This window comes from Halomonas campaniensis (assembly GCF_002211105.1).
Lineage (GTDB): Bacteria > Pseudomonadota > Gammaproteobacteria > Pseudomonadales > Halomonadaceae > Vreelandella > Vreelandella campaniensis_A.
On record NZ_JPUA01000026.1, the window covers coordinates 49,085 to 104,095 of the forward strand.

At 55.2% G+C, this 55,011-nt stretch carries 62 protein-coding genes and 2 pseudogenes (1 of these 64 running past the window's edge); 42 read left to right on the forward strand and 22 right to left on the reverse strand.

The features are described 5' to 3' along the window. The 9 genes from JI62_RS08985 to cobJ form a co-directional block, all read left to right on the forward strand. Nucleotides 1–1,600 (forward strand): ATP-binding protein (locus JI62_RS08985; protein ID WP_240513187.1); only part of this gene is annotated, 1,600 nt, incomplete at its 5' end. Then, the gene (cobO, locus tag JI62_RS08990; protein ID WP_088699838.1) at nt 1,597–2,190 is read left to right on the forward strand and encodes a cob(I)yrinic acid a,c-diamide adenosyltransferase; all 594 of its coding nucleotides are present in this window, start codon (nt 1,597–1,599) and stop codon (nt 2,188–2,190) included. The genes JI62_RS08985 and cobO, both read left to right, overlap by 4 nt. Continuing rightward, nucleotides 2,190–3,563 (forward strand): cobyrinate a,c-diamide synthase, encoded by a 1,374-nt coding sequence (locus tag JI62_RS08995; RefSeq protein WP_088699839.1) that lies wholly within the window; start codon nt 2,190–2,192, stop codon nt 3,561–3,563. Before cobO ends, JI62_RS08995 begins: the two co-directional genes overlap by 1 nt. Beyond that, a complete protein-coding gene (cobW, locus tag JI62_RS09000) occupies nt 3,550–4,656 on the forward strand; it encodes a cobalamin biosynthesis protein CobW (RefSeq protein WP_088699840.1) in 1,107 nt (368 codons plus the stop codon). Before JI62_RS08995 ends, cobW begins: the two co-directional genes overlap by 14 nt. Continuing rightward, entirely contained in the window at nt 4,656–8,486 is a 3,831-nt protein-coding gene (gene cobN, locus JI62_RS09005) for a cobaltochelatase subunit CobN (RefSeq protein ID WP_088699841.1), read from the forward strand. Before cobW ends, cobN begins: the two co-directional genes overlap by 1 nt. Continuing rightward, nucleotides 8,464–9,615, forward strand: coding sequence for a cobalamin biosynthesis protein CobG (locus JI62_RS09010; RefSeq protein ID WP_088699842.1), 1,152 nt, complete (start codon nt 8,464–8,466; stop codon nt 9,613–9,615). The genes cobN and JI62_RS09010 overlap by 23 nt, the downstream gene beginning before the upstream one ends. 194 nt (nt 9,616–9,809) lie before the next feature. Beyond that, nucleotides 9,810–10,439, forward strand: a complete 630-nt coding sequence (locus JI62_RS09015) for a precorrin-8X methylmutase (protein ID WP_088699843.1) — start codon at nt 9,810–9,812, stop codon at nt 10,437–10,439. Then, on the forward strand, nt 10,436–11,161 hold the full coding sequence (gene cobI / locus JI62_RS09020; RefSeq protein WP_088699844.1) for a precorrin-2 C(20)-methyltransferase: 726 nt from the start codon (nt 10,436–10,438) through the stop codon (nt 11,159–11,161). Before JI62_RS09015 ends, cobI begins: the two co-directional genes overlap by 4 nt. Beyond that, complete coding sequence (gene cobJ, locus JI62_RS09025; RefSeq protein WP_088699845.1) at nt 11,158–11,907, forward strand: precorrin-3B C(17)-methyltransferase; 750 nt, start codon at nt 11,158–11,160, stop codon at nt 11,905–11,907. Before cobI ends, cobJ begins: the two co-directional genes overlap by 4 nt. A gap of 145 nt (nt 11,908–12,052) precedes the next feature. Here cobJ and JI62_RS09030 read toward each other — a convergent pair whose 3' ends face one another. Further along, nucleotides 12,053–12,781 (reverse strand): cobalt-precorrin-6A reductase, encoded by a 729-nt coding sequence (locus JI62_RS09030; protein WP_088699846.1) that lies wholly within the window; start codon nt 12,779–12,781, stop codon nt 12,053–12,055. On the opposite strand from JI62_RS09030, the gene cbiE reads away from it, so the two are divergent. The 9 genes from cbiE (at nt 12,780) to rho (ending at nt 20,159) form a co-directional block, all read left to right on the forward strand. Then, complete coding sequence (cbiE, locus tag JI62_RS09035) at nt 12,780–13,988, forward strand: precorrin-6y C5,15-methyltransferase (decarboxylating) subunit CbiE (RefSeq protein ID WP_088699847.1); 1,209 nt, start codon at nt 12,780–12,782, stop codon at nt 13,986–13,988. The genes JI62_RS09030 and cbiE overlap by 2 nt on opposite strands. Beyond that, nucleotides 13,985–14,362 (forward strand): cobalamin biosynthesis protein, encoded by a 378-nt coding sequence (locus tag JI62_RS09040; RefSeq protein WP_088699848.1) that lies wholly within the window; start codon nt 13,985–13,987, stop codon nt 14,360–14,362. Before cbiE ends, JI62_RS09040 begins: the two co-directional genes overlap by 4 nt. Continuing rightward, the gene (gene cobM / locus JI62_RS09045; RefSeq protein WP_088699849.1) at nt 14,362–15,165 is read left to right on the forward strand and encodes a precorrin-4 C(11)-methyltransferase; all 804 of its coding nucleotides are present in this window, start codon (nt 14,362–14,364) and stop codon (nt 15,163–15,165) included. Before JI62_RS09040 ends, cobM begins: the two co-directional genes overlap by 1 nt. Continuing rightward, nucleotides 15,162–15,929: a precorrin-6A synthase (deacetylating) gene (gene cobF / locus JI62_RS09050; protein WP_088699850.1), complete on the forward strand. Its 768-nt coding sequence runs from the start codon at nt 15,162–15,164 to the stop codon at nt 15,927–15,929. The genes cobM and cobF overlap by 4 nt, the downstream gene beginning before the upstream one ends. A gap of 74 nt (nt 15,930–16,003) precedes the next feature. Continuing rightward, entirely contained in the window at nt 16,004–16,444 is a 441-nt protein-coding gene (locus tag JI62_RS09055; RefSeq protein ID WP_022523082.1) for a YtoQ family protein, read from the forward strand. Nucleotides 16,445–16,927: 483 nt separating this feature from the next. After that, nucleotides 16,928–17,308, forward strand: coding sequence for a hypothetical protein (locus JI62_RS09060; RefSeq protein ID WP_088699851.1), 381 nt, complete (start codon nt 16,928–16,930; stop codon nt 17,306–17,308). 89 nt (nt 17,309–17,397) lie between these two features. Next, the gene (locus JI62_RS09065; RefSeq protein ID WP_088699852.1) at nt 17,398–18,354 is read left to right on the forward strand and encodes a hypothetical protein; all 957 of its coding nucleotides are present in this window, start codon (nt 17,398–17,400) and stop codon (nt 18,352–18,354) included. A 106-nt stretch (nt 18,355–18,460) separates the two neighbouring features. After that, nucleotides 18,461–18,856, forward strand: coding sequence for a DUF6979 family protein (locus JI62_RS23190; RefSeq protein WP_088699853.1), 396 nt, complete (start codon nt 18,461–18,463; stop codon nt 18,854–18,856). A 346-nt stretch (nt 18,857–19,202) separates the two neighbouring features. After that, nucleotides 19,203–20,159, forward strand: a complete 957-nt coding sequence (gene rho, locus JI62_RS09080) for a transcription termination factor Rho (protein WP_088699854.1) — start codon at nt 19,203–19,205, stop codon at nt 20,157–20,159. Between the two features lie 67 nt (nt 20,160–20,226). Here the strand turns inward: rho and JI62_RS09085 are convergent, their stop codons facing one another. Next, entirely contained in the window at nt 20,227–21,411 is a 1,185-nt protein-coding gene (locus JI62_RS09085) for a DEAD/DEAH box helicase (protein ID WP_088699855.1), read from the reverse strand. Between the two features lie 219 nt (nt 21,412–21,630). Here JI62_RS09085 and JI62_RS22610 point away from each other — a divergent pair, with 219 nt between their 5' ends. Further along, nucleotides 21,631–21,768 (forward strand): hypothetical protein, encoded by a 138-nt coding sequence (locus JI62_RS22610; RefSeq protein ID WP_170938518.1) that lies wholly within the window; start codon nt 21,631–21,633, stop codon nt 21,766–21,768. A 107-nt stretch (nt 21,769–21,875) separates the two neighbouring features. Next, nucleotides 21,876–22,243: pseudogene (locus tag JI62_RS09090) on the forward strand (hypothetical protein). Nucleotides 22,244–22,292: 49 nt separating this feature from the next. On the opposite strand, the gene soxR reads toward JI62_RS09090, so the two are convergent. Beyond that, nucleotides 22,293–22,775 carry a redox-sensitive transcriptional activator SoxR gene (soxR, locus tag JI62_RS09095; protein WP_088699856.1) on the reverse strand — a complete coding sequence of 161 codons (483 nt, stop codon included), beginning with the start codon at nt 22,773–22,775 and terminating at the stop codon, nt 22,293–22,295. A 104-nt stretch (nt 22,776–22,879) separates the two neighbouring features. Here soxR and JI62_RS09100 point away from each other — a divergent pair, with 104 nt between their 5' ends. The 10 genes from JI62_RS09100 (at nt 22,880) to JI62_RS09150 (ending at nt 28,756) form a co-directional block, all read left to right on the forward strand. Then, a complete protein-coding gene (locus JI62_RS09100; protein WP_088699857.1) occupies nt 22,880–23,317 on the forward strand; it encodes a VOC family protein in 438 nt (145 codons plus the stop codon). Nucleotides 23,318–23,441: 124 nt separating this feature from the next. Beyond that, nucleotides 23,442–23,864 (forward strand): VOC family protein, encoded by a 423-nt coding sequence (locus JI62_RS09105; RefSeq protein ID WP_088699858.1) that lies wholly within the window; start codon nt 23,442–23,444, stop codon nt 23,862–23,864. A gap of 339 nt (nt 23,865–24,203) precedes the next feature. Next, complete coding sequence (locus JI62_RS09115; RefSeq protein ID WP_170938519.1) at nt 24,204–24,704, forward strand: GNAT family N-acetyltransferase; 501 nt, start codon at nt 24,204–24,206, stop codon at nt 24,702–24,704. 91 nt (nt 24,705–24,795) lie between these two features. After that, nucleotides 24,796–25,269, forward strand: coding sequence for an NUDIX hydrolase (locus JI62_RS09120; RefSeq protein WP_240513189.1), 474 nt, complete (start codon nt 24,796–24,798; stop codon nt 25,267–25,269). 63 nt (nt 25,270–25,332) lie between these two features. Further along, on the forward strand, nt 25,333–25,758 hold the full coding sequence (locus JI62_RS09125; protein ID WP_088699862.1) for an N-acetyltransferase: 426 nt from the start codon (nt 25,333–25,335) through the stop codon (nt 25,756–25,758). After that, a complete protein-coding gene (locus tag JI62_RS09130; protein ID WP_240513190.1) occupies nt 25,712–26,260 on the forward strand; it encodes a GFA family protein in 549 nt (182 codons plus the stop codon). Before JI62_RS09125 ends, JI62_RS09130 begins: the two co-directional genes overlap by 47 nt. A 262-nt stretch (nt 26,261–26,522) precedes the next feature. Continuing rightward, on the forward strand, nt 26,523–26,945 hold the full coding sequence (locus tag JI62_RS09135) for a Replicative DNA helicase (RefSeq protein ID WP_088699864.1): 423 nt from the start codon (nt 26,523–26,525) through the stop codon (nt 26,943–26,945). A gap of 108 nt (nt 26,946–27,053) precedes the next feature. Continuing rightward, the gene (locus tag JI62_RS09140) at nt 27,054–27,545 is read left to right on the forward strand and encodes a DUF1456 family protein (RefSeq protein ID WP_088699865.1); all 492 of its coding nucleotides are present in this window, start codon (nt 27,054–27,056) and stop codon (nt 27,543–27,545) included. Nucleotides 27,546–27,793: 248 nt separating this feature from the next. Beyond that, nucleotides 27,794–28,123: a GFA family protein gene (locus JI62_RS22870; RefSeq protein ID WP_276206560.1), complete on the forward strand. Its 330-nt coding sequence runs from the start codon at nt 27,794–27,796 to the stop codon at nt 28,121–28,123. 87 nt (nt 28,124–28,210) lie between these two features. Next, nucleotides 28,211–28,756, forward strand: coding sequence for a nucleotidyltransferase family protein (locus tag JI62_RS09150; RefSeq protein WP_088699867.1), 546 nt, complete (start codon nt 28,211–28,213; stop codon nt 28,754–28,756). Nucleotides 28,757–28,953: 197 nt separating this feature from the next. Here JI62_RS09150 and JI62_RS09155 read toward each other — a convergent pair whose 3' ends face one another. From JI62_RS09155 to JI62_RS09180, 7 genes and pseudogenes are all read right to left on the reverse strand, one after another. Beyond that, on the reverse strand, nt 28,954–29,160 hold the full coding sequence (locus JI62_RS09155) for a YrhK family protein (protein WP_088699868.1): 207 nt from the start codon (nt 29,158–29,160) through the stop codon (nt 28,954–28,956). A gap of 45 nt (nt 29,161–29,205) precedes the next feature. Further along, a complete protein-coding gene (locus JI62_RS09160; protein WP_088699869.1) occupies nt 29,206–29,661 on the reverse strand; it encodes a carboxymuconolactone decarboxylase family protein in 456 nt (151 codons plus the stop codon). Nucleotides 29,662–29,713: 52 nt separating this feature from the next. Further along, nucleotides 29,714–30,166, reverse strand: a complete 453-nt coding sequence (locus JI62_RS22875; protein ID WP_240513192.1) for a helix-turn-helix domain-containing protein — start codon at nt 30,164–30,166, stop codon at nt 29,714–29,716. 45 nt (nt 30,167–30,211) lie between these two features. Continuing rightward, nucleotides 30,212–30,532, reverse strand: a pseudogene (locus JI62_RS23125) (DUF6597 domain-containing transcriptional factor); the annotation flags it as partial. A gap of 45 nt (nt 30,533–30,577) precedes the next feature. Next, entirely contained in the window at nt 30,578–31,585 is a 1,008-nt protein-coding gene (locus JI62_RS09170) for a GlxA family transcriptional regulator (protein WP_088699871.1), read from the reverse strand. Beyond that, nucleotides 31,578–32,144, reverse strand: coding sequence for an isochorismatase family protein (locus JI62_RS09175; RefSeq protein WP_088699872.1), 567 nt, complete (start codon nt 32,142–32,144; stop codon nt 31,578–31,580). The genes JI62_RS09170 and JI62_RS09175 overlap by 8 nt, the downstream gene beginning before the upstream one ends. 157 nt (nt 32,145–32,301) lie before the next feature. After that, nucleotides 32,302–33,045 carry a class I SAM-dependent DNA methyltransferase gene (locus JI62_RS09180; RefSeq protein WP_088699873.1) on the reverse strand — a complete coding sequence of 248 codons (744 nt, stop codon included), beginning with the start codon at nt 33,043–33,045 and terminating at the stop codon, nt 32,302–32,304. Nucleotides 33,046–33,194: 149 nt separating this feature from the next. Between JI62_RS09180 and JI62_RS09185 the strand changes: the two genes are divergently transcribed. The 4 genes from JI62_RS09185 to JI62_RS09200 all read left to right on the forward strand — a co-directional run bounded on the left by JI62_RS09185 (nt 33,195) and on the right by JI62_RS09200 (nt 36,356). After that, a complete protein-coding gene (locus tag JI62_RS09185) occupies nt 33,195–33,602 on the forward strand; it encodes a DUF4019 domain-containing protein (protein WP_088699874.1) in 408 nt (135 codons plus the stop codon). A gap of 207 nt (nt 33,603–33,809) precedes the next feature. After that, nucleotides 33,810–35,168, forward strand: a complete 1,359-nt coding sequence (locus JI62_RS09190; protein ID WP_088699875.1) for an NfeD family protein — start codon at nt 33,810–33,812, stop codon at nt 35,166–35,168. Between the two features lie 46 nt (nt 35,169–35,214). Then, the gene (locus JI62_RS09195) at nt 35,215–36,003 is read left to right on the forward strand and encodes a slipin family protein (protein WP_088699876.1); all 789 of its coding nucleotides are present in this window, start codon (nt 35,215–35,217) and stop codon (nt 36,001–36,003) included. A gap of 35 nt (nt 36,004–36,038) precedes the next feature. Beyond that, nucleotides 36,039–36,356, forward strand: a complete 318-nt coding sequence (locus JI62_RS09200; protein WP_088699877.1) for an antibiotic biosynthesis monooxygenase family protein — start codon at nt 36,039–36,041, stop codon at nt 36,354–36,356. A 22-nt stretch (nt 36,357–36,378) separates the two neighbouring features. Here the strand turns inward: JI62_RS09200 and JI62_RS09205 are convergent, their stop codons facing one another. Both JI62_RS09205 and JI62_RS09210 read right to left on the reverse strand, forming a co-directional pair. Beyond that, nucleotides 36,379–36,981 carry a YqaA family protein gene (locus tag JI62_RS09205; protein ID WP_088699878.1) on the reverse strand — a complete coding sequence of 201 codons (603 nt, stop codon included), beginning with the start codon at nt 36,979–36,981 and terminating at the stop codon, nt 36,379–36,381. A gap of 8 nt (nt 36,982–36,989) precedes the next feature. Continuing rightward, on the reverse strand, nt 36,990–37,808 hold the full coding sequence (locus JI62_RS09210) for a DUF1206 domain-containing protein (RefSeq protein WP_088699879.1): 819 nt from the start codon (nt 37,806–37,808) through the stop codon (nt 36,990–36,992). A 154-nt stretch (nt 37,809–37,962) separates the two neighbouring features. On the opposite strand from JI62_RS09210, the gene JI62_RS09215 reads away from it, so the two are divergent. Beyond that, entirely contained in the window at nt 37,963–38,796 is an 834-nt protein-coding gene (locus tag JI62_RS09215; protein WP_088699880.1) for an AraC family transcriptional regulator, read from the forward strand. Here the strand turns inward: JI62_RS09215 and JI62_RS09220 are convergent. After that, nucleotides 38,782–39,390 (reverse strand): LysE family translocator, encoded by a 609-nt coding sequence (locus tag JI62_RS09220; RefSeq protein ID WP_088699881.1) that lies wholly within the window; start codon nt 39,388–39,390, stop codon nt 38,782–38,784. The two genes, JI62_RS09215 and JI62_RS09220, sit on opposite strands and share 15 nt — an antisense overlap. An 85-nt stretch (nt 39,391–39,475) precedes the next feature. After that, nucleotides 39,476–40,396 (reverse strand): glutaminase, encoded by a 921-nt coding sequence (locus tag JI62_RS09225; protein ID WP_035579934.1) that lies wholly within the window; start codon nt 40,394–40,396, stop codon nt 39,476–39,478. A 198-nt stretch (nt 40,397–40,594) separates the two neighbouring features. Here JI62_RS09225 and JI62_RS09230 point away from each other — a divergent pair, with 198 nt between their 5' ends. Next, on the forward strand, nt 40,595–41,458 hold the full coding sequence (locus JI62_RS09230; RefSeq protein WP_088699882.1) for a bifunctional transcriptional activator/DNA repair enzyme AdaA: 864 nt from the start codon (nt 40,595–40,597) through the stop codon (nt 41,456–41,458). Here JI62_RS09230 and JI62_RS09235 read toward each other — a convergent pair. Genes JI62_RS09235 through JI62_RS09260 form a run of 6 tightly spaced genes read right to left on the reverse strand, consistent with a single transcriptional unit; the run spans nt 41,455 to nt 47,197 of the window. Then, on the reverse strand, nt 41,455–42,321 hold the full coding sequence (locus JI62_RS09235; RefSeq protein WP_088699883.1) for a phosphodiesterase: 867 nt from the start codon (nt 42,319–42,321) through the stop codon (nt 41,455–41,457). The genes JI62_RS09230 and JI62_RS09235 overlap by 4 nt on opposite strands. Next, complete coding sequence (locus JI62_RS09240; protein ID WP_088699884.1) at nt 42,314–43,402, reverse strand: ABC transporter ATP-binding protein; 1,089 nt, start codon at nt 43,400–43,402, stop codon at nt 42,314–42,316. Before JI62_RS09240 ends, JI62_RS09235 begins: the two co-directional genes overlap by 8 nt. A gap of 45 nt (nt 43,403–43,447) precedes the next feature. Further along, nucleotides 43,448–44,236 carry an ABC transporter permease gene (locus tag JI62_RS09245; protein ID WP_088699885.1) on the reverse strand — a complete coding sequence of 263 codons (789 nt, stop codon included), beginning with the start codon at nt 44,234–44,236 and terminating at the stop codon, nt 43,448–43,450. Continuing rightward, complete coding sequence (locus JI62_RS09250) at nt 44,233–45,129, reverse strand: ABC transporter permease (RefSeq protein ID WP_088699886.1); 897 nt, start codon at nt 45,127–45,129, stop codon at nt 44,233–44,235. The genes JI62_RS09245 and JI62_RS09250 overlap by 4 nt, the downstream gene beginning before the upstream one ends. Before the next feature lie 2 nt (nt 45,130–45,131). Continuing rightward, entirely contained in the window at nt 45,132–46,163 is a 1,032-nt protein-coding gene (locus JI62_RS09255) for an ABC transporter substrate-binding protein (protein ID WP_088699887.1), read from the reverse strand. Nucleotides 46,164–46,174: 11 nt separating this feature from the next. Continuing rightward, nucleotides 46,175–47,197: a LacI family DNA-binding transcriptional regulator gene (locus JI62_RS09260; RefSeq protein ID WP_088699888.1), complete on the reverse strand. Its 1,023-nt coding sequence runs from the start codon at nt 47,195–47,197 to the stop codon at nt 46,175–46,177. Nucleotides 47,198–47,399: 202 nt separating this feature from the next. Between JI62_RS09260 and JI62_RS09265 the strand changes: the two genes are divergently transcribed. Beyond that, on the forward strand, nt 47,400–48,869 hold the full coding sequence (locus JI62_RS09265) for a cobyric acid synthase (protein WP_088699889.1): 1,470 nt from the start codon (nt 47,400–47,402) through the stop codon (nt 48,867–48,869). Here JI62_RS09265 and JI62_RS09270 read toward each other — a convergent pair. Continuing rightward, nucleotides 48,862–49,767 carry a LysR family transcriptional regulator gene (locus JI62_RS09270; RefSeq protein ID WP_170938520.1) on the reverse strand — a complete coding sequence of 302 codons (906 nt, stop codon included), beginning with the start codon at nt 49,765–49,767 and terminating at the stop codon, nt 48,862–48,864. The genes JI62_RS09265 and JI62_RS09270 overlap by 8 nt on opposite strands. Before the next feature lie 148 nt (nt 49,768–49,915). Here JI62_RS09270 and JI62_RS09275 point away from each other — a divergent pair, with 148 nt between their 5' ends. The 4 genes from JI62_RS09275 (at nt 49,916) to JI62_RS09285 (ending at nt 54,224) form a co-directional block, all read left to right on the forward strand. Continuing rightward, entirely contained in the window at nt 49,916–51,040 is a 1,125-nt protein-coding gene (locus JI62_RS09275) for a 4-oxalomesaconate tautomerase (RefSeq protein WP_088699890.1), read from the forward strand. Between the two features lie 52 nt (nt 51,041–51,092). Then, complete coding sequence (locus JI62_RS09280; protein ID WP_240513194.1) at nt 51,093–51,896, forward strand: tricarboxylate transporter; 804 nt, start codon at nt 51,093–51,095, stop codon at nt 51,894–51,896. 87 nt (nt 51,897–51,983) lie between these two features. After that, a complete protein-coding gene (locus JI62_RS22880) occupies nt 51,984–52,199 on the forward strand; it encodes a hypothetical protein (RefSeq protein WP_240513195.1) in 216 nt (71 codons plus the stop codon). Between the two features lie 81 nt (nt 52,200–52,280). Further along, nucleotides 52,281–54,224, forward strand: coding sequence for a tripartite tricarboxylate transporter permease (locus JI62_RS09285; protein ID WP_088699891.1), 1,944 nt, complete (start codon nt 52,281–52,283; stop codon nt 54,222–54,224). A gap of 61 nt (nt 54,225–54,285) precedes the next feature. Here the strand turns inward: JI62_RS09285 and JI62_RS09290 are convergent, their stop codons facing one another. Beyond that, complete coding sequence (locus JI62_RS09290; RefSeq protein ID WP_088699892.1) at nt 54,286–54,675, reverse strand: RidA family protein; 390 nt, start codon at nt 54,673–54,675, stop codon at nt 54,286–54,288. 171 nt (nt 54,676–54,846) lie between these two features. On the opposite strand from JI62_RS09290, the gene JI62_RS09295 reads away from it, so the two are divergent. Then, a protein-coding gene (locus JI62_RS09295) for a hypothetical protein (RefSeq protein WP_088699893.1) crosses the window boundary here: on the forward strand, nt 54,847–55,011 show its 5' portion. The gene runs 399 nt beyond the window's last position; the window shows 165 of its 564 coding nt (coding positions 1–165); its start codon is at nt 54,847–54,849; its stop codon lies beyond the right edge, outside the window.

Consider the following 55,011-nt stretch of genomic DNA (forward strand, 5'->3'; position numbering starts at 1 on the left):
TGGCGATAGCGAAGGGCAGCGTGCCCCTTTTGTCACTCTGCCGCTGGGTGCTAGTGAAGATCGGCTGGTCGGCAGTCTGGATCTGCAAAAGGTACTGGCTAATGGCGAAGCTACCTTTCATGCCGGGCTGCTTGCTAAAGCCGACGGCGGGGTGCTCTATGTAGATGAAGTCAATCTGCTGCCGGATACCCTGGTTGATTTGCTGCTGGACGTGGCCGCCAGCGGCACCAATATCGTCGAGCGCGATGGCATCAGCCACTCCCACCCGGCGCGCTTCAGCCTGATCGGTACCATGAACCCGGACGAAGGCGAGCTGCGCCCACAATTGCTTGATCGCTTTGGTCTCTGCCTTGAGCAGGCGGGGTCCATCAGCATCGACGAGCGTATTGCTATCGTGCAGCAGCGGGAGGCCTTTGACCGCGATCCTGCTGGCACGCTGCAAAACTATGAACATGCCCAGGCAGCCCTGGCCGAGCGTATTGCTAAAGCCCAGCGTTTGCTCAAAGAGATCACCACCGACTCCTGGGTGTATCGAACGATTGCCAACCGTTGTGAGGCCGCCGGGGTTGAAGGCTTACGGGCAGACGTTACTTGGCACCGTGCTGCACAGGCCCACGCTGCCTGGCGTGGCGTGGGTGGCGTGGAGCAGCAGGATATCGATACCGTCGAGCCTTGGGTGCTGGCGCATCGGCGTACCCAACCGCCAGAGCAAAGTCCGCTGTCATCGCCGACTAATCAAACGCCTTCGCAAGGCGAGGGCGGGTCGTCGGCAGCTAATAACGCGCCCAGCGGCGGGACGTCTAGTCAGCGCGGTGAACAGGGCCAGTGGGGCGCCATGCCTCCCACGGCTCAAGCGTCGATTAGCCAGCCAGCACTGAAACTGCCCGATAGCGATGAGTTTGCTCAGCGGGGTAAGCGTGCCCATACCGCTGCTAGCGCGGGCAAAGGCGGGGCGTTGGGCCAGGGGCGATCCCAGGTGACGACTTCGCGACTGGACGGCTTTGCGACCATTATCGCCAACCGCGGCCAGTGGCCCTGGCAGCAGTTAAAAATGCGCAAGGCCCGGGCGGGGCAGGCGACGGCGCACTTGGTGCTGCTGGATACCTCCGGCTCGACTCTGGGCCAGCGCCTGTTGGGTCAGGCGAAAGGGCTGGTTGAATCGCTGGTGACCCAAGCCTACGCCGCGCGGGAGCAGGTAGCGGTGCTGGGGTTTGGTAATGGCGGGGTGGTGCCGATACTCTCTCGTCGCCGAGCGCCTAAAAACGCGCGGGGCACTCTCGACAGCGCCAAAGGCGGTGGCGGCACCCCGCTGCGGGAAGCGATTATTGAAGCCAAGCGGCTGATCCGCCAGTGGCAGCGCCGCGAACCCGGTCTGAAGGTGCGCACCTATCTGATTACCGATGGCCGCACCCGGGAAACCGTTGACGATCTCGCCCCGCTGGAGGAGTGCCTGCTGATCGATACCGAACAGGCCAAAGTCAAGCGCGGGCAGGGCGCGCGCATCGCCCAACAGCTGGGCGCTCGCTACTGGCCAGCTTCGTTTGGCAAACCCTCTTTGGCGCATACTGTTTCTGCACATCAACCTGGGAACTTCTCATGAGCGACGCAAGCCACCTCAATCGCATGCAGCGCAAAAAAGACGTGGTCGATGAGCGCATCAGCCGCGCCACGGAAGAGCGCGGCGTGCTGATTCTGCTCAAAGGCAACGGCAAGGGCAAAAGTAGCTCCGCCTTCGGCACCATGGCGCGCTCACTGGGGCACGGTCAGCAGTGCGCGGTAATTCAATTCATCAAAGGCCGCCGCGAAACCGGCGAGTATCTGTTCTTTCGCGATCATCCCAAGCTTGACTGGCACATCATGGGCCACGGCTTTACCTGGGAAACCCAAAACCGCGAGCGGGATATCGAAGCCGCCGAGGCCGCCTGGGCCGTCGCCAAAGGGCTGCTGGAGAATCCCGCCTATCATATGATCGTGCTGGACGAGATGAGCTATATGTTCAAATACGGCTATCTCGACCCCGAACCGGTGGTGGAAGCGCTTCAGCGCCGCCCGGCGCACCAGAACGTCATTATTACTGGGCGCACCATGGCCACGTTGCTGCAGGAGATCGCCGATACCATCAGCGTCGTTCAAGATGAGCGCCACGCCTTTCGCGGCGGCGTCAAAGCCCAGGCGGGGATCGAATACTGATGATGACGCCAACCGCTCGCTGCCCCGCGCTGTTTATCGCCGCCCCGGCCTCAGGCCAGGGCAAAACCACCGTCACGGCGGGTCTGGCGCGCCTGCTGCGCAACCAGGGTAAGGTAGTGCGGGTGTTCAAGACCGGCCCGGACTACCTGGATCCGCAGATATTGGCCCAGGCCTCCGGCGAGCCGGTGGATCAGCTGGATCTATGGATGGCAGGCGAAGCCTACTGCCGCCAGCGCTTTTATGACGCCGCCTGCGAAGCGGACTTGATCCTGGTGGAAGGCGCCATGGGGCTGTTCGACGGCGAGCCCTCCAGCGCCGATCTGGCGGCCTTGTTTAATATTCCCATGGCGATCGTCATGGATGTAAAAGGCATGGCCCAGACCGCCGCCGCGCTGGTCTCGGGCTTGGTCGGCTTTCGCGATGACATTTATATCGCCGGGCTAATCGCCAATGCCTGCGGCTCGCAGCGCCACCGCGAGTTGATCGAAGGCGCGCTGCCGCCGACGATTCCCCTGCTAGCCGCTATGCCCCGCGACCCTGCACTGTCGCTCCCCGAGCGCCACCTGGGCCTCGTGCAGGCGGCGGAGATTCGCGAGGATCTGGAAGCCCGCTTCGAAGCGGGTGCTAAAGCGCTGGAAGCCGCTGGGCTGCTGGATGCGCTCGCCGCGCTTTCACCGGTGACCTTTACCGCCCCCCAGGAACAACTTGCGGCCGCTAAGCCGTTGCTCAACGGCCACACCATTGGCGTGGCCCGGGACGCCGCCTTCAGCTTTGTCTATCAAGCCAACCTCGATCTGCTGGAGCAGATGGGCGCAACGCTGCGCTTCTTTTCACCGCTGACGGATAGCCACCTGCCCGAGTGCGACGCCCTGTGGCTGCCCGGTGGCTACCCGGAGCTTCACGCTGAAACGCTGGCGGATAACGGCGCCATGCGTTCGGCTATTGAGGCTTTTTACCGCGCCGACAAGCCCATTCTGGCCGAGTGTGGCGGGCTGCTGTACTGCCTGGAAACCCTGACCGACTACGACGATATTACCCATACCATGCTGGGCCTGCTGCCTGGGCAGGGGGCCATGCGCGGGCGTCGTGGCTGCCAGGGGATGCAAACCGCCGAGCTGCCGGAAGGCCCGGTTCGCGGCCATGCGCACCACCGCTCCATGGCGGAAGGCACCCCCGAGCCGATTGGCCACGGCCGACGCCAGCGCCACCCCGCACCGGGAGAGGCGATTTACCGCCAAAAGCGCCTGACGGCGACCTATCTACATCTGTTTTTCCCTAATAATCCTGACGCTGTGGCCCGCTTGTTTTTATCAAGCTCGGCACCCGCCGAACAGCAATTCGAAAGTGAGGAGTTCATTCATGCAACTCAATAAAATTCCTGCCACGGTCGTGACCGGTTTCCTGGGCAGCGGCAAAACCACGCTGTTGGCCAATATTCTGCGTCAAGTCACCGGCAAGCGGATCGCCGTGATTGTTAATGAGTTCGGCGAGCAGGATATCGACTCCAGCCTGCTGCGCAGCTGTGCGCTGGGGTGTGAAGAGGGTAGCGAAGGCGGGCAGCTAGACGGTGAAGACGGCAGCATCTATGAACTGGCCAACGGCTGTATCTGCTGCACCGTGGAAGAAGAGTTTCTGCCGGTGATGAAAAAGCTGGTCGCCCGCCGCGATGATATCGACCACATCCTGATCGAAACTAGCGGCCTGGCGCTGCCTAAACCGCTGGTGCAGGCGTTCAACTGGCCCGACGTTCGCCAGCACTGCACCGTGGATGCGATTATTACCGTGATCGACGGCCCCGCCGTGGCCGCCGGGCGCTATGCCAGCGACGTGGACAAGGTGGCCGCCCAGCGCCTCGCCGACGAGAGCCTGGATCACGACCCCAGTCTTCGCGAGCTGCTCGATGACCAACTCAGCGCGGCGGATCTGGTGCTGGTCAGCAAAGCCGACCTGCTCAGCCCGGAAGAGCGTGCCCGAGTGGAAGCGGTGATTCAGGCTCGGGTGAGTGCCTCGGTGAAAACGCTGTTTATCGATCAGACCCAGACCACCGACACCACCCAGTTGGAAGCGCTGATGGGCATCGGTGCAGCAAGCGAAAAAAACATCGATAGCATTACCAATCACCACGACAAGCACCACGCTGAAGGCGCTCACCACGACCACGCCCACGATAACTTTGATTCTTGCGTGATCACCCTGGGCGAAGTCGATGGCGACATCCTGGCCGACAAGCTGCAACAGCTGCTGAAAAGCCACGAAATCTACCGCGCCAAAGGCTTTGCAGCGATTCCCGGCAAGCCCATGCGTCGGGTCATCCAGGCGGTGGGCGAGCGACTGGAAGGCTACTTCGACCGGCTATGGGCTCAGGACGAAACCCGCCAAACCCAATTAGTGATTATTGGCAAACACCTGGATAGCGCAGCGCTACGTGACGCGCTGACTGAAGCAGAGGTTCAAACGGCTACCTAATGCACTTATTTGCCGCCAAGCCCGGAGGCTTTGTCGATGATGAAGGCATTATCGACTTGCAACAGAGCCCCGCCGAGGTCGTGATACTCTCCGCCGCCGATAGCAACCTGTCGGCGCTGGCCCAGGCGGTTGACCGACTGGGCGAGGCGTACCCCTCGGTGCGACTGGCCAACTGGATGAATCTGGTAAAACCGGCCGCCTACGATCTCTACGAAGATCGGGTGTTGGAAAAGGCTCAGCTGGTCATCGTCTCGCTGTTGGGCGGCAAGGCCTACTGGCAGTACGGCCATGAACGCCTGCTCGCCTGGGCGGCGGCGAAATCTGAGCGCCAGCTGATACTGGTGCCGGGCTGCGATGCCCCGGATGACGCCCTGCTGGAAGATTCCACCATCGCCTTCGATGACGCGTACCGCGTGTGGCGCTACCTGCGAGAGGGTGGCACCGATAACGCCGAGCAGCTGCTGCGCTTTGTCGCCAATGAGTACATGGACAAGCCGCTGGGCGACTGGCAGGAGCCCAAGGTCATCCCGCCCGCGGTGATTTATGCGTCCCAGGAGCAGCAGGCGTCAAGCCTCAGCGAGTGGCGCGATCGCCAGGTGCCGGGGCGGCCGGTGTGCCTGCTGCTGTTTTATCGCAGCCATTTGCAGGGGGCGAACACCGCCGTACCCGACGGCTTGCTGGCAGCACTTAAAGACCAGGGGCTGGAGCCGTTGGCGGTCGCCGTGGCGTCCCTGAAAGAAGGGCCGTGCATTGACTTTATCAATCACCTGATTGAGCAGACTGGCGCGATGCTGGTAATCAATACCACCAGCTTTGCGGTCAACCGCAACGCCGACGGGCTGAATGCCCAGGGGGAAGAACTACCCGACAACCTGTTTGTGGGCCGACCCGTAGTGCTCCAGGCGATTCTTGCCAGCAGCACTAGCGAAGACTGGCAGGGCATGGCCGCCGGGCTGCATAGCCGCGATGTGGCGATGCAGGTGGTGCTCCCCGAGATGGATGGCCGCATCATCACCCGGGCGGTGGGCTTTAAAGCCGAAGCCCACTACAACCCGCGCTGCCAGCTGGCGGTAACCCACCACGTGATCCACCCGGAGCGGGCCGCCTTTGTGGCCGAGCTGGCGCGGCGCATTTGTTCGCTACGCTTAACCCCCAACGGGCAGAAGCGTGTCGCGCTAATCATGGCCAACTACCCCAATCGAGATGGCCGGATCGGTAACGGGGTCGGGCTGGATACGCCTGCGTCGACGCTGCAGATTTTAAGCGCCCTGAAGGAGGCGGGTTATCCGTTAAGCGAGCTGCCGGAAAATGGCGATGAATTGATCCGCCAGCTTCAGGGCGCGGTAACCAACGATCACGGCAGCCTCGACCAGCGCGCCTGCTGGCAGAGTATCAGCGTTGACGACTACTTGGCCTGGTTTCAAACCCTGCCCACCGAGCTGCAGGAAACCGTATGGACGCGCTGGGGTGCGCCTCATGAAGACCCCAAATGCCGCCAGGGGCGCTTGATGATCGCGGGTATTCGTCTGGGTGAGACCTTTGTGGGTATCCAGCCGGAACGCGACTTTATCGACGATCTCACCCAGTCCTACCACGATATGGAGCTGGCGCCGCCCCACAGCTACCTGGCGTTTTATTTTTGGCTGCGCGCGCACTACCAGGTCGATGCGGTCATCCATGTGGGCAAGCACGGTAATTTAGAATGGCTGCCGGGCAAAAGCATTGCGCTAAGCGCCGACTGCTGGCCAGATATTGCCCTGGGGCCGCTGCCGCACTTTTATCCGTTTATCGTCAATGACCCCGGCGAGGGCGCCCAGGCCAAGCGGCGCAGTCAGGCGGTGATTATCGACCACCTGATGCCGCCGCTGGCGCGGGCCGAACTCTACGGCCCCATGGCCGAGCTTGAAGCCCTCACCGACGAGTATTACCAAGCGCTGGATATGGATCCCCGCCGGGAAGCGCTGATTCGCAGCCAGATCCTCGCCCACCTGCGTGATACCGGTATCGACCAGGAGCTGGCGCACGCCGTGGATAGCGCTGATGACGCCGAGATTCTTAACGAACTGGATACCTTTCTGTGCGACATCAAGGAATCGCAGATCCGTCACGGCCTGCATATTCTTGGCACGCTGCCGCCTGAAGAGAAGCGGGCGGGCACCTTGGTGGCGCTGTTGCGGCTACCCCGTGGCGAAACGGTGGCAAGCCGCGGCCTGCTGCACAACCTGGCCAGCGATCTAGGCTTGGATTTTGACCCGTTAGCCGCGGGCAACGAGCCCTGGCAGGGCCCCGAACCGGTTATTTTAAGCCAGCAGCTCGATACCCCCTGGCGCACCGGGGCGGATGCCCGCGAGCGCCTGGAACTGCTGGCCGAGCGCTGGGTGGCCGACTACGTATTGGCAGACGGCTGCCTGGATGACCTGGCCCAGGATTACCCCGCTACGGCAGCGCAACTGCGCTACGCCCGCGACCAGCTATGGGTCACCATGCAGCGCGGCGTGAAGATGGAGATTAAGTCGCTGCTCGACGGCCTGGAAGGCATCTTCGTGCCCGCTGGGCCCAGCGGTGCGCCCAGCCGGGGGCGGCTGGATACGCTGCCCACCGGGCGTAACTTTTTCAGCGTCGATAACCGCTCGATTCCATCGCCCGCCGCCTGGACGCTGGGCGAAAAGTCCGCCCAGGCGTTTGTCGAACGCTACCTGCAGGATCACGGCGACTACCCGCGGCGGCTGGGGCTATCCATCTGGGGCACCGCCACCATGCGTACCGGCGGCGATGACATCGCCCAGGCCTTCGCGCTGATGGGCGTGCGGCCCATCTGGTCGCTGGGTTCCCAGAGGGTGAGCGACTTTGAGGTGATCCCGTCGATGCTGCTCAATCGCCCACGGGTCGACGTCACGCTACGGGTGTCCGGGTTCTTCCGTGATGCCTTCCCCAACGTGATTCGGCTGTTTGACGCCGCCGTGCAGGCGGTGGCGAGCTATGAAGAGCCGGGCAACAGCAACACCATCCGTGAGGCGGTGCTTTCCCGCCAGCAGGAGCTGGAAGAGCAGGGGCTAAGCCCCGAGATGGCTGCCCAGGAAGCGAGCTACCGAATATTTGGCAGTAAGCCCGGCGAATACGGCGCGGGCTTAAACCGGCTGATTGAAAACCGCGCCTGGGACAGCGCCGACGATTTGGCCGAGGCCTACCTGGGGGCAGGCGCCTACGCCTACGGCCAGTTTAAGGAGTCGGGCACGGCCGCACGCGGCGCCTTCGAGCAGCAGCTTCAAGGGCTGGATGCGGTGATGCAAAACCAGGATAACCGCGAGCACGATATTCTCGACTCCAACAGCTATTACGCCTTCCAAGGCGGCATGGCCAACGCTACCCGCTCGCTAAGCGGAAAGGCGCCGGAGATTTATCACGCCGACCACGCCAACCCCGCGATGCCCAAGATTCGCACTTTGAAAGAAGAACTGGCGAAGGTGATTCGCTCGCGAGTGTTGAACCCCAAGTGGATCAACGCCATGCGCGAGCACGGCTACAAAGGCGCCTTTGAGATGGCCGCAACGGTGGACTACCTGTTTGCCTACGACGCCACCACCGACCTGATTGCCGACTACCAGTACGCCCAGGTGAGCGACGCCCTGGTGCTCGACGCCGCCAATCAGCAGTTCCTGCGCGAGCACAACCCGGCCGCCCTGGAAGAGATGGCCGAGCGCTTACTCGAAGCGGCCCAGCGGGGCATGTGGCAAGACCCAGGCGAGCACGGCCAAGCGCTACAGGATCTGCTGCTGGAAATGGACGAAGCCAAAGAGACCAGTGGTCATGTCGCCCAGCCCGCGCATTAAAGGCTGGTGCCCCGGCGCGTGGCGCCCCATGGCCACCGGCGATGGCCTGCTGGTGCGCGTGCGCCCACCGCTGGGCCAGCTTTCGCGGGAACAGGTAGTGGCACTATGCGACGCCGCCGAAACCTACGGCAGCGGTTTAATCGAACTGACCAGCCGGGCCAACCTGCAGCTGCGTGGGGTGACTGACGAAAGCTGGCCGCCGCTGATGGCGTTTCTGGTCGAGCATCAGTTGGTGAGCGACGACCCCGAAGCAGAACGCCAGCCACAGCTGATGCTGGCGCCCGCCTGGCAAAAGGGCGATGACACCCCTACCATTGCCCGCCTCTTGCAGGCGCGGGGTAGCAAATTAGCCACCATGCCCGGCAAGGTGGGCATCGCCATCGATGCGGGAAAAACGCCGGTACTTGGCGACAGCGCCGCCGATTTTCGTATCGAGCGCTCAATGGCAGGCGGCCTACTGGTACGCGCCGATGGCTACGCGCAAGGCACGGCGGTGAGCGATGTTGAAGCCGCCGTCGAGCAATTGATCCGCCTGACCCACTGGTTCGTGGACAGCGGCGGCCGGGATGCGGGGCGTATGCGGCGGCATACAGCACCGCTGCCCGATTGGGCGCAGGCTGATACCGCCCCCGCGCCCCCCGGCGAGAAGCTGACGCTGGGCGAACATCGCGAGGGCATGGTGGTTGGCCTTCCTTTTGGTCGGGTGGCGGCTGAAACACTTCGCGAGGCTGTCTCCCAAACAAGTGCCCGCGTCGTGCAGGTCACTCCCTGGCGGCACCTGTTGTTGCAGGATTGCGATACACTACCCGCGATTGATGGCTTGATCCGTCATAATAGTGACCCGCGGCTAGCGATGGACGCCTGCCCCGGCGCGCCCTTTTGCGAACAGGCGAGTGTCGCCACCCAGCCGCTTGCCGAGAAGCTAAGCGGCTGGGTGGAAGGAGCGGTGCATATATCTGGCTGTGCCAAGGGCTGCGCCCGCCGTTCACCGGCCGATGTATGCCTGGTCGGCGAGGCAGGCCGATTTAATCTTATTGTTAACGGCAGTGCCGATAGCACGCCGGTTAAGACAGGCCTCACTGAGAGTGAGGCGTTGGATGTTATAAAAAAGCTCAGCGAAAGCCGTTAGGTTTATCGATATTAAAAAAATAGTGGCTTATATGCTGGATAGCTGAGTGCCAGGGCAGGTTGTAGCGAGGGTCTTTCGACAGGACGTCGAAAGTAGCGCCCAGGGACGGGTTCACAGCGCCCTCGCGGAAACCTGTCCTGGCACGGAGGCCTTGCAGACCAGCAACTGCGAATTAGTTTATTTGGAGAGTTTGGGTGCCCTATAAGTACGAAACCAGTGGCCCGGCGATTTACCGGGAGTCGTTTGCGATTATTCGCAGTGAAGCCGAGCTTGGCCGCTTTTCAGTGGAAGAAGAGACCGTGGCGGTGCGCATGATTCACGCCGCCGGGCTGGTTGAATTGGCCGCGCATATTCATTTTCAAAACGACGTGGTCAATAAGGCCCGCGCTGCCTTAGAGCAGGGCGCACCGATCCTCTGCGATGCCCGCATGGTCTCGGAAGGCATCACCCGCAAGCGGCTGCCCGCTGACAACAAGGTCATCTGCACCCTTAACGATGAGCGCACGCCCGGCCTCGCCCAGGAAATGGCCAACACCCGCTCGGCGGCGGCGCTGGAACTGTGGCGGCCGCACCTGAAAGGCGCCGTGGTCGCCATTGGCAACGCGCCTACCGCACTGTTTCATCTGCTCAATATGCTCGAAGACCCAGCGTGCCCGCGCCCGGCGGCGATTATCGGCTGCCCGGTAGGTTTTGTCGGCGCCGCCGAATCCAAGGAAGCGCTGTTGGCGAATCCCGCGCTGCCCAGCTGTATCGTCCGCGGTCGCCTGGGCGGCAGCGCCGTGACGGTAGCGGCCATCAACGCCATGGCGGATCGCATCGAATGACCCTGGGAACGGTATACGGCGTTGGCCTGGGCCCTGGTAGCCAAGACTTGATGAGCGTGCGCGCCGACCGCCTGATACGCGGCGCGACCCACGTGGCCTATTTCCGTAAAAAGGGCCGCTGCGGGCATGCGCGTGCCATCGTGGAGGGCATGATCCCGCCTGGCGCAATCGAGCTGCCCATGGAGTACCCGGTCACCACGGAAATTCCCTTTGACGACCCGCGCTACAATGAGCTGCTGGCGGCTTTTTACGAACGCAGCGTGGCCCAACTGATCGAGATGGCAGAAGCCGGTTGCGATGTGGTGGTGCTGTGTGAAGGCGACCCGTTCTTCTACGGCTCCTTTATGCACCTCTACACCCGGCTGCTGAACCGCGTGCCCGTCTCGGTGGTGCCGGGGATTACCGGCATGTCGGCGGCGTGGACGGCCACCGACCAGCCCATTACCTGGGGCGATGACATCATGACCGTGCTGATGGCAACGCTACCTGAAGAAGTGTTGGCCGAACGCATAGCCCAGACCGACGCGCTGGTGGTGATGAAGATAGGCCGCAACCTGGCCAAGCTACGCCGGGCCCTGGTTCACGCTGGCCGCGAAGGCGAAGCCTGGCTGATCGAGTACGCCGCCATGACGCAACAACGCGTATTGCCGCTGGCGGATGTGGGCGAGAGCGTGCCGTACTTCTCGATTGTGCTGATCCATGGCCACGGGAGGCGGCCATGAGCGGCTGGCTGAAAATCGTTGGCCTGGGGCCGGGCTCAGAGGCCATGGTCACTCCCGAGGTAACGGCCGCACTGCAGGAAGCCACCGACGTGGTGGGCTATGTGCCCTACGTTAATCGGGTTGCGCCGCGTGCTGGATTGGTTCGCCATGGCTCGGACAACCGCGAAGAGATCCGCCGCGCGGAGCAGGCGCTACAGTTGGCGCTTGAAGGCCATAAGGTAGTGGTGGTGTCTTCCGGCGACCCCGGCGTCTTTGCCATGGCCGCGGCGGTGTTCGAGGCCCTGGAAGCGGGCGATGCCCAGTGGCGCATGTTGGATATTCAGGTACTGCCGGGCATTTCCGCCATGCTGGCCGCCAGCGCAAGCGTCGGCGCGCCACTGGGGCATGACTTCTGCTGCATTAATCTATCCGACAATCTCAAGCCCTGGGCGCTAATTGAAAAGCGCCTGCGCCTGGCCGCCGAGGCCGACTTTGCCATGGCGTTTTACAACCCGCGCTCCAAGGCGCGCCCGGCGGGCTTCGAGCGCACGCTGGACGTACTGCGGGAAGCCTGCGGGCCGGATCGATTGATCATCTTCGCCCGGGCGGTTTCAACCCCGGAAGAGTCAATTCGAGTCACCACCCTAGGGCAAGCGACGCCGGAAATGGCCGATATGCGCACGCTGGTGATTGTCGGTTCTCAGCAGACGCGATTGATTGAGCGGGATGGAGCGCCGCTGGTGTATACGCCGCGTTTCTCCCAGTGAGTATGTACAGGGGCGAGGGCAGGCTGATGCGAGGGTCTTTTCCCATGGATGGGAAAAGTAGCGCCCAAGGACGGGTTTACAGCGCCCTCGCAGCAGCCTGCCCTCGCTACCAAGATGTGCCGCTGACTTCGGTAGCCTTGTAGGGTTAAGTTATCCAGTTGATAACCTCATCAACAGTATGAACTTCAAGACGAGATGGCAGGTGAGGCCGTTCTATCATCACCACGGGCAGGCCGAGCCTACGGGCAGCGGTCAGCTTTGAGGCTGCACCATCGCCGCCAGAGTTTTTACACACAATGCGCTGGATACGCTGGTTTTCCAGCAGGGCTAAGTCGCCCTCCAAGGTAAACGGGCCTCTATCGATCACGGCGGTATAATTCGGCAGCGGCAACGGGCTGGTAGGCCGGTCAACCAAACGCAGCACGTAATGGTGCTGGGGCTGGCCGGCAAAGGCCGCAAGGTGCATGCGGCCAATAGCAAGCAGCACCCGCTGGGGCGGGCCCGCCAGGGCACTGACGGCTTCATCGATACTTGCCACGCTTTGCCACTGGTCACCGTCAACGGGTCGCCAGGCAGGCCGGGTAAGGGCAATGGCCTTTACGCCGCACTGCGCCGCAGCGGCTAACACGTTCGCACTCATTTGCGCGGCAAAGGGATGGGTGGCATCGACGATATGGGAGATGCGCTCCCGGGCCACAAAGTCGGCAAGGCCGCTAACGCCGCCAAAGCCGCCAATACGGGTCGGCAACGGCTGGGATTTAGGCGTGGCAACGCGACCCGCATAGCTGAAAATGGCGGGAAGCCTGCGCTTGGCAACCGCACTGGCCAGGGCGCTGGCCTCCGAGGTTCCCCCGAGAATTAGGATCTTGATCATGGTTGAGGTTAACAACACTCCCTGGCTGACCCTGTTAGGTTGGGGGGAGGGTGGCACACAGGCGCTAACGGCGGCAAGCCGCGCCGCACTGGAAAGTGCCGAGGTGGTGTTCGGCGCGCGCCGTCACCTGCGTCTTTTGCCGCCCCTAAATGCCGAGGTGATTGAGTGGCCGGTGCCCTTTGCCGATGGCATTCCCGAACTGATCAATCAGCGTGGCCGCCGGGTGGTGATGCTGGTCTCAAACGACCCGTTCTGGTTTGGGGCGGGCACCACCCTGGCGCAGCATCTCGGCGCTGACGAGTGGCTGTCATTGCCAGCGCCTTCCACCTTCAGCTTGGCGGCTTCCCGCCTGGGCTGGCCGCTGGAGTGGTGCACCTGCCTGGGCCTGCATGCCAAACCACTGGCGCGCATTCGGCCTTACCTGCATGTCGGTAGGCGTTTGCTGGTACTGGTAAGGGACGGCGCGGCGGTGGCCGAACTCGCCTCGCTAGTTAACCGATTCGGCTTTGGGGATTCCCTGCTAACGGTGCTGGAAGCCCTGGGCGGCGATAACGAGCGGATACGCGCTTTGAATGCCGATGGCGAGCTGCCCCAGGATATTGCCCATCCGGTCGCGGTAGCGCTGGAAGTCGCCGGTAACGGCCCTGCTTTGCCCCTGACGCCCGGCCTTCCGGATCATTTTTTTGACCACGACGGCCAGATCACCAAACAGACCGTTCGCGCCATGACTCTGTCGGCGCTGGCCCCCATGCCCGGCGAGCGGCTATGGGATATCGGCACCGGTTCAGGCTCTATCGCCATTGAGTGGCTGCTCGCTCACCCGGATAATCAGGCGGTGGGCTTTGAGCAAAACACTGAACGGGCAGCGCGAGCGCGTAGCAACGCAGAGAACCTGGGCGTTGATTGGCTTGAGGTCAAAGAGGGCCGCGCGCCGGAAGTGCTAAACGATACGCCGCTGCCGGAGGCGGTATTTATCGGCGGCGGGTTATCCCAAACGCTGTTAGACGACTTATGGCAGCGCCTGCCCGAAGGCGTGCGCGTCGTCGCCAATGCCGTCACCCTGGAATCCGAAGCGCTGCTGGCCCACTGGCAGCACAAAGTAGGCGGCGAACTGCTGCGCCTGGAATTGGCCAACGCCGCCCCCATCGGCACCCGGCGAGTCTGGAAGGCCAGCTACCCCATCGTTCAGTGGCGGGGCGTTCGGTGAAGCAATTGGCGTTGAGAATAGCGGGATTTGGCTTTCGTCGCGAGGCCACGGTTGGCTCGCTCGGCCAAGCGCTGGATCAGCTTGTCGAGCACTACGGGGCTATCGATAAGCTGGCGGCGGCTCATTCAATGCTGTCGTTAGTCGAAGAATTGGGGCGGCTACGAGGCATCGAGGTTATCGCCGTGGTGGACGCCGAGCTAGCGACTGTGACAACGCTTACTCATTCAGAACAAAGTTTGCAGGCGCGTGGCACGGGCAGCGTGGCCGAGGCCGTAGCGCTATTAGCGGCAGGCCCAGGGGCAACGCTGCTAGGGCCAAGAATAATCTCAGTGGATCGGCAGGCCACCGCCGCACTGGCAGAAGGAAATAGATAATGACGGTACATTTCATCGGCGCCGGCCCCGGCGCACCGGATCTGCTTACCCTGCGCGGGCGCGACCTGATCGCCGCCTGCCCGGTGTGCCTGTACGCGGGTTCATTAGTGCCGGAGCAAATACTCGAACACTGCCCGGCAGGGGCAAGGGTGATTAACACCGCGCCGCTATCGCTGGATGACATCATGGAGGAGATCAGCCGCGCCCACGCCGAAGGCCAGGATATCGCCCGGCTGCATTCGGGGGATCTCTCGGTGTGGTCGGCCATGGGCGAGCAACTGCGCCGCCTGCGCGAGCTGGAGATCCCCTACAGCATTACCCCCGGTGTGCCTGCGGTTGCGGCAGCCTCGGCAACCTTGGGCCAGGAGTTGACGCTACCTGGTGTCGCCCAGTCTGTAGTGCTCACCCGTACGCCGGGGCGGGCCAGCGCCATGCCCAGCGACGAGACGCTTGCCAATTTCGCCCGCACCGGCGCCACGCTGGCTATCCACCTCTCTATCCATAATCTTTCCCAGGTGGTAGAGAGCCTAACGCCTTACTACGGCGAGCAGTGCCCGGTAGCGATTGTGTGGCGGGCAAGTTGGCCCGACGAGCGGATAGTACGTGGACGGCTAGCCAGCATAGAAGCGCTGATCGATGACACTATGCAGCGCACCGCGCTAATTCTGGTGGGGCCGGTGCTGGAGAGCGACGACTTCCAAGAGAGCAGCCTCTACGCCGTAGGCTACGACCGCCGCTTTCGCCCCCAGTCGGCGGATTCGCCTTTTGCCACGGTAAACCAAGATCAAGAGAGCGAACCATGATCACGCTCTCGCTCATTGGCATCGGCACCGGCAACCTCGATCACGTCACCCTGGCCGCCGTGCGCGCCCTCAATAACGCCGATCTGATTCTGCTGCCCCGCAAAGGCGAGGCCAAGTCGGATCTTATCGACCTGCGCCGCTTGCTCTGCGAAAGGCTGCTGGAAACGCCGGTGACCACCAAGATCGTCGAGTTCGATCTTCCTAGTCGTGATGATGGTCGCAATGACTACCTGGGCGCGGTAGACGACTGGCACGCTGCCATCGCCAGCGTCTGGGCGCAGTTAATGGATGAACATCTCCCCAGCGGCGGGCGGGTAGGGATGCTGGTATGGGGTGACCCCTCGCTTTACGACAGCAGCCTGCGCATTACCCAGCGCCTAAGCGCTGCGGGTAAGCAGGTGGATGTAGAGGTAGTGCCAGGCATCACCAGCCTGCAAGTGCTCACTGCCGAACATAAAATTCCCCTCAACGCTCTCGCCGAGCCGGTACAAATCACCACCGGCCGCCGCCTACGCGAACGCGGCTGGCCAAGCGATGCGGCCACCGTCGCGGTAATGCTAGATAGCGGCGGGGCCTTTACCACGCTTCCGCAAGATGACACCTACATCTGGTGGGGCGCCTACCTGGGCATGGACAAACAGTGCCTGATCAAAGGCTGGCTAAGCGACGTCGGCGACCAGATCATCCAGCGCCGCGCAGAGCTGCGCGAACAACACGGCTGGATCATGGATATTTATCTGCTGGCCAAACAGCCCCTGCTATAGTGCCGGTATTAATATGGAATGAATTTCCATAAAATAGCGCTACTAACCAACTAACTAACTTGTGAGGAATGGCCATGAGCTTTTACGTTTACCTATCCGGCGAGATCCACACCGATTGGCGCGAAGAAATACAACGCGGCGCCGAGGCCGCGGGCCTGGATATCGTGTTTACCGCACCAGTGACCGACCACGCCGCCTCTGACGCCGCTGGCGACCACCTGGGCAAGCCGGAAAATGGCTTCTGGCGCGACCACCAGTCATCCAAGGTCAACGCCATCCGCACCCGCACCATGATCGAGCAGGCTGATCTGGTCGTTGTACGCTTTGGCGACCAGTACAAACAGTGGAACGCCGCCTTCGATGCAGGTTACTGTGCCGCACTCGCAAAGCCCTATATCACCCTGCACAGCGAAGACATCGTTCACCCGCTGAAAGAAGTTGATGCTGGTGCCCAGGCTTGGTGCACCACTACTGATCAGGTGGTCGAGACACTGCGCTACGTACTCAAAGCATAAATCCAAGCGCCTCCCACAAACTCAACTGCTGCATTAGTGATGCTGACCCGGTGTTGTGGGAGGGCGCTTCAGCGCGCGAAGAATCGACCATATAAAAAATCCAGCCCAATAGAGTGCCAGGCCACTATTGCGAGTGTGCTTCGCTAAAAACTCTATAAAATCATAAAATTGCATAGTCTTAGTACGGCGTAATGCTTGGCGAGGAACGAGCCAAAAGGCACCCGCAGCGGCGGCCCGGCGCGAAGGCAGCGCCAGCTCAATTTTTCTGCAAAGTCACGTGACCTAAGCCAATTTTATGAATAGAGTATGATTTGATCAGCAAAACGAGAGCGCGCCTGAATTTTGGGCATACTCCCAAACTATTGTTAATTTTATTAAATGTTAGATGGTTAGTGCTATTTCGGCGCGCGTGATAAGAATGTTGAACAGCGCTGCGCGTTCATTCAATATCAGAACGTGCAGTCTGATCACCGTTAGGCATATATGAAGCCACTATTAGTCTCGCGTGTTGAGCCATTCTCACCAGGAGATGAGTCTGCGAAAGTCTCGCTGCAGAGCGAGTTCGGAGAGCTGGTTGTCTTCAGCTATCCATGTGACTTTAAGCCAGGGGATTTGGTGCCAAACAAGCTGAGCGTCTTAGACGGAGATGCCAAGGCTGCTTATCTGGCTGATTGGCCGGATGAAATGAAGAAAGAGCACGCTGTAGAAAGGATTGAGCGCACGGGGCCGTTCTCATACAAAGGAATTGGCTATGTTGCCGACCAGTCTTCGGGACTTGTTGAGGTGATGGGCTTTGTACTGGATTTCGGAGAGGTCCCATGCACCGGTCATGTCGAATTCGAGTGCTTGCGGGTGGATCTGTGAAGAAACCTAACCAGTGCGTCAACGAGATTGATTTCCCGCTGGCGCTCCAAACCAACCCGTTACGCTGGCGTTAGGTTTCCGAGGAGAATATGAGCTCTACTAAGTTAACTGACTATCAACTAAAAAAGCTCAAACCTCTGGAATTGGAGCTAAAATATGCAGTGCGCTCTAGTGATACTGACAGAGCAATTGAAATTGCAACACAGATTCAAGAGCTTTTTCCAAAGGAATGGAGAAGGCATCATCGTCTTTTGCGGGCTAAATTGTGGGCTTTTGAATCTTGCTTGGACGCCAATAGGCTCTCTTATGCGCAAAGGGGCTTCATTGGTATAAGAAAGCTATCTGCCCCAACCACTCGCCTTTACCTAGAGGCGTCCAGCCTATTGGCTGTTTTCCATCTCAGGTCAAAGGATACTTCATCAGCAAAGGGCTTGATTAAGGAAGTTATTGAAAAAGTGAACAATATCAGCTCCGAGAGGACAAGGCATCAGTTCCAAAAGCGCTTGATCGAACGGATTGAAGAAGAATGCATTCTGACTGAGCTGATTGGAACCAATCACGCCGAAATGAATGTTGATGAGATCCAAGCAAAAGCTGTACTCCTGATTCAAAGAAATTCTGATGACGAAATCTTTAAGCTCATCGGCAACTCGGTTCCAACGGCCAGTATTAGCCTTCTGCGAGATGTGCGCACTTATTCATTGGATCAGTTGCCTCCTCCAGATAGAAAGCTGTTGCCGTCACCCGAAAAATCAGAGCAACCAAAAAAGATAGGAAAAATCACCTTTGCAATAATCAAGCGCATTGCTTGGAAGACGTTTTGTAATCCAGATAGTTCGATATATAAACTATGGAAAAATCGGGTTCCCAAAGTCTTTAACGAAGGCTATTTTTCTGCAGCGGTGGTTACCACTATGGGTGATTTCAGAATTGGAATTCCCTTGCTTGCAAGTGGTATTTCGGCTCTGGTAATGAAATATACAGCGGAAGAGTTTTGTGAATTCTCGAAGCCAAAGGGGCTTATGATTCACCGCGGAAAAGAATAAACCTAACTAGGCGGTCAAGCGGACGCCAAAAGCGTGGCGCTTTTGATCCCCCAGCTGCGTTCCGGCGCCGGTTACCATCAGAGTTAGGCATACGTAAGGAAGAGACATGGGGAAATACGGAAAGGCCGCTATTCGAGCTCAGGAGCTTTTGACAGTGAATAGAAAGTTGGAACCTGTCTCAGCCTGGAACAGGGCCGTAAATGAAGTCTTTCCGAATAGCCCCTTATCCCGGGAGAAAAGCTGTCCTCGCGGTGCATTCTTGGGCCTTTGCTCCGACGGTCTAGTGTCAGGGGTTCCATCAGGCGAGTACACACTATCAAAAGACAATCGTCGCTATGCACGCGAAGCGGTAAAGCTTCTCCGGAAGGCGCCTTCTTTGGCCGACAAACCAGACGAGGTCTGGAAGGAAATCATGCGAGGGGAGGCTAAGTCGGAGAACTCACAGATGGACGTTGCAATTTCGCTATGGCAGGCCGGTGCCATTAGCAAGAACGATGTCTAACAATCCGCTCAAGTTCGTTCTGGCCTTCGGCCTCCACAGGATGCGCCAGAGGCGCGCCGCTTAGCTCAGACGTTGAGGCTGAAGAAAACCTGTGGATTGCTAAGTTTTGATGGGATCAAGGAATACAGACGAGGAGCGGTCAGCATGCCGCGCTTCAATCCTTATAACCACGATCAAAATGCCATGGTGGTGGTCAACTACTAAGATCAGCCGCAGCCCGGTACCTTTGCGCACAAGCTAAACTTACCCGTTTTCCATGCCAAGTACCGCAACGACGCTATCGGTCGGCTGGCTATGATGCAGTTATTCTATACATTCAGCTTTTTCAAGGCGATACATCGATACCATGACGAGAAAAACACTAGGTTTGAAGGTAAAAAGAGAGATAGATGCCAAGCCCGCCGACGAGGTTGACGATCAATTCCCCAATGATCCCGAAAAACGTTTTTTAAATGGCGTTGCTATTCATCCTTCCCCCCGCATTGCTTTAGAGCCTGGCTCTCAAGAGCGTACTGTGCGAGCGATGGATTTGATTACGCCCATTGGTATGGGGCAACGAGGGTTGATTGTGGCGCCGCCAGGCTCTGGCAAAACGACGATGTTAAAACATATCTGTCAGGCCGTGACTGAGGCTCATCCGGAAATAAAGCTGTATGCCTTACTGATTGATGAACGCCCTGAAGAAGTGACCGATTTTAAGCGCAGTGTGTCGGCAGAAGTACATGCATCGTCTTCAGACGAAACCTACACGCACCATGTGCGTATGGCCGATAAACTCCTTGAGACGGCACGTAAGCAAGCAGGCGACGGTCATAATGTGATGATTGTGATCGATTCTCTTACGCGGCTCTCGCGCGTTCATAATGTCGAGCAGCGAGGTAATGGTCGCACTATGTCGGGTGGGCTGGATTCCCGAGCGATGGAAATACCCCGAAAACTGTTTGGCGCTGCGCGAAAGATCGAAAACGGCGGGTCGCTCACCATTCTGGCCACCGTGCTGGTGGATACGGGAAGCCGTATGGATCAGGTGATTTTCGAGGAGTTTAAGGGCACGGGCAATATGGAACTCGTGCTGTCCCGGGATGTGGCCAATCAACGGATTTTTCCGGCGATAGATATTGCTAAAAGCAGTACCCGTCGAGAGGAGCTTTTGATTGATGCAAAAGATATTGAAAAGGTAAGGACATTACGTAGAGGTTTGACAGCGCTGAAGCCAGTAGAAGGCGCGCAGAAGCTGCTTGCGTTATTGGATAAATATCCCACTAATGCCGAACTGTTAGATGCATTTTTACCGGATTCGTGAAATATCGATAATAAAGAAGCCCACCCTTTTAAAAGATGAGCTTCTTGGGTAAGTTTTAACGATTACTTTATTTTCTGTAATTCAAGTTTGATTCAGGTACTGCTTTTCGAACCGGGAACCCTGCAATCTCTTTGCGCTCAATAATGCTTTTTAAGCGTCTTTCAATAGCGCAAAGATTTTTAAAGTCACTCATGTCGACTAAAGAGATGGCTTCACCTGAGGCGCCCGCGCGGCCGGTTCGACCAATGCGGTGGATGTACTCTTCTGGCTGAAAAGGTAAATCGTAATTCACCACACGACTCAATTCATCAATATCCAAACCACGCGCGGCAACTCCCGTGGCGACCAAGTACTTTAGCTCGCCAGATTTGAACTGGGCCAAAATCTTTTCGCGCATTGCTTGGCTTCTATCGCCATGGATAGAGTCCGCTGTGATGCCGCGTTTTTCCAGTTGAGCAACAAGCTTGGCCGCATTGTGTTTTTTCTCGGTAAAAATGAGCGCCTGATCCCATTGTTGCTCGTTGATCAAGTGGCTCAACAAGGCGGACTTAGTGTCTTTGTCGACGGTGATGAGCCATTGTTTGACATTAGCGGCGGCGCGGACGTTGGGAGAAATGGATATTTCAGCCGCCAGATCGGTCATCTGGCGATCCGAAAAATCGTAGGCGAGGGCGCGAACGTCGTCTGTAATGGTAGCCGAAAACAGTAGGTTCTGACGGTCTTCAGGCAGGCGATCTATGATTTTATGGATATCGTCGGCAAACCCCATGTCGACCATTCTGTCCGCTTCGTCCAGTACCATGACTTTAAGTTCGTCAAAATGCAGCGCACGCTGATGCGCCAAATCAAGCAATCTGCCCGGCGTGGCGACTAGAATATCCACTCCTTTGATTAGGCGCTCTTTTTGCGCTTCGGTATCCACACCGCCATACATCGCCATCGAGGTTAGGTGCGTGTGTTTAGCGTATTGAGCCACATTGGCTTCGACCTGAACCGCTAGCTCACGGGTCGGCACGAGAATCAGCGCACGTATCCGCTTGCCACGTAACGTGCCCGCGTTACTGAATCGCTCTAGCAGAGGAAGAACAAAGGCAGCGGTTTTACCTGTGCCTGTTTGTGCGGTGGCGATTAAGTCGTTACCCGAGAGAATGGCAGGAATCGCTTGTTCCTGAATGGGCGTTGGCGTGTTGTAACCTAGTTCGGTAATCGCTTGAACAAGAGGACTGGATAATCCTAGTTTTGAAAATGGCATTAGGAGCTCTGACCGATGGTCGTAAGGTGTGTCGAAAATGAAAAATGATTCAGTATAGCGTAAAAGCAGCCGCTCGTTGCTCGAACAGGGCAATTAGCTTCATAGTGCTGAACGGCGACTTTTGTGATGAAATTAAAGGCATTCATTAAATAAATGGTAAGTGATGCTTTATAGTACGCTAATGTTGGTCAGAATTAGCTTTAAAATTGGAGAGATAACATGGGTGATATAGGATTCATTTTTGGAATGATGGGAATGTCGATGGGCATCTTGGGGTTTGTCTTTGGCATCCTTTCATTTTCTAAAGTTGTTAAGCTAGAGAAGAAATTGGCGAAAGTGGAGTCTCAGGGTAGTTGAAGTTAAATCGTGAGTGAGCGAAATAAAAATTCAATTAAATTCAATAGTTTAGATCGTTTCACGTTTGTTCCTCGCACCATTTATGGCAAACGTTAATCCATATGCAAATGAACCCTGTCATTCAAGAAGAAATATCCGGCTGTGGCATCGCAGCATGCGCTGCTCTTGCGGGCATTACCTATGCACAGGCGAAAGAGACAGCCAACGCCATGGGTATCTATGCCGAAGACACAGCGCTTTGGTCAGACACCGAGTACGTCCGTAAGCTCTTGCGTGCTTTGGGGATCACGGCTGCCCCTACGGAGACGCCATTTGATACCTGGGAGCGCCTTCCAGATAAAGCACTGTTGGCGATCAAATGGCGCATGGAGCAGGGCAGACCTTTCTGGCATTGGGTGGTGTTTGCTAGAAGCGAGCGGGAAACCGTTGTGACTTCGGGCGCATCAAGCCCAAGTGGTTCATCCGTGTAGTTTAAGGCTCGACAGCTATTATTGAGGTCTACTCTTAAGGACTACTCTTAAGGTCTATGAGCTAGCGCTTGGTTCTTGCTGGGCTCTCGCTTTCTGTTCTGCTTGATCCAGAAGCACCGGGCCGCTACCTGATTCCGCCAGCTTGTCGTCCGGATTGTAGAGCGGGCAACTGGTCATACTCAAACAGCCGCAGCCGATACAGCCAGCCAAGTTACTACGTAGCTTTTGTAGATAAGCAATCCGGCCATCGAGCATCTGCTGCCAGTTTTTTGAAAGCTGTTGCCAGTCTTCAACCGTCGGTGTGCGGTTATAGGGCAGTGATTCAAAGGCCCGCTTGATCTCTTCCAGGCTGACGCCGACTTTCTGCGCGGCTTTAATCACCGAAATCCGCCTAAGTACTTCTGGTTTATAACGGCGCTGGTTGCCCGCATTGCGCCAGCTTTGGATCAGGCCTTGCTGCTCGTAAAAGTGCAAGGTACTGACTTTAATGCCGCAGCGCTTTGCCACCTTGCCCACACTCCAAATAGCCTCTGCCATCACTCACCTCTGAATCTTTTTTGCCATTTTTTCCCAAAAAACACTTTACCTCAAGTGAAGTTGAGGTTTTATCCTGCCATTTCACTTAACGCAAGGAGACTCTTATGTACTTGGAACACGTTAATCTGGTCGTTGATGATATGGATGCCATGTTGGATTTTTACCGCGCCGTATTCCCCCACTGGCGGGTGCGAGATGAAGGCCATGGTGAGTGGTATGGCAAGCCACGCAAGTGGATACACTTTGGTGATGATGAACATTACTTGGCGTTAAGCGATCACGGCGAAGGGGAGAACCGTGATCTGGAAGGCCATAGCGTTGGGCTGGCCCATTTTGCTTATGTAACCGATAACCTTGACGCCGTTGTGGCCAGGTTAAATAACGCGGGTTTTGCCATTGCCAAACCAGGAGCAACAGAGCCGTTTCGTAAAAATGTCTACTTTGTCGATCCGGCTGGGTTTGAAGTTGAGTTTGTCGAGTATCTGAGTGATATACCGGCTGAACGGAATTTAAACCGCGATGCTCAGAAAACGGCAACGTAGGAGAGGTGGGCAACTGCGGGGTTGGTAATCAAGTCAGCACAGCGTGCTCTTGATAAGCAGGGGTATTTAAGCAATAACGAGCCAGGAAGCCTCTTTTGTAAAACTTAAAATTTGGGGTTTGACAATGAAAATAGATGTCGGCTTTACGCACATTGCGTTATCAGCAAGTAACTTAGATAAGAGTGTTGATTTTTATCAGCGCTACGCCAATATGGCTGTCATTCATGAGCGAACAGATAAGGAAATTGACAAGCGGGTCGTTTGGTTGTCGGATAAATCACGCCCATTTGTATTAGTGCTAGTACAAAACAGTAATCCGGTTCCTATATTAGGGCCTTTTGCCCACCTGGGTGTTGGTTGTAAAAGCAAGCGTGAAGTAGATGATTTATGTGACCAAGCTAGGCGCGAAGGCATATTGTCCCGGGAGGCGACGGATAGCGGCTATCCGGTAGGCTATTGGGCCTTTATAAATGATCCAGATGGCCATGTTTTAGAAATTTCGTATGGACAGGAAATCGGTTTAACGGTTGAAAAATCGGACACTTAGGGAGCCGCAGTAACCACCTTCGTATCCGAATCCTCTGTTAGTAGCTAGCACCCAAGTTCACCTGTGCATGGCGCTAAGCGATCATGGCGAAGGGAAGAGCCGTGATCTGAAAGGCCACAGAGTTGGGCTGGCCCATGTTGCTGATGTGGCCGATAACCTTGACGCCGTTGTCACCGGTGAACTGTGGTCAAAGCAGCCTTGGGCAAACAAGACAGCTGAGTACGTAGGCTGGGCTTACCGCTCATTTGGTAGACTGCTTATTAGATGAATGGGGTAGATTTACTTTTAATTAGAATAATATAATATATTGCGTTAACAGTAAAACTACAGGAGCTTTCAGTGAGAATTGAAACCAAAAAAGGAATATTGGAAGGCGAGTGGCACTACTTAACCCAATGGAAGGAGCAAGTTTTTCCTGCAGAGGGGCGTGGTAAAGAGTGGTCCCCTGTTTCTTGGCATAGCATCGTCTACTCGGAGGAGAAGAACCCTATTGGCCACATTGGCTTTGATAGCTTTGAAGTCCTCATCGATGCTGTGCCTCGTTTAGTGATTGGTATTGGTGAGGTTGTTGTGAGGCCAGAATATCAAGGGCAAGGCATTCCAGCTCTACTGTTTAACGAAGTTCATCATCAGGCGAGCAACCATTTTGGAACTGGAGTATTTACGCTTTTTTGCCCGTCTCGGCTAGTTTCTTATTACGAAAGACATGGTTATCAGCGGCATTCTGGTGCCGTTTATTTTCTGCAGCAAGGTGAGACAGTGCTTTCTACCTTCGAGTTTATGCATCGTGGTGACTTGACCCCAGTTGGAGAGGTAGTTTTACAAAGCGAACCTTGGTGATTAAGAAGTTTTTAACAACAGGTAGTCGCCATAGGCTTAGATGACTGATCTTTAGTATGTCTCTTCGTATATCTCTGTGAACCTAGATCTGATGAATATTGAAATAAGAAATGGAGCGCTAGAATTGGAGACAAGAAAATCATCGCGCTTAATGATTATTGATGAACATGGGCGCTTGCTACTGTTTTTATACAAAGATGAGCATCAGGCGCCATTTTGGGCAACCGTTGGCGGTGAACTGAGGCCAAGTGAGAACTACGTCGAGGCTGCGAAACGCGAGTTATATGAGGAAACAGGCTTAATACAGGACGTCGATGAAATGTTAAGAGAACGAGATGACGTCTATGCCGTTGCACGGTCGGTGCCAGCACGTTGGCTTGAGAAGTACTTCTTGGTTAAATGGCCTGCCAACAGAGAGGTATTTGCTGCAAAGTGGACTGATGAGGAGAAGAGTACGATTCAAACGTGGAAATGGTGGAGCTTGGACGAGCTACTCGAAAACGAAGCCTCTCTCTTCAAACCTGATTGGATTCCTGATTTGCTTCGCTCTGTGCTGCAGAGATAATATTTATCAAACGATTCTCAATAGTACCTTAGTCGCAGTTGACCATCAGTAAGGAATATCTTGATGATTCGCAAATATCAGAAAGCGGATATGGATCAAATTTTAGATATCTGGCTTTCAGCATCGGTTAAAGCACACGCCTTTATTGAATCAGCGTTTTGGGAATCAAAAGTTAGCGAAATGCGTGATGTCTATCTCCCCGCCTCGGAGACCTTTGTATTTGAGTCTGGGGCTCAAATAGCTGGATTTTATAGCCTGTATGAAAATACGTTGGCTGCTGTTTTTGTGGCACCAAGCTTGCAGGGTAAGGGCGTGGGCACAGCGCTGATTGATTATGCCAAGAGCAGAAGGGAGTGTTTGCAACTGACGGTCTACCGTGAGAACGATCCAAGTATCCATTTCTATAAGAAGCATGGATTTATTTCATTGGGGGAGCAGATGGATGAACGAACTGGTCATCCAGAGTTGGTTATGGAGTATTACGGTTAACAGCGGTGAAACAGCGGCTAATCAGTGGGTTGGGGTTGGCTTGGCATTGTGTACCCAGGAGTGTTCGATGAAAGGTGAGTGTCTATGTGGAGAGGTAGTGTTTGAAATTGAGGGTGAGTTACCAAACCTCTACCAATGTCACTGTTCCTTGTGTCGCAAAGCGACGGGATCTAACGCTAACGCTGCCACTTTTGTGGAAGGCAAGAGCTTTCGCTGGATTTCAGGTCAGTCGAACATCTGCTCTTTTCAAAAGCCAACCGGCTATCGGAGTGATTTTTGTTCAGGCTGCGGCAGCCCGGTGCCCAACAGGTTGAGAGACACCGATTTAATATGGGTTCCAGCCGGTTTACTGGAGGAGATGGCGGTTGCTCAAGTGGCTGTGCATCTCCATTTTTCTTCGTCCGCCTTGTGGGCGCAAGAATCCGATAACTGTATTCGGCTGGCCGGTGGCCCCGATAGTCTGGAGTCGCTTAACCAGGCATTGCGGAGGAGAAGCTGTTGAGCGAGACGAAATCTTTACCATGAGGCTGAAATGCCCTCCAATGCTTCCAGCATGCGGTTTAATGGCGCTGCCAGCTAAAGATGACCTCACAAGCAAAACATACCAATATTCCAACACAGAAACCGTCAAATGAACGCCCGTGGAGCCGTCTCCAAAGGGTATAATGTCATCTGCCACAGTAGGGTGGCTTCGCTACAAGCGTTATATTTCAGCAGGTTAATTTGCTTGTTACTATTTTTAAATAGAGAAAAGGTAGTCGTTCATGATCAATACCAAAATATACAAGGCAGTTTACGAACTGGCTGAAAAACTCATGAAGGCTGCCGATAAAGAGGATAGAGAGGCTTTCGATGCGCTCTATGCGCAGTTGGAAGCGATCTGCACCGAGAACGAAAATAGCGATAAAGATCACCCAGAACAGTGGGAAACCCTGGCTGATTTTACTGAAGAGCTTGATGAGGCGCTGGCTGTTTACGAGAAAGCCTTCGAAAAAGCCGTCGCGATTAATTCCAAAGACCACATGTCATCGATAGCTTTCTCCATGGCAAAATTGCAAGTTGAACTGGGTCAGACCGACGCGGCGATCAGCAATCTTAAAAATGCCCAGATCACTGCCAACAAGATTGAAGATGGCGAGCTCAAAGATGAAATTGATGAACTGCTTGAGAAGCTGACGGCAGGCTAGGCTTGCTAGGTTACTGATTTTCCGATTATTCATCCGATTATTCATGATAGACGCAGATGCACATAAAGCCTCATTGTGCTGGGTTTGCCTAAGACTAGGGACACTATTTTGACCAATAACGATATTTTTCGCCGCATACGTTACACCTTCGATTTAAAAGACAGCACCATCGTGGATATCTTCGCCTTGGCAGAGGTCAGCGTGGCTCAAGAGCAGGTCACTGCCTGGCTGAAAAAGGATGATGACGACGCCTTTGTCACCATGAAGAACCGAGAGTTGGCGGCGTTTTTGAACGGCTTTATTAGCTTTAAGCGTGGCAAGCGCGAAGGGCCTCAGCCCGTGCCAGAGTCGCAGTTGAACAACAACATGGTGTTCCAGAAGCTGCGCATCGCGCTGAATCTAAAGGCTGACGATATTTTGGCAGCGTTTGAATTGGCTGGCTTCAACATAAGTAACCATGAATTAAGTGCGTTTTTCCGCAAGCCGAGCCATAAGAATTATCGCGAGTGCAAAGATCAGGTGCTGCGCAATTTTTTGCTCGGTATTCAGCTTCAATTGCGGCCAAATCAGGCTGCTTCTAGCTCAAGCACTGAGTCCTGAGTTCATAGCTTTGGCTTCAGTGAGTTCAAAAGAATTGAAGCCCTCGTTGAGTTTTCAGCTTCTTCGCCACATCATCGCCACGCTTAACCTCTTCATTGAGCTGCCCCCACTGCTGGTAGCTGCTTTTATCAAACGTTGAGGCCGATAAAGCCCAGCGAGGATCGTCACAGGGGAGAAGGTTTGTGATCAAGCAAGTAGGCAGGGTTAAAATTCAACCTAAGCACAGGGCGACGTGTCACTGCGGCATAGTGGAGCTCGCACTTGATTTGCCTGAAGGGCTTGTCGACCCGAAAAGGTGTAACTGTTCTATTTGCAGGCGCAGAGGCGCTGTCATGGCCTATGTGCCGTTGAGCGGCCTTCGCGTTCTCCGCGGCGCTGAGCATTTAAAGCTATATCAGTTCAATTCGAGCGTCGCTAAGCACTACTTCTGTTCAAACTGCGGCGTCTACACTCACCACCAAACGCGCTCCAATCCCAATGTGTATGGATTTAATGTCGGGTGTTTGGAAGGTGTTAATCCCTATGACTTGGACGATTTGCCGGTTAGCGACGGTATTAACCATGAATCTGATCAATAGCAGGGGATAAGGAAGGCGTAATTTTATGGTTTGGTTGGTTCTGTGCAGCTTCATAGCTAAAGACAGCCATACGAGTAAGGCATTCAGATGGATCATGAAGCGGTGATCAAACGCTGGGTGACGAACGATCCGGTGCGGATGGAGGCGCTTACTATAGCGGCTGCTCAGAAACTACCGGGTTGGTGCCTCGCCGCTGGATTCGTTAGAAATTTAGTGTGGGACAAGCTACACGACTTTTCATCGAGTACGCCGCTAAACGACATTGATTTAATTTACTTCGATCAACAAGATATGAGCGATGCTCGTGACCGGGAAATTGAAGGCGAGTTAAGGGCCGCTTCGAAGCTCCCGTGGTCGGTAAAGAACCAAGCAAGAATGCACGAGCGAAATAGGGACTGCCCGTATACCTCAACGGAAGATGCCATGAGTTTCTGGGTTGAAGTAGAGACGGCCGTAGGTGCTTCAATGGCTGATGATGGAGAAGTCATTATTGTGGCTCCCTTTGGTGTTAAGCCACTGTTTGACTATACCATCACATTAAATCCCAAAAGGCCAAAGCGAGTAGATTTTGAGGCCCGCATATATAGCAAGCGGTGGTTGAAAACCTGGCCTAGACTGGTCGTAAATACCTAATATGAAGTAAATGGTTTTTAGAGTATATGTAACGCCTTGGCTCCGTTGATAATTAGTTATCAGGTATGGTGGGCAATAACTCTTCCCGTTAACATCATAGCAGCGAAGGTCTCAGCCAATGTTGAAAGGCATTACAGCCAGTAAGCCGCTAGGTGGCTAAACCCCAGCGGCTATATCAACGCCAAATATTGAATCAATTAAACAATTTTCTCACCACTACTTTTCATGCTTATTACGTAAATAATAAACATGATCAGCGAGCCCATGACAAAACACCATACGCCTACGGTTGCGTAGCTCGCAAAAGCGGGAAGAAACAAAAGACTGCCAAAGAAGAAAAATAAGCTTGATAAGAGACCGAGTAGGTTGGGTAGCTGTTGATGCTGTGCCATCTCACTGTTCATTTTATTTCCTTGTCTGCAATATTACTTTCAAGTGCTTCATCGGGCTTAAATAGTGATGTCGGGTGAAAACTGAAAGCCTACCGATATCCGATTCCAACTGTTGATTTGGACAATAATGGCGGTGAGGTCAATTAGCCCCTGCTCACCAAACGCATCTAGTGCGTTTTGATAGTCGCTGTCACTTACCGCTTGCTGGCTGACATGGGTTAGTGCTTCGGCCCAGGCGAGCGCGGCGCGCTCTTGAGTGCTGAAGCAGGGAGCTTCACGCCAAGCAGGCAATACATCCAGGCGCACCTGGTGCTCGCCGTCGTCTCTGGCCTCTTGCGAATGCATGTGCTGACAAAAGCAGCAGTGATTAATTTGCGAAACCCGCAGGTTTACTAAGTGAATGATCGAGCGATTAACCGTTGAGTCTGAAGCAACATTGCCTAAGGCGGTCAGGTTCTTAGCTAGGCGTGGTACAAGGCGATACACTGACTGTTGAGACATACGAGTAGACATGTGGGTGACCTCGATGAGTAAGTTGGGAGCTCAGCTTAACGTCGAGGTTTTTTTATGCCTTGTAAATTTGCGACAGTTTGCGTTTGCGATAGGCGGCGGGTGTTTCATAGGCAAGTGATTGGAAGGCGTGGGTGAAGTGAGCTTGGTCATAGTAACCGCATTGCAGCGCTATTTCCGCTAGAGGCAGTGTGGTTGCAAGCAATCCGTGGCGGGCACGGTTTAGCCGGGCATAGGCGACTAATTGGCCGGGGGTAACGCCCACCTCGCGCTTTAATTTGCGTTCCAGGGTACGTCTGGTAAACCCTAGCGTGGTACCTAACTGTTGGGGTGGAAGTTGTAGCTCTCTAATGGCTTGAACAATCGTAGTGATACGGCTATTGGCAGGTGGCTGGCTCTTTAGTCGATCTAACAACCATGTTTCCAGCAGGCGTAATCCCTGTTGTGAGTCCAACTGGTAGAGGCGCTCTACCACAGGCATTAATCCTTGCAACCTTAATTTTTGCACACTTAGTTCTTCAAGCTCGTTATCCATGCGATGGTATGTATCTGTGAATGCTTCGGGTAGTAAGCCCAGCAAGCTGTGGGCGCCTGCCGCTTTAAAGCGAATGCCCAAACAGGGTGTGGTTGTGTCGAGTGTTTCTATTAACGTTCGCCTGTTGAAACAGAGTGTGATGAGGGGGCGGGAGCTGGAGAGTTTAATGCTAAGACTAGCCCCTGCATCGGGGTAGAACTTTTCGGTTCTGGGTTCAGTGAGGTGACCTGGAGTTCCCATTGACCAAAAGCATTGAACCCAAGGCGTTAATCGCCTATCAGGCAGGCGATGCCGGAAGTTTAGATAGTCAGTGTTGCTGGGCAGAATGAGGTCAGTCATGGCGTCAGTCAGCGATAGGTTTTACCAATAGTAGCTCTTATTGCCTCAATCAAGCAGTTTTTGGGAGCAGGCCCGCCGCCACACGCTAGGCGGCGTATTTTCCTGGCGAGCCCAACTGCGCCTTAGCTGACGTTCATCACCGAACCCGGAGGCTTCGGCGATGCGTGCTAGCGTCCAGGTCGTTTCGGTCATCAACGCTTTGGCTCGCTGCAGGCGTAACCCCATAATATAGTCGCCAACCAGCATGCCGGTGAGGTTTTTGAATTGCCGGCGGAAATGGCGCTCGCTCATGGCGGCCTGAGCCGCCAGCGTTTCAATTGGCCACCTTTGAGAGGGCGCGGCGCAGATGGCATCTTGAACGCGATGCAGCCGTTCATCCACATGATTGCGGCCCTCAAGCCAGGCGCCCAGTTGAGGCTCCTGACCGCTGCGGCGAAGATACAGCACCATTTCCCGCGCTACCGCCAAGGCCAGTGAATGGCCGCAAGCACGGGTCAGCCAGTAAAGCATGGTATCGATCCCCGTTGAGATCCCCGCGCTGGTTAAATAGCGACCGTCCTCGGTAAAGATACAATCACTTTGTACTTTTGCTTGAGGGGCTTTGGACTGCAATTGCTCGATTAGCGTGTGGTGGGTGGTACAGCGTCGCCCCGCTAACAGACCAGCATCCGCCAGTAACAGCGTGCCGGAGCAAACGGTCATTAGCGTATCCGCACAGTGGGCATTCGCCTTGAGCCAAGCGATACACTCTTGTTGTGCCATTGGCTCAAGGCTATTGCGATACTGCCCCGGAATCAGCAGTAAATCTTGAGGGTGAAGCTGTTCAGGTAGTGGGTCAATGCCGCTAAGGGTAAGCGGCCCTAACCACTGCATGGCCGACTTGGGGCCGATATAGCGTACTCGGACGTCTATTGAGAGCCGATCGGCGCACTGCAAAACCTGTAGCGGGCCAATCAAATCAAGCGGCACCTGGCCGGGCATCATCAGTACCGCCACCCGCAAAGTGGTGGCTCTTCGGGATGGCGGTTGGCTATTTGATTGCTCTTCACTCACGCGTGCTTTGCCATTCGTTGACCATGTCTTGTGTATTGATAATACGCGCAAAACGGCCTTCAAGTACCAGTTCGGTGCGCGCCTTAATATCATCCGCTGACCAGGTGACACCTTGGCGCGTCATAGGGAACGTCAGGGTAGCGTCGCTGATAAAGTCGACGCTAAAGCCCAAATCCGACGCTACTCGGGCGGTGGTTTCACAGCACTGCTCGGTACGAATACCACTAATCGCCAGCCGTTCAATGCCACGCTCCCGTAACCAGCCTTCAAGCGAGGTGTCGGTAAAGGCGTTATGGACACGTTTATGATAGGTCACCACTACTTCATCATTAAAGCCATCAAGCGGACGAATCAGGCCATTCTTGGGGTCAAAAGCTCCTTGACTGCCAGGCTCTTCATGCAGAATGCGGATAACGGGAATACTGTTTGCCTGTGCGGCGTTAAGCACTGCGCGCTGCTTGGGACGCCATGCCTGAGCCAGCGATTCTACCCAGTAATCGCGGGCGGGAAAGGAGGCTTGAACGTCAATTAATAGCAAGGCGGTATTAGGCTGGCTCATGGCTAATCTCATTGTGTTGAAGTGAGGTTACAGATTAGCTTTTCTACATTCAGCCAACGATGCGTTGGCCGGTCACAAAGGGGGCAATTTCGGCCATGGGTGGCCAATGTGTTCTAGCGGACAGCACGGCAGGGGGATTCGTAGATACAAACAGGGTTTATTTCTTCACACAGACAAAAATAGCGTTCCCTGAGGTGTTCTCCCAAGGGATGATTTTTTCATAGTTATGCTCAAACAGATGAACCTCGAAGTAGGGCTCTAAAAGTGTCACTAACTCTGCAAAGCTGACCGCCACCATAGGGTGCTCATCGTTCCACACCTGCGTTCCATCAGCGTCCGTCTTTTCAATACTAAGCCTGAGAGACTGCTTTTCACCCTGCCCGCTATAGTGCCATCCGGAGCGGAACGTGAATAATTCACTACCCTGTTTGGCACTATGTTTAACGAATAGACCGTTATCAATTTTCTCTTTATCGACAGCGTTAAAACAGAAAACACCGCCAGACTTGAGTGCGCGGTGCACACTGGTCATGCACATCTTTAGCTTTTCAATACCAGCGTTGTAGTGGATTGAGTATAAAAAGCAGGTAATTAGGTCGAGGGGTGCGCTCACCTCGAAGCTGCCCATATCTTGCAGGGTGAACTGGGCTTCTGGACAACGTGTGGCGGCGATATCCAGCATCGGTTGGTTGATATCCAGTCCGCTACTGGCATAGCCGAAATCAATGAAATGGCGCACGTGTGGGCCGGTGCCACAGGCTAAATCCAAGTGTGCGGTTTCGCCGTTACCGAAAATCTGCTGCAGCCTATGAATGGCGTTGCTTTGCGCGGGGTAGTCGATATCTACACACATTAAATCGTAGTAGCCAGAGAGGTCGGTATAGAGTGCGTTGAAGGACATGTTCGCCTAATGGTGGGAGCTAAAGAGGGTAGGGGCGCATAGTAAACGAAATACCGCCTGTGACCCTAAAGAACCCCTGGCGATGACCGATATATATCTAAGAGCATCGAGATTTCTCTGCTCGATCCTAGATGCCAAGAGTGCCTGCTATGCCGAAAATATTGTCCTTACTATTCGCCCCCTTGCTCCTGATGCTATCCACGCAAGCCCTCTCTCATAAAGATGATGCAGAGGCGGCGGCGTTGGCGTGGCTAGAATCCATCGATAGTGGGCAGTATGAGCAGGCCTGGGAATCCTCCTCTACACTCCTAAAAAAGCCGCTTTCACCGCACATGCTGGAGCGCACGATTGGTGCTGCGCGTCGTGACTTTGGCGCTGTACAGTCGCGTCGCCGAGTGGGTATTGTGCGCCAAACCTCTATGCCAGGGGCGCCAAGTGGTGACTACACGGTACTGACATTCCAGACGAGTTTTGAGAACAGACCGCAGATCACGGAAACCATCACTCCGTACCTGGAAGAGGGGACGTGGAAAGTCAGTGGTTATTACGTGAACTAACTTACTCTTAAAAACGTATTACAACCCTCCCCAGGTCAACATGATCCCCTTGGAGCAGGCTCGTTTTACTCGTCCATCCTGCCATCACATTGTTCATGACGAAGCTCAACGTGGCTGCTACGTTAAATAGATGACCTTGTGTAGATCGCCGTGGATCAGCTCCAGATTCTCAGATGGCGTTAAAGGTGTTGAATGCGAGGAGTGGGTATGCAATCCCTTTCTCTCAAATCGCACTGGCTCTGGTTGATAGTTGCCGGTTTGCTAATGGTTACCATGTCGTTGACGTGGCAAGCCATGGCGCAGTCCTCGTCGTCCAGCGTTCTGGTACTCAATATCGAAGGCGCCATTGGCCCGGCGACCAAGGACTACTTTGAGCGTGGGCTTGATAAAGCCCGTGAGCAGGGGAGCGAAGTGGTGATCGTCGAGCTCGATACCCCTGGCGGGTTGGTCGATACTACCCGCGACATGATTCGTGAAATGCTCAACGCTGATATTCCAGTGGTGATGTACGTTTCCCCCAGCGGAGCGAGAGCGGCAAGCGCGGGCACCTATCTTCTTTATGGTAGCCATGTGGCGGCCATGGCCCCCTCGACCCATCTCGGTTCGGCCACGCCGGTACAAATGGGCGGCGGGTTTCCCGGCAGCGATGACGGCGAAGAAGATAATTCGGCTGAGGAGTCGGATGGCGAGGGCAGCGCCATGGAACGCAAGGTGGTGGAAGATGCGGTGAGCTTCATCCGCAGCCTGGCGGAACGCCATGATCGCAATGCCGATTGGGGTGAAGAGGCCGTGCGCAATGCGGTCAACCTCACTGCTAGCGAAGCGCTAGAGCAGAACGTCATCGATGTGGTGGCGCGTGATCTTGACGATCTACTTGAGCAGGTTGACGGCATGAGTGTGGTCATGGAAAGCGGCGAGTCCACCCTCGAGACTGCAGGCCTCACCATTGAGCGCTTTGCCCCTGATTGGCGCACCCAGGTGCTATCGCTGATCACTAATCCCAACATCGCCTTTTTCTTGATGATCATCGGCTTTTACGGACTGGTTTTCGAGCTGGCCAGTCCCGGCAGCCTGTTCCCAGGCACCATTGGCGTGATTTGCCTGCTGCTCGCCCTGTTTGCATTTCAGGTGCTACCGATTAACTACGCCGGGCTTGCGCTGATGGTGGTCGGGCTGGCGCTGATGGTGGGCGAGGCCTTTATGCCTAGCTTCGGTGTGCTGGGGGTTGGCGGCATCATTGCCTTTGTACTTGGCTCGGTAATGCTGATGGATGCGGAGCATCTTGCCATTTCGCTACCGCTCATCGGTGGTGTGGCATTGATGTCTGGAGGGCTAATGCTGTGGACGTTAATACGCTTTTCAACCCTGCGCCGTCGTCCGGCACACAGCGGTGCGGAGCAGTTAATCGGCGCAGAAACGGTGGCACTGGAGGATTTTGAGACCAGCGGCCATGTTCAGCTGCATGGCGAGCGCTGGAACGCAGTAAGCGATGCGCCAGTCAAACGAGGTGAAAAGCTGGTGGTGATGCGCCTTGAAGGCTTGACGGTATATGTGACGCACCGCTAGTGCCCACTTTCTGACATAACCGACCCACTGCTAAACGAGGTGCCTAATGATTATTTCGTATTTAGTTCCTGTCGTGCTGGTGGTGATGTTGATCGCTGCCTCTATCCGCATACTGCCGGAATATAAACGCGGCGTAGTGTTTTTTCTGGGCCGTTATCAGACAGTGAAAGGGCCTGGGCTGGTCATTGTGATCCCCGCCATCCAGAAGATGGAGGTGGTGGATCTGCGCGTCATTACCATGGACGTACCGGAACAGGACGTGATCTCTCAGGATAACGTCACCGTTAAAGTTAATGCGGTGCTTTACTTCCGCGTCGTCGACCCAGAAAGAGCGATCATTCAAGTCGAGAATTTTACCCAGGCGACCAGTCAACTGGCACAGACCACTTTGCGCTCCGTGCTGGGTAAGCATGATCTGGATGAGATGCTTTCCGAGCGGGATAAGCTTAACGACGATATCCAGGAAATAATCGATACTCAAACCGAAGCATGGGGCATTAAGGTCGCCAATGTTGAAATCAAGCATGTGGATCTGGATGAGAGCATGATTCGCGCTATCGCCCGCCAAGCGGAAGCTGAGCGTGAGCGCCGCGCCAAGGTCATTCATGCCGAAGGGGAGCTTCAGGCTTCCAAAAAGCTGGTTGAGGCCGCTAATGTCATGCAGGAAAACTCGGCTGCACTGCAGCTTCGCTATCTGCAAACCATGAGTGATATGAGCAACAAGAACGCTTCGACGATTGTTTTCCCATTACCGATGGATATCATGGAGGCCTTTAGGGATATGAAGGCTAAGCATGTCTCGCCGGTACAAAACGTCGATAAACCTGACCAGTGACACTGGCGTAAGCTTTTAACCAACTTGGATATCCAATGCCGCTGATTGCAGACACCCCCAAGCCCCCTTACTACGCGGTTATTTTTACCTCCCTCCGCACAGAGGTCGATGATGGCTATGACGCCATGGCGGCAAGAATGGTTGAGCTTGCAGCGCAGCAGCCGGGATTTTTAGGGGTGGAGTCTGCCCGCAATGAAGTAGGTGTAACGGTCTCTTACTGGGCCGATTTGGCATCTATTAAAGCGTGGAAAGCCCATGCTGAGCATCAAGAGGCTCAGCGGCTAGGCCATCAGCAGTGGTACCAACACTTCAAAACCCGTATCGCCAAAGTGGAACGAGATTACGCAATTTAGCGACTGCCAGCAGTTCCATTGCCTAAAACACCAGCCTAGCCAGTGCCTGCATCCCTAAAGCTATCGCCAGTACAGCGGCTCCCGCCACCAAACTGGTTACCAAGGCATGGCGTTTCCATAACACCAGCACGCCATGCCCAAAACGGTGAACCAGCCAAGCCAAGCCGAAGTAACGCAAGCCACGGGCGATTAACGTCGCCAGCACAAACAGCATAATCGGGTAGCCGGAAAGTCCGGCGGTAATCATCGCCACCTGGAAAGGAATCGGCAGTATTCCAATGGCTAAAATCGCGGCAAAACCGTATTGATCGAAGAAGGCTTGGAAAGATTGATAGCTCTGTTCCATACCCATAAATTCAATAAACCACGTACCCACAGACTGATAAAGTAATAAGCCAATACTGTAGCCAATCAGTGAGGCGATGAGACACCCAGCGGTGGTGACCGTGGCCAGCAACCAAAGCCGTTGCCTATTGACGGCCATCAGCGGGATCAACACCAGCTCAATAGGTATGGGTAGAATAATAGTCTCCAAAAAGGAGAGGGTGCCCAGTAGCCACAGCATATTCTTCGAGCGGTTAATGCGCTCAAACCACTGCTTAGTGCGTTTGGATGCCATGGCCATGCAGGTCTCTACACTTCGGGATTAATGCGGCGATAGATAGCTGCTAATAGGCTGTAGAGTCCAAACGCGAAGAGTCCCAGCGCGACAAAACCAAGCAACCACTGACCGAAGGGCTGGCTTCGCAGGGTACTAAACACTTCACCCATGCCACCTGCTTCATTGGGGTCGATTTGATAAGCGGCGATGATGAAAAAGCTGCCCACGATCACAAACACAACGCCACGAATCACCAAGCCGAAACGACAGATAGGATAGGCCCACTGTTGCGTCTGTGTCGGCATAGAGAAGTGTTTGTCGAATTTGGCCTTATAACCTTTAAATGCGTGGGCGATGCCTACGCCAATCATGATGAAGCCAACTCCGCCTACCAGCCAGCGCCCGAAAGGCTGCTGCATCAGCCAACCCGCCACACCTTGGGAACCACCACCGGAATCCCCAGAAGAGCCCGCCAATTGAAAGATGAGCGTGGCGGCAAAAAATGCCAGCAGCGTGTGGGTAATGGCGCTCGCTAATAAGCCTGCGCGAATCGCTAAACCTTTGGCGCCGTTGCCGTGATGGTCGGCGTCTTTAACTGCTTGGATGATCCGCCACATCGCGTAGCCCACCAAGCCGATGGCCATAAGGGCTAACAAGACTTTTCCGAAGGGGGCGGTGAGCACGCGTTCTAAGGCACCCCGACTGCCTTCTGTTTGGCCGCCTTGCCCAAAGGCTGCCAGCGCTGCAAGGCCGCCGACTAATACATACACAATGCCCAGAGAGGCGTAACCCATGCGGGCGAAAAGGGTAATCGCATCACGGTGGTCGGGGTTATTCATACTATTGGCCATGGTGTCCTCCTGACATATTAGGCGTTGCGCATCCCTATGCAATCTAGTTCATATAGCGCTTATCAGCGGCCCATACTGGCCTTGTGCTGTGCTATTGTCCAGCCTAGGCCAAGCCGAAATGTGGAAGGCTATTTGTGAATAACACGAGCAGAACATGAGTACAATTTCGTCACCTATTTTCTGGCGGGATGCGCGTATGCCCTATGTAGAGCTGCGCAAGATTAGCGACGCGCGACAAGTTTGCTATGCGCCGCAAAGCCATACGCATTGGTCTCTAGGGGCCGTTACCGCAGGTAAAAGCACTTTTTGCTATCGCGATGCGACGCATCAGATTAGTGCGGGAGACATCGTTATGATGAACCCCCACTGGGTGCACGCCTGCAACCCCATTGAGAACCAGCCCTGGGCGTACATGATGCTCTACGTCGATACCGAGTGGCTGAGTGAATTGCGTTACCAATTGGGTCTGTTGAATACGCCGTATTGGCAAGATATCGCCACCGCCGTCATTACCCAGCCAGCGCTTTATGCCGGGTACTGCGATATGCCTGCTTGTTTGCTGGATGAACACCGCGAGATTGGCGCTAAGCAAACGGCGCTCGTCGAGTACTTGTCCACCATGATGCAAGTGCTTGCTCAAGAATCCCACGCGGTATTGCCCCCAGCGCCCAGTGCGCTAGAACAGGTCGCGGCCTATTTGCGTGCCAACTGTAGCGCTGATATATCGCTAGAACGCCTATGTGAGCAGTCCGGCTATAGTGCTGGGCACCTGATTCGCGCCTTTAAACAGCACTTCGGACTAACACCCCATGCTTACCTGATTAATCAGCGCATTCAGATGGGGCAGAAAGCGTTAAAACAGGGGCAGCCTATTGTTGAGGCGGCTTTGAACGCTGGCTTTAATGACCAGCCCCACTTTCAAAGAACATTCAAACGGCTGGTAGCCGCGACACCCAACCAGTATCGTTATCCGCTACTCAATCAGTAAGACAATAGCGCTAGCCGCCAGGCAGATAGCGAGTGCGCGGTTAATCGTTAGTAAGATGATAGGACGATGAACATAGCGTTTCAGAAAAGCACCTGCATAGACCCAACTGGCCAGCGATAGCCAGCAAATAGGCAGATAGAGGCTGGCGAACAGCCATAGCAGATAGGGCTCATTAGCAGTGGTGTAGGCGCCAATGCCGGCGGCAGACGCCAACCACGCTTTGGGGTTGAGCCACTGCATCATGGCGCCTGCCCAAAACCCCGGTGCGTTGTCGGCGCCTCTTTCCTGTACGCGACCATCGTGCTGCAACAGCTGATAGCTAAGGTGGAGTAAAAAAATAATACCTGCCCAGCGTAAAAGCACTTCCAGCAGCGGCGCTACACTCAGCAGTGAGTAAAGACCCGCACCAATGGCTAAAAACAGCGCAACGAACCCCAGCGTAGCGCCGGTTACAAAAACAAGCCCTTTAGTAATGGGGTAGTGCGTACCGCTACTCAAACAAACGATGTTGACCGGCCCCGGCGAAATAGACGCGGCAAGCGCAAATGCGGCCATGGGTAAGGCTGTCGATGCTAGTAAGACGCTCATTGTCATCCTCCTCGGTGGTGACAGGAGTTTGCAATGGCAACGGCTGGCGGTATTGCACAAAATTGAGGTCGTTGTTTAAAGTGTTGCCCTGCTAATGCCCAAAAACCGACCAGCCGGTGCGCTGCACAAACATTTCGAGCGCCTGGGTGCCCAACAAACTGTTGCCGTAGGCATCCAGCCCCGGCGACCAAACGGCTATGGAGCCATGGCCCGGAGCAATCGCAAGAATCCCTCCGCCCACACCACTTTTGCCAGGCAGGCCGACGCGAAAGGCGAACTCCCCCGAGGCATCATAGTGCCCGCACATCATCATTAGTGAATTGATACGCCGTGCACGCTGGGGGGCTACCACGCGAATGCCACTGGGTTTGTTGATACCATCCGAGGCCAAAAACAGCCCGGCATGGGCTAACTGCTCACAGCTCATGGCGATGGCACACTGGTGAAAATAGGTGCCTAGCACCTTATCGACATCATGGCGCAGGCGACCAAAGGCTTTCATAAAGTGTGCCAACGAAGCGTTACGGTCGCGGTGGGCCATCTCTGAAGCGGCCACTGCGTGGTCGAAGTAAATGCTGTCGTCATTGGCGATATAGCGCACAAAGCTAAGAATCTCGCCCAGTGTCTCTTTGGGCTCATGGCCCATCATGATCGCATCGACCACCGCAATGGCCCCGGCATTGATAAACGGATTACGCGGTTTGCCGCTTTCATGCTCTAGCTGAACGATGGAGTTGAACGGATCACCCGAGGGTTCGCGGCCCACTTTCGACCACAGCGAATCACCCACTTGCCCTAGTGCAATGGTCAGCGTAAATACTTTAGAGATACTTTGAATCGAGAAAGGCGTGGTAGCACAACCTGCCGAGTACACTTTGCCATCCACCGTGGCGAGCGAAATGGCGAACTGCTGTGGGTCAACATGGCCAAGTTCGGGAATATAGTCTGCGACCTTACCGCGTTCTTCGGCGTTTGCCATGGCTGCGGCAATGTCATTGATCAAGTCTTGCATGGGCGTATCGTGTACCGTCAATGGAGGCGGGGCATTACCCTAGCGAAAACGAGTGGAAATGTCTGTTAAACATAGCGTCTCTTTTAAACATAAACTGTCTGAATACCCGCCAGTGCGCAAGATTCGGGTCGGCAACTCGCCCGTGAAGGCTTAGGCTGAAAGGATCTAAGCAGCTCCGACGGTCAGAGAGATAACCCAATGAATGACTATGAGCGTATCGAAAAAGCCATGGCCTATATGGTGGCCCATGCGGCGGAACAGCCCAACCTGGAAACGGTGGCTGCTCATGTTCATTTGAGTGCCTTCCACTTTCAGCGGCTATTTTGTCGCTATGCGGGGATTAGCCCCAAACGCTTTTTGCAGGCACTCACCTTAGAGCGCGGCAAGCAGTTGATGCAGTCGTCCACTTCTTTGTTGGATATCGCCCATACCCTTGGGCTGAGCGGTGGCTCGCGGCTTTACGACCACTTTGTTCAGTTAGAGGCGGTCACGCCCGGTGAGTATAAGCGCCAGGGCGAAGGAGTGGAGATCGCTTATGGCGTTCACGAAACACCATTAGGTCGCCTATTCGTCGCGGTAACCCCCCGGGGTATCTGTCGAATGGGCTTTGTCGATACGACTAATTCGGAGGAGTTACTAGCAAGGTTGGCGAAAGAGTGGCCGCGCAGCACCTTTCAACATAGCACTGAGGCCACCTGCTACGCGGTGGAGAGGCTGTTCTCTCAGTCCGAAGAGGGGGACGCCGCTGTGTCGTTGCATGTCACCGGCACCAACTTCCAAATAGCGGTTTGGCGAGCGCTGCTAACGATTCCCGAGGGGCAATTTGCTAGCTATTCCCACATTGCCCAGGCGCTGGGGGCACCTAAATCGTCCCGTGCAGTGGGCAATGCGGTGGGCGCTAATCCCATCGCGCTATGGATCCCCTGCCATCGGGTGATTCAACAAAGCGGCGCACTTGGTGGTTACCGCTGGGGCTTAGAGAAAAAGCAGATGGTACAAGCCTGGGAGCTGGCGCTGGCTCACCCAGACAACGCAGCGCTCGCCCCCAGTCTAACGACCTAATCAATCAGCCCATAAGCATCAAAAAACGGGAAAGGGCCAGGGTAGCGCTCGATAAACCCTTGGTGCGTCACCATACCGTTAGTTGCTGACCACTGGTGCATCAGGTAACCGGGGGGCTCTAGCTGAAAACTGGAGGGGCCGTCTGGCGTGAGATCCAAGCTTACCTGGTGGGAAACCCCTGGGCAGCTAATCGCCAAGGTGTTAGCAAAGCGAGCTTGGATCGAGCGGTGTAAGTGCCCACAGAGCACGCGCTCGACCTGGGTATGTTTGCCAATGACGTCGGCTAGTGCGTCTGGTCGCTTCAGCGGCTGGCGATCCATATGGTCGATGCCACTAACAAAAGGGTGGTGATGCACCATGATCAGAGTCGGTTTTTCGGGCTGCTCTGCCAGGGTGGTGTCTAGCCACTGCAGACTTTCATCGCTTAGCTCACCGTGGGGCTTACCGGGCACTGATGAGTCGAGCCCCACTAAGCGCACCGGGTAGTCATCCACGACCCACTGTAAATAGTCGCGGTGCTGAAACAGATAACTGTGTTCCGGAAAGGCGGCGCGCAGATGTTCGCGGTCATCATGATTGCCAGGGATCAAGTACACAGGCAGCGTTAATTCAGCCAGGATCTGCTTAAAGGTGGCGTACTCGTCAGGATGGCCAAAATCAACCAAATCACCGCTAATCAGCACCAGGTCGGGCCGCGGCGCTAGCTGATTGAGCGTGCTGATTGCTTGCCGCAGCGCACTGGCGGTATCTACCTGGCGGTAAGAGAGCTTCCCGCCCGCCTTGATATGCGGATCGCTAATCTGGGCGATAAGACATTGCTGGGCATGAGGGGCTTTCTGAATGTTTAAACCTTGATCAGCCATTGGCCATCTCCTTGGCATTAACAGGGGGAGTGGGCTTATCTGGATGAAAAAGCACGCTAGAGGGAAGTGCCAAACCAATGGCAGTGCCGTTTGGCCAGCGCTGGCGGGAGGGTGCCTCAACCTGGAGTGGCGAAGCGCCGCCGGTGTCCACCATCAAGCGTTGGGTCTGGCCCAGGAAAATGCTCTGTACCACCTTGCCTGTTACATCGGCCTGGTCAACGGAAACCACCTGAATGTCTTCTGGGCGACAGTAGACAGTGGATACACCCCGCAAATGTGAGGCTCGGAGTTCACCGCCATGGACAACCAATCCTCCATTGGCATTGGCGCGTGTGCTAATCACGTCCAGGCAGTTAACCGCGCCAATAAAATCGGCCACAAAGGCGTTGGCTGGCTGATGATAAATCTCTTGGGGGGAACCCAGCTGCGCAATGCGTCCGGCTTGCATTACCGCGATGCGGTCACCTAACGCCATCGCCTCGTCCTGGTCATGGGTGACGTAAACCGCCGTAGTGCCTAATTCACGTAGCAGTTGGCCAATTTCGATGCGTAATCGGTCGCGCAGTTTGGCGTCGAGGGCTGCTAACGGCTCATCAAAAAGCAGCACCTTGGGGCGAACAGCAATCGCACGGGCGAGAGCGACGCGCTGCTTTTGGCCACCGGAGAGGGCATCGATGCGCCGCTCCCCAAGGCCTTGTAGGTCGACCATGCGCATGACTTCATCAAGCCGATGGGCGATCTCGGCACGCGGCAAACGCTGTATCTTGAGCCCGTAGGCAATATTGTCGGCAACGCTCATATTGGGAAATAGCGCGTAGTTTTGAAACACCATTCCCACGTCGCGCTTCTCAATCGGCAGAGCGGTGACATCGCGCTCACCAAACTGCACTTGTCCGCCTTTGTCGGGGCTTTCCAGGCCGCTAATAATGCGCAGGGTGGTGGTTTTACCGCAGCCGGAAGGGCCCAGCAGTACCAGGGTTTCGCCCGCATGAACCTGCAAGTCAAGCGGCTGTAGCGCTGTATTGCCGCCAGCAAAGGTGCGGCTGCATTGGTTGAGCGTAATGCTGACAGATGAACTCATCACGGATCTCTACTTAAGTGTTGAATGCTGTACCTGGGAAACCGCTTAGCGGCGCTGCTCGGTGAGTCGGCCCGCCCACTGAATCGCCACCAGCAAGGGCACCACCATCACCAGAAATATCAGCGTGTAGGCTGAGCCAATTTCCAGGCGCATCGAGGCGTAGCTGTCGGCTAAGCCGACCGGTAGCGTTTTGGTCAAGGGGGTGTGCAGCATCCAGGTAATGTTGAATTCGCCGATCGATAAAGTGACTACCATCAGCGCTCCCGCCAAAATGCCGCTCATACAGTTGGGGATGACCACCCCGAAAAAGCGTTGCCTAAAGCTGGCGCCTAAGCTGGCGGCGGCTTCTTCAAGTTGGGGAAGCTTGGCGGTTTGCATCACGGAGAGCACCGCGCGCACCATAAAGGGCAATGTAAACAGCACATGGCCAACAAGAATAAATAGCCAGCTGCCGCGAAATTCGCGGTAGCTGCCATAGGCGAGCAGTAGGGCAAGCGCGGTGGCCAGCCCAGGCACGGCAACCGGCAGCAGTAGTAGTTCTTCAATCGCGTTGGCCCAGCGGCGACGGCTGCGCAGCAGGCCATAGGCGGCGGGTACGCCAATCAGGATAGTGATCAGCAAGCAGGCTAGCGCCAGTTTAATCGACAGCCAGATGGTATCGGCGTAGAGCTGCCATACCTCGTTTACCCAGCGCAGGGTCAGACCGCTCTCAAGGCCGACAAAGTAGTTCTCGGTTAGCCCCGCCATGACCGACATGGCGACGGGCACAATCATGAACAGGCACACCAGCAGGGTGAAACTGAGTTGCAGCGTGAAGCGTAGGCGCGATTTCATACTGAAGCTCCCAGATTGCCACCTGCCAGCCTGCGAGCAAGGCTTAACGCCATCCAGGTGATCACACCCAGCACCACCGAAAGCGCGGCGGCCATGGCAAAGTTAGCGTAATTGGTGAATTCGCCGTAGATATTGAGTGGAAGAATGCTTAAGCGTGTGCCCAGGGTAAACGCCGTACCAAAGGCGCCCATGCTGGTAGCAAAGCAGATGGCACCGGTTGAGAGTAGCGCGGGTGCAATGCCGGGCACGATAACGTCTTTGATGACCTGCCAAGTGTTAGCGCCTAACGAGCGGGCTGCCTCTTCAAGGCTTTGATCCAGATTGTCGCAGGCAGCCATTACCGTGGTGATCACACGAGGAATGGAGAAGTAGAGGTAGCCAATAAAGAGCCCGGCCAGAGAGTAGGCAAACATCCAGCGCTCGCCAAACAGCCACAGGCTGGTCTGCGCCAAGGCGCCTTGGCGTCCCCCCAACATAATGACCAAAAAGCCCACCACCACGCCTGGAAAAGCCAGCGGAAAGGTGAGGATAGCTACGAGTATGGACTTGCCAAAAAAACGCTGACGGGCGAGAAAAAATCCGGCAACGCCCGCAATGGCAACCGCTACCAGTGACACTACCAGCGAGAGACCAACGGTGGTCGCTAGACTAATTAAGTACTGACGATGGGTAAGAATAGTCAGGTAGGCGCTAATACCGCTGCTTGGATCAGCCTCGGCGCCCATCATGATCAGACGCGAAAAAGGCAGTAGCCAAAAGGCGCAGAAAACCACCAGTGCTGGCAGTAAGGCAAACAACGCGATAAGGCTTTTTCGTCGCACGGGCCCCACCATGATCTGATGAGTATTGACGTAAGAAGCAGCCCCGGAGGGCTGCCTGGATGCCGCTGTCATGATTAACGAACCTCCGACAGATACCGCTCAGAGAAGCTACGTTGAGCAGCCGCCATAGCGGGGTAGTCGAGTGCTTCGGCGCGGGCATACTCGCTATCGGGCAGAAAGACTTCGCGGGCTTCAGGGGAAATAGCGCTGGCGCGCACAGGGCGTAGGTAAGCATCAGCCCATACCGCTTGGCCTTGATCAGAGAGCACGAAATCAAGCACTTGCTGGCCGTTCTCAGGGTTAGGGCCATCTTTTACCAGGCTCATAACGTAGGGCACTACCACGCTGCCCTCTTCGGGAATCACAAACTCTACATTGGCGCCATCGCTATGGCGTGCGCGGTAAGCGTTGAAGTCGTAATCGAGAAGAATCGGGATCTCGCCAGAAAGCACCCGTGCATAGCTGGTTTGCTTGGGCACAATCGGGTCGTTTTCGGCGAGCTGGTTGAAGTAGTCGATCGCCGGGGTGAAGTCGTTAAGATCGCCGCCCATGGCTAGGTTGACCGCCACGGCACCAACGTAACCGACAAAGGCGCTGGCGGGGTCAAGGTAGCCCACCATGCCGCGATACTCGGGCTTGAGCAGATCTTCCCAGGAAGTGGGCACCGGCGCGCCATCCAAGGCGTCGACGTTGACCATAAAGCCGAGGGTGCCGGAGTGAATGGCAAACCAGTTGCCTTCGGGGTCTTTTAGACCTTCAGGAATCTCATCCCAGTGTTCGGGCTGGTAGGGCGTCACTACGTCCTCTTCCATGGCTTGAATGCCGAAGGTCACCCCGTAGTAAACGACATCGGCCACCGGACTAGCCGCTTCAGCGACCAATTGGGCTAAGGATTGGCCGGAGTTTTTGTTGTCTTGCGGCACGTGAATGCCGGTCTCCTGTTCGATCAAACGCAGCTGAGTGCCCCAGTCCGCCCACTCTGGTGGGCAGTTGTAGCAGATTGCGTTGTCGCTTGACTGGGCAGTAGCAGCCCCTGACGCACTGATAACCGCCGTGGCCAGTAACGCTTGATAAAGACGCTTAAGGTTCATGCGTTTAAGACTCATACTGTGTTCCTCTAGGAAGTGCTTGACGTGGACTTACGGGATGTCGGGATTCCGACACTTTCGCCCTGACGCAGTGCGTGGGGCAGGGGAGCAGGTGTGCATTCTTCTCCCCGAATCATGGCTAGCAAGGTGTGAACCGCAGTACGCCCAATATCGGCGCGAGGCTGCTCAATGGTGCATAGCGACGGGTAGAGGTGCTTGCCTAAGGCAATGCCGTCAAAACCCATTACAGAGAGGTCGCCAGGCACGTTAAAACCTGCGCGTTGCAGTTCGCCCATCAGGCTGATGGCGAGCAGATCATTGGTACAAATCACTGCGCTGAGAGCCTCTGGTCCTTGCAGTGCAGTCATCAGGATTTTGAGGTCGGCTTGGGTATGGCGAGCCATCTCAACCAATGGGCGGGCGATCAAGCCGGCCTCGCCCATAGCGTGGCAGTAACCGTCAAAGCGCTGCTGGGCGCGGTCTGACTGCAGCAGTGGGCCAGCGACCATGCCAATGCGCTGGTGCCCTAGAGTGATTAAATGTCGCGTGGCATCAGCGCTGGCGGCGCGGTTATCGACACCGATGGAGGGGAAACCACTATTGCCGGGTGGGTTGTAGACCAGTAAGCAAGGCGTCTTTTCCAAACGCAGCTTCTCCAGCACGGCGCTGTTATCCGCTTCAGCCACGGTAAGTACTAAGCCGTCCACGCGCTGGCGCAGCATCTCCTCAACAATGTCACCCTCGCGGCTGGGCGAGTAGTCACTGGTGGTAACGATCAGTGAGTAACCAGCCGCTCTGGCTGCTACTTCCATAGCTTGTAGCTGCTCGGCAAACACCGGGTTATCGAGACTGGGCACCATCACGCCAATCATTTGCGTGGCTTGTGAGCGTAGCTGCTGAGCGACTTTATTAGGCCTAAACGCCAGCTGCTGGGCAGCGTTAAACACTTTTTCACGCGTCGCTGGGCGTACCAAATCGGGGCTTGAAAAAGCCCGTGCTGCGGTTGCCCGGGAAACCCCGGCGAGTTTGGCCACACTGAGTAAATCTGCCATGGGAATACCTGTTATTAATACAATGAGATCGATCTCATTTATCAGGTATCAGCCTAAAGACGGCATATGACGAATTGATGGCGATAAAAAGTAATTTTGATTATTAAAGGAATTAGGGTGCTTGAGCGGAGACTGAACACATTGCGCCACTTAGCGCCGCCCGCTAAAGTCTTGCTCTTGTTAACCTGGGCGAGACCACTTTATGGCCACACTGATGATTCAAGGCACCACCTCGGATGCGGGTAAAAGCACCGTGGTGGCAGCCCTTTGCCGCGCGCTGGCAAGGCGTGGGATATCAGTGGCGCCGTTCAAACCCCAGAACATGGCACTGAATAGCGCCGTGACCGAAGATGGTGGCGAGATTGGACGCTCCACTGCGTTGCAGGCCCAGGCCTGCTATTTGGCACCTCACAGCGATATGAATCCGGTACTGCTAAAGCCAGAAACCGATCGCGGCGCTCAGGTGATTCTGCGCGGCAAGGTACATGGTCATATGGATGCCCTCGATTACCACGCTTTTAAACGCACCGCTAAAGAGAGCGTAATGGCCGCGTGGCAAGCGTTAGAAAGCCGCTTTGATGTGATTATCGCCGAAGGTGCGGGCAGCCCGGCCGAAATCAATTTGCGTAAAGGCGATATCGCCAATATGGGCTTTGCCGAAGCGGTAGATTGCCCGGTATTACTGGTGGGCGATATCGACCGTGGCGGTGTTTTTGCTCAGTTGGTGGGTACGCTGGCGCTGCTAAGCGAAAGCGAGCAGGCGCGTACCAAGGGTTTTATTATTAACCGCTTTCGCGGTGATATTGCGCTGCTCAATCCTGGGCTTGAATGGCTGGAGGAGCGCACTGGAAAGCCCGTATTTGGCACGCTGCCTTACTTGCAGGGTCTGGTACTCGATGCCGAAGACAGCATTGGTTTAACCCACGCTGAAAAGGCCAATGAAACGCTTAAGGTGATCGTTCCCGCGCTGCCGCGTATTAGTAACCACACCGATTTTGACCCTCTACGGTTACATCCTCAGGTCTCGTTGTCGTTTATCCGGGCCGACCAGCCAATTCCTGCCGCCGATGTGATTATGCTGCCCGGCAGTAAAAGTACCGCAAGCGACCTGGCGTGGTTAAAACGGCAGGGCTGGGATAAAGCCATTCAGCGCCATCTGCGCTATGGCGGCAAGATATTGGGTATTTGCGGTGGCTTCCAAATGCTGGGTGAGTGGGTAGATGACCCTGACGGTCTGGAGGGAAAACCTGAAAAAGTAGCGGGATTAGGGCTGTTGCCCCTTACCACCCGCATGGTAGCGGGTAAGCAGCTGCGCAACGTGAGTGGCTTAACCGTGGCAGAGGGCGCTACCGTTACCGGCTATGAAATCCATAACGGCGTAAGCGATGGGGCTGCGCTTAGATCGCCACTATTTGATTTAAACGGACGCCCAGAAGGCGCCGTTAGCAAAGATGGCCAAATTATCGGTACTTACCTGCACGGACTATTTGATCATCCGGAGGCCTGCCAAGCATTGTTAACACAGTTGGGCCTTTTGAATGGGGAGCAAAGTGATTACCAAGCCCACCGCGAGCGTGAGCTCGATCGTTTGGCCGATATGTTGGAAGAGCACATTGATATTGAGGTGGTTATGGCGCTGATTGAGACTGGCGCAATGAAAACTGTTAAATAGATTCTTTGACCCAGTGCTCCAGCAGTAAATCAATAAATAGCTGTGCGGTACTTGAGAGACTGTGGGTATTGCTGCGCACAAGACCAATGGAACGCTGAATGCGCGGCTCAGGCAGGTCTCTTGAGCACAACGTGTCGTGATCTGGCCCAGGCATGGTCATACGCGGCAAAATTGCCACCCCTAAGCCTGACTCCACTAAACCCAAAGAGGTCGACAAGTGCTGAACCTCATAAAAACTGTTTAAGTGGATACCCTCTGCCGAGAGCGCATTATCCAGCAACGTGCGGTTACCACTATCGCGGCTTACGGTGATGAGACGAACATCTTCTAGATCGCTCCACTCAATCTGCTTTTTGCTCGCGAGTGGATGATCCGAGCGTAGTGCCAATACAAAAGGGTCTCGCAGCAGCGGGGTAAAGCGCACCTCGGAGCTTTGCGCGCTGATCATGTTGATGCCGAAATCCGCCTCGCCATTAATGACTTTTTCCAGCCCCTCGTTGGCGCTGACATCCAGAATTCGGATGCGAATGCCCGGCCAAGCCTCGCTAAACACACGAATGACACTAGGCAAAAAGTAGAATGCCGCGGTCGGTAAGCAGGCAATTGTCACGGTTCCTTTTTGGTGCGTGACCAACTCCCGAATTCCCAAAATAGAGGACTCGTACTCCTCAAGCATACGCCTGGCCCGGGGCAAAAAATCTGCCCCAATAGGCGTCAGTCGAGTACGCCTGGTGGTTCTCTCAAGTAGTTCAACTTCAAGGAGTTCTTCCAGCTTTTGGATACGGCGGGTGAGGGCCGGTTGCGACAAATGCAAGCGCTGAGCCGCCTCATGAAAGGTGCCTAGTTCAGCGACTAAAATGAACGCATGAAGGTCAAGAAATTCGAGTCTATGCAGCATGGGATTGTTGCGCAAAAAAAGTGGATTAATAACCAAAACACATTAATGCAAGAATCGTATTTATAGCAATCTATATTTGCATTTGAGACATTAAAGATTGGCTGACATTCTCCGTGCATACAGTCATCGCGAACTATGGCGGAACGATATGAACAGCATTCCTTGTGTCATTATGCGGGGCGGCACCTCTCGAGGCCCCTTTATTCGCATGAAAGACCTGCCCAATGACCAGGCGCAGCAGGCAGACATCCTGCTTAGCTTGATGGGCTCCGGGCACGCGTTACAGATCGATGGTATCGGGGGCGGCGACCCGCTCACCAGCAAAGTGGCCATTGTGGAGCGCTCGTCACATCCTGATGCCGATGTTGACTATCTGTTTGCGCAAGTGGATGTAGTGAATAAGCGTGTCGACTTTAACCCTAACTGCGGCAATATGCTCTCTGCCGTCGGGCCCTATGCTATAGAGACGGGGCTGGTAGAGCCGCAAGACGGTACCACCGTGGTAAAAGTCCATAACTTAAACACCCAGCGGCTGATCGAATGCCATGTCCCTACACCGGGGAAGCAGGTGCAGTACGAAGGCAGTGTCACCATTAGCGGCGTTCCGGGCAGTGCTGCGGGCATCCAGCTTAGCTTTTTAGACATCATGGGCAGTAAAACAGGTCACCTGTTACCTACGGGAAACGCATGCGATGAGATAGCAGGGGTTGAGGTGAGCTGTATCGATGCGGCCACCCCGATTATGCTGCTGCGCGCTGAGTCGGTCGGATTAACCGGCCATGAATCGCCTGCTGAGCTGGATAATAACGCGGCCTTGTTAACCCGCTTAGAAACCCTGCGTCGGGAAGCGGGGCGGCGGATGGGAATGGGCGATGTTAGTCACAGCGTGCTGCCCAAGGTGGTGCTGATCTCAGCGGCTGAAGCGGCATCGCACACGCTGAATGTTCGCTATTTTGTGCCTCATCGCTGCCATAAAGCGATCGCCGTAACAGGGGCGATGGCGGTGGCGGCGGCGATTAACGTGCCGGGCTCGGTGGCCAATCAAATGGCCATGAGCACTCAGAAGCTTCCCGCTGGGCAACTGCTATCACAGATTGTGTTAGAGCATCCTTCTGGCTCTATTGAGCTAACGGCAGAGTATCGCCAACAGAATGCGTTTGACCTGGCGCGCGTATCGCTTATTCGAACGGCTCGCAAAATTATGAGCGGGCAAATTTTTTATGCGAGCCCTTCAAAGGAAGTGGGTCATCACGCTATCGAAACCGTTGATTGAATCACGCTACCACTACTAACAACCGACAATAATCAATAACAGGAGTATCGCCATGACCATCTTGAAGCACACACCGCTTAACACATTCAAGAAAGCGCTACTTGTCGTTGCTTGTTCCACGCTGGGCGCTATCAGTGTGAATGCCCAAGCTAACGATGTGAGCGTGCCCGACACTATCCACTGGACTATTCCGTTTGGGGTAGGCGGTGGAACCGATGTGTGGGCACGCTTCTTCTCTACCTGGATGAGTGACCATATTCAAGGTAACCCTACGCTAGTCATTGATAACGTGCCCGGCGGTGGCTCCATTAATGGCAGTAATCTGTTCGCTATGCGGGCTGCCTCGGATGGCAGTCAATGGATAGGCACGTCTGCTTCTACCCAGTACCCCGCTATGCTACAAGACCGCCGAGTACGTTATAGCTACGACGATTGGACACCGATTTTAGCGACCCCCACCGGCGGCGTGGTGTATGCCCAACCTAGTCTGGGCGATAGCGCAGAGGAGGTGCTGAACGCGGTGACCAACCAGCGCGTTAAATTTGCCGTGCAAAGCCATACAGGGCTGGAACTGCCGGTATTGATTGCGCTTGATCTGCTGGGTGCTGATGTACAGGCCGTTTCTGGCATGCGTAGCCGTGGAGAAGGGCGGTTAGCCTTTGAGCGCGGCGAGGCGGATATCGACTTCCAAACCACCTCTGCCTATTTCAGCAGCGTGGAACCTCTGGTAGAGAGCGGACGAGCGGTGCCGCTGTTTTCCCTGGGCGTACTCAACGACAGCGGCGAGATCGTTCGTGACCCTGCCTTCCCTGACTTGCCGACCTTCAATGAAGTTTACGAAACCCTTCATGGCTAAGCCCCCAGCGGCCCCGCCGCCGAGGCGTATCGCAAATTCTTTGCCTCAGGGTTCACGCTGCAAAAACTGATTCTGCTGCCTAGTGACGTGCCAGCTGATCTCATTCAGGAGTATCGCGAAGCGGCACAGCGTTTTGTGGACACAGAAGCGTTTAAAGATGCAGCGATGATCCAGCTTGGCCCCTACACGCCGGTGGTCGGTAAGGTCGTCGAGCAGCATCTGCAGGAGGCCATGTCACTTGATGATGACACGCGACAGTGGCTGGTCGAGTGGCTGTTAGAGCAGCACGGTGCCCGTATTTAACACGCCAGTTAACACAAAAAAAGCACTGCTTAAGCGGTGCTTTTGGGCTCCCTTACACTAAACAACATAAGAGCCATGACAATGATAGATGTCTTATTCTCCAGTTTGGGGCAGTTATTTACTGTTCCCCATATGCTGTACATGGTGCTCGGTGTCCTGATTGGGCTGATTGTGGGCATCATCCCTGGCCTTGGCGGCATTGCCGGTATGTCGCTTCTGTTGCCTTTCCTCTATGGCATGGAGCCTTCTGTCGCCCTGGGTATGCTGATGGGATTGGTGGCGGTGATACCTACTGGCGATACATTTGCCTCTGTACTGCTCGGCATTCCAGGCTCTAGTGCTTCCCAAGCCACCGTGGTGGATGGCTTTGCGTTGGCGAAGAAAGGACAGGCTGCGCGAGCGCTTTCTAGCGCGTTCTTGTCGTCAATGCTGGGCGGCCTGATCGGTGCGCTGGTGCTCACGGCCTTTATTCTCATCGCCCGGCCTGTTGTGCTGTCGTTTTCTTCATCAGAGCTATTTATGTTGACGCTGCTAGGGCTCTCCATGGTGGCGGTGCTTTCTGGTAAGGATGTTTTTAAAGGCATTGCCGCCTGCGGCGTTGGCTTATTGGTCGGCACCATCGGCATGGCTCCAGCTACCGGCGAGTTCCGGCTGCCGTTTGAAATTGACTACCTCTATGACGGGTTGCCGTTAGTGGTGGTCGGTTTAGGTATTTTCGCACTGCCCGAAATTATTGATCTATTGGTGAAGCGTGGCGCGATTGCCGAACAGCCCTGCCAACTAGGTAAAGGTTGGAAAGAAGGGGTAAAGGATGTGGCCAGAAGGCCTGGATTAGTGGCCCGCTGCGCGGGGATTGGCAGCTTGATGGGGACTATTCCTGGCTTGGCGGGCTCGGTGGTGGATTGGCTCACCTATGGCCACGCGGTACAGAGCGCCAAAGATAAATCGCAGTTTGGAAAAGGCGATATTCGCGGCGTGATTGCGCCGGAGTCTGCTAACAACGCCTGTGCCTGCGGGGCGATGGTGCCAACTTTACTGTTTGGGATACCCGGTTCGGGTACGGCGGCGGTGTTTTTAGGTGGATTGCTTCTGCTTGGCCTTCAGCCCGGTGTCAGTATGTTAGAGACGAACCTCGATCTGACATACACCATTATTTGGTCATTAGCGCTGGCTAATATTTTAGGCGCGGCGCTTTGTTTAGGGTTAGCTAGGCCCGTGGCCAGCTTAACCCGGGTGCCATTCGTGATTTTAGCGCCGCTGATCACCATCTTGATCCTCTTCGCGGCCTATCAAGCGACGCGTTCGCTGGGTGATCTATTTGCACTCGGCATTATTGGCGCGATTGGCGTGCTGTTTAAGCAGGCAAACTGGTCTCGTCCCGCCTTTTTGATTGGCTTTGTGTTAGCACCCGGTGCAGAAGCCTACTTCTATCAAGCCGCTCAGTTTCAAGGTGCAGAAGCCTTTATGAGACCTGGGGTACTGATTATTGGTGCACTGATTGCGGCATCATTGATTGTTCCTCCTTTACGCAGCTACCTGCAAAAGCGCCGCCCAACCGAGAGCTCTGCTAAACATGCGCTTCAAGAAGAGGTGGCGCCGCTGTCGCTGGGTGTGATCGATGTGGTATTGCTGGGCAGCCTGTTAGCGGTGGCTGGATATATGTGGTGGGCGTTTGCTGACCTTTCCATGCTAGGGGGCATCATGCCGAGGCTGGCAATTGCCATTATCGTGGCGGCGTGTCTGATGGAAATCATCAGAACGGTTATCAAACCGATGAAGTGGCAAATTCAGACATTACGCCAGCAGTTCTTTTGGGTGGCTGGCTTCTTCGCTTTGATAGGTGGCGTGATGGTGTTCGGCTTCCTGTTTGCCGCCGCGGTGTTTTGCCTTGGATTCTTACTGGTGGTGGCGCGTATGAAGCCCATGGCTGCCGTGGGTTTAGCGGCTGGCGTGACACTCTTCTTAATGGGGATGGCGAATCTGTTAACGCTTACCTATCCCACAGGGATGTTGGCTGGGTTATAAAAATGACTGCCTCTAAACAAACACAAAAAGCCATTAAATTGGCTTTTTGTGTTTAAAGAAATTACTGTTTTGCGCGTTTCGCCATCACAGTGATTTCAATACTGCTTCCTCCGTAGAGGTTAGGGGATTCGGTGCAGGTGCGGGCAGGGTAGCGGCCAGGTTCAAAGTACTCCGCGTAAACAGTGTCCATGTCTTGGATAGCGTGTAGATCCGTGAGGTGGATATCCACCCGCACTATATCCGCTAAGCTGCCGCCTTCCATTTCAAGCATGCGCGAGAGTGCACGCATCACAAGGCGAGTCTCCTCTTTAACGTCGCCCCGGGCTGCGTGGCCGTTAGAGAGATCGCCAACGGTCAGTCCTGAAATAAACACATAGTGATCATCGACGACCATGTGGCTACCAGGGAAGCTTGGTGTGGGCATGGTAGGGTCATTCATAAAGGTGGGCATACTAGCTCCTTCTAGGTGATGTTCACGCTTACAGTTCACTTCGACAGATTGTTAACAGTAGTGTTCAGTATCAGTAAAAATGAATGGACGTCGCGGTGAGGCACGTCGCGCTGTCAAAACGGTGATGTTTGCTCTAGGCTTGCGGGTTTTTAGTCGCTGAGGATGATTCAAATGAAGGTCGTACACGTTAACGCAGAGGCCCAGCGCAACGCCTGTCTGGCACGATTATGCGCTGAGGTTTACGGACAAGAGGCGGGTCTTACGCCGCTGGTCGTGTTCACCGGCACCTGCAGTGTGTTCTTTCCGCAAGAAGCCGCGCGGTTATTCGCTGCTGTT

What these genes read in the sequence shown, in the direction of transcription:
- cobO (WP_088699838.1), top strand. Translation starts at nt 1,597, where the DNA reads ATGAGCGACGCAAGCCACCTCAATCGCATGCAGCGCAAAAAAGACGTG.
- JI62_RS08995 (WP_088699839.1), top strand. Translation starts at nt 2,190, where the DNA reads ATGATGACGCCAACCGCTCGCTGCCCCGCGCTGTTTATCGCCGCCCCG.
- cobW (WP_088699840.1), top strand. Translation starts at nt 3,550, where the DNA reads ATGCAACTCAATAAAATTCCTGCCACGGTCGTGACCGGTTTCCTGGGC.
- cobN (WP_088699841.1), top strand. Translation starts at nt 4,656, where the DNA reads ATGCACTTATTTGCCGCCAAGCCCGGAGGCTTTGTCGATGATGAAGGC.
- JI62_RS09010 (WP_088699842.1), top strand. Translation starts at nt 8,464, where the DNA reads ATGTCGCCCAGCCCGCGCATTAAAGGCTGGTGCCCCGGCGCGTGGCGC.
- cobI (WP_088699844.1), top strand. Translation starts at nt 10,436, where the DNA reads ATGACCCTGGGAACGGTATACGGCGTTGGCCTGGGCCCTGGTAGCCAA.
- cobJ (WP_088699845.1), top strand. Translation starts at nt 11,158, where the DNA reads ATGAGCGGCTGGCTGAAAATCGTTGGCCTGGGGCCGGGCTCAGAGGCC.
- cbiE (WP_088699847.1), top strand. Translation starts at nt 12,780, where the DNA reads ATGGTTGAGGTTAACAACACTCCCTGGCTGACCCTGTTAGGTTGGGGG.
- JI62_RS09030 (WP_088699846.1), bottom strand. Translation starts at nt 12,781, where the DNA reads ATGATCAAGATCCTAATTCTCGGGGGAACCTCGGAGGCCAGCGCCCTG.
- cobM (WP_088699849.1), top strand. Translation starts at nt 14,362, where the DNA reads ATGACGGTACATTTCATCGGCGCCGGCCCCGGCGCACCGGATCTGCTT.
- cobF (WP_088699850.1), top strand. Translation starts at nt 15,162, where the DNA reads ATGATCACGCTCTCGCTCATTGGCATCGGCACCGGCAACCTCGATCAC.
- JI62_RS09055 (WP_022523082.1), top strand. Translation starts at nt 16,004, where the DNA reads ATGAGCTTTTACGTTTACCTATCCGGCGAGATCCACACCGATTGGCGC.
- JI62_RS09060 (WP_088699851.1), top strand. Translation starts at nt 16,928, where the DNA reads ATGAAGCCACTATTAGTCTCGCGTGTTGAGCCATTCTCACCAGGAGAT.
- JI62_RS09065 (WP_088699852.1), top strand. Translation starts at nt 17,398, where the DNA reads ATGAGCTCTACTAAGTTAACTGACTATCAACTAAAAAAGCTCAAACCT.
- JI62_RS23190 (WP_088699853.1), top strand. Translation starts at nt 18,461, where the DNA reads ATGGGGAAATACGGAAAGGCCGCTATTCGAGCTCAGGAGCTTTTGACA.
- rho (WP_088699854.1), top strand. Translation starts at nt 19,203, where the DNA reads ATGACGAGAAAAACACTAGGTTTGAAGGTAAAAAGAGAGATAGATGCC.
- JI62_RS09085 (WP_088699855.1), bottom strand. Translation starts at nt 21,411, where the DNA reads ATGCCATTTTCAAAACTAGGATTATCCAGTCCTCTTGTTCAAGCGATT.
- JI62_RS22610 (WP_170938518.1), top strand. Translation starts at nt 21,631, where the DNA reads ATGGGTGATATAGGATTCATTTTTGGAATGATGGGAATGTCGATGGGC.
- soxR (WP_088699856.1), bottom strand. Translation starts at nt 22,775, where the DNA reads ATGGCAGAGGCTATTTGGAGTGTGGGCAAGGTGGCAAAGCGCTGCGGC.
- JI62_RS09100 (WP_088699857.1), top strand. Translation starts at nt 22,880, where the DNA reads ATGTACTTGGAACACGTTAATCTGGTCGTTGATGATATGGATGCCATG.
- JI62_RS09105 (WP_088699858.1), top strand. Translation starts at nt 23,442, where the DNA reads ATGAAAATAGATGTCGGCTTTACGCACATTGCGTTATCAGCAAGTAAC.
- JI62_RS09120 (WP_240513189.1), top strand. Translation starts at nt 24,796, where the DNA reads ATGAATATTGAAATAAGAAATGGAGCGCTAGAATTGGAGACAAGAAAA.
- JI62_RS09125 (WP_088699862.1), top strand. Translation starts at nt 25,333, where the DNA reads ATGATTCGCAAATATCAGAAAGCGGATATGGATCAAATTTTAGATATC.
- JI62_RS09130 (WP_240513190.1), top strand. Translation starts at nt 25,712, where the DNA reads ATGAACGAACTGGTCATCCAGAGTTGGTTATGGAGTATTACGGTTAAC.
- JI62_RS09135 (WP_088699864.1), top strand. Translation starts at nt 26,523, where the DNA reads ATGATCAATACCAAAATATACAAGGCAGTTTACGAACTGGCTGAAAAA.
- JI62_RS09150 (WP_088699867.1), top strand. Translation starts at nt 28,211, where the DNA reads ATGGATCATGAAGCGGTGATCAAACGCTGGGTGACGAACGATCCGGTG.
- JI62_RS09155 (WP_088699868.1), bottom strand. Translation starts at nt 29,160, where the DNA reads ATGAACAGTGAGATGGCACAGCATCAACAGCTACCCAACCTACTCGGT.
- JI62_RS09160 (WP_088699869.1), bottom strand. Translation starts at nt 29,661, where the DNA reads ATGTCTACTCGTATGTCTCAACAGTCAGTGTATCGCCTTGTACCACGC.
- JI62_RS09175 (WP_088699872.1), bottom strand. Translation starts at nt 32,144, where the DNA reads ATGAGCCAGCCTAATACCGCCTTGCTATTAATTGACGTTCAAGCCTCC.
- JI62_RS09180 (WP_088699873.1), bottom strand. Translation starts at nt 33,045, where the DNA reads ATGTCCTTCAACGCACTCTATACCGACCTCTCTGGCTACTACGATTTA.
- JI62_RS09185 (WP_088699874.1), top strand. Translation starts at nt 33,195, where the DNA reads ATGCCGAAAATATTGTCCTTACTATTCGCCCCCTTGCTCCTGATGCTA.
- JI62_RS09190 (WP_088699875.1), top strand. Translation starts at nt 33,810, where the DNA reads ATGCAATCCCTTTCTCTCAAATCGCACTGGCTCTGGTTGATAGTTGCC.
- JI62_RS09195 (WP_088699876.1), top strand. Translation starts at nt 35,215, where the DNA reads ATGATTATTTCGTATTTAGTTCCTGTCGTGCTGGTGGTGATGTTGATC.
- JI62_RS09200 (WP_088699877.1), top strand. Translation starts at nt 36,039, where the DNA reads ATGCCGCTGATTGCAGACACCCCCAAGCCCCCTTACTACGCGGTTATT.
- JI62_RS09205 (WP_088699878.1), bottom strand. Translation starts at nt 36,981, where the DNA reads ATGGCCATGGCATCCAAACGCACTAAGCAGTGGTTTGAGCGCATTAAC.
- JI62_RS09210 (WP_088699879.1), bottom strand. Translation starts at nt 37,808, where the DNA reads ATGGCCAATAGTATGAATAACCCCGACCACCGTGATGCGATTACCCTT.
- JI62_RS09215 (WP_088699880.1), top strand. Translation starts at nt 37,963, where the DNA reads ATGAGTACAATTTCGTCACCTATTTTCTGGCGGGATGCGCGTATGCCC.
- JI62_RS09220 (WP_088699881.1), bottom strand. Translation starts at nt 39,390, where the DNA reads ATGACAATGAGCGTCTTACTAGCATCGACAGCCTTACCCATGGCCGCA.
- JI62_RS09225 (WP_035579934.1), bottom strand. Translation starts at nt 40,396, where the DNA reads ATGCAAGACTTGATCAATGACATTGCCGCAGCCATGGCAAACGCCGAA.
- JI62_RS09230 (WP_088699882.1), top strand. Translation starts at nt 40,595, where the DNA reads ATGAATGACTATGAGCGTATCGAAAAAGCCATGGCCTATATGGTGGCC.
- JI62_RS09235 (WP_088699883.1), bottom strand. Translation starts at nt 42,321, where the DNA reads ATGGCTGATCAAGGTTTAAACATTCAGAAAGCCCCTCATGCCCAGCAA.
- JI62_RS09240 (WP_088699884.1), bottom strand. Translation starts at nt 43,402, where the DNA reads ATGAGTTCATCTGTCAGCATTACGCTCAACCAATGCAGCCGCACCTTT.
- JI62_RS09245 (WP_088699885.1), bottom strand. Translation starts at nt 44,236, where the DNA reads ATGAAATCGCGCCTACGCTTCACGCTGCAACTCAGTTTCACCCTGCTG.
- JI62_RS09250 (WP_088699886.1), bottom strand. Translation starts at nt 45,129, where the DNA reads ATGACAGCGGCATCCAGGCAGCCCTCCGGGGCTGCTTCTTACGTCAAT.
- JI62_RS09255 (WP_088699887.1), bottom strand. Translation starts at nt 46,163, where the DNA reads ATGAGTCTTAAACGCATGAACCTTAAGCGTCTTTATCAAGCGTTACTG.
- JI62_RS09260 (WP_088699888.1), bottom strand. Translation starts at nt 47,197, where the DNA reads ATGGCAGATTTACTCAGTGTGGCCAAACTCGCCGGGGTTTCCCGGGCA.
- JI62_RS09265 (WP_088699889.1), top strand. Translation starts at nt 47,400, where the DNA reads ATGGCCACACTGATGATTCAAGGCACCACCTCGGATGCGGGTAAAAGC.
- JI62_RS09270 (WP_170938520.1), bottom strand. Translation starts at nt 49,767, where the DNA reads ATGCTGCATAGACTCGAATTTCTTGACCTTCATGCGTTCATTTTAGTC.
- JI62_RS09275 (WP_088699890.1), top strand. Translation starts at nt 49,916, where the DNA reads ATGAACAGCATTCCTTGTGTCATTATGCGGGGCGGCACCTCTCGAGGC.
- JI62_RS09280 (WP_240513194.1), top strand. Translation starts at nt 51,093, where the DNA reads ATGACCATCTTGAAGCACACACCGCTTAACACATTCAAGAAAGCGCTA.
- JI62_RS09285 (WP_088699891.1), top strand. Translation starts at nt 52,281, where the DNA reads ATGATAGATGTCTTATTCTCCAGTTTGGGGCAGTTATTTACTGTTCCC.
- JI62_RS09290 (WP_088699892.1), bottom strand. Translation starts at nt 54,675, where the DNA reads ATGCCCACCTTTATGAATGACCCTACCATGCCCACACCAAGCTTCCCT.